Source organism: Amycolatopsis sp. CFH S0740, assembly GCF_004522315.1.
Lineage (GTDB): Bacteria > Actinomycetota > Actinomycetes > Mycobacteriales > Pseudonocardiaceae > Amycolatopsis > Amycolatopsis nivea.
Genome location: NZ_SDLS01000028.1, coordinates 55571 through 111966, shown reverse-complemented (window position 1 = coordinate 111966; position 56396 = coordinate 55571). Strand labels below are relative to the sequence as shown.

Below are 56396 nucleotides of genomic sequence, written 5' to 3'. Positions count from 1 at the left end.
TAGTCCCCCAGCGGCGCGTTCCGGGTTCTTACGACCCCGCGGTCACGCAGCTCCCGCAGTATCGCTGCATACCTGCCCAGCAAATCCGGGGTGGACACCAGGCTGAGGTTCTCGTGCGCTGCGTCCGTTCGAAGGTCGAGACTGTCTTTCTCATGCATTGGCCAATGCGTGCCACGGCCTACCGACAAGAGTGGCAGCGCGGAAGCCGCGCCTTCTGCTGGCATGGTTCAGACGCGAGAACTCGGCGACCGGACCAAAGTGCAGCGACGCCGTCCCTGTGCGTGCCTTCGAGGGCGGCAAGTCGCGGCCCGGGCCTCGCAATGCGCCTGGACGGGGAGACATAGACGGCTGCCTGCGTCAACCCGTCCGGCCCAACACCGGTCGCGAAGTTGTCGTAGATCTGCTGAACGGACATCGATTGTCCCGCCAGCTCACTACTTGCCTTGCATCGTCGACAGGACAGCCTTGGTCACGTTCGTGGCCGCTGTCGTGGCGTTGCTACCAGGCGGGCCCTGGATCAGCACCAGCATTTCGGTCTGATCCGACACTCCGACCAGCATGGTCACCTGTCCTTGACTGCGGCGGTCCGCGGTGTTGGCCAGCACGGCCGGAAAACCGCTCACGACCGTCGGCTCGAAGTAACCGTCTTTGTAATAACCGAAAGCGTTTTGCCGATAGGTGTTCGTCAAGCCGTTCTTGACCGTGGTCAAGAACGTGGCGCTGACGGCCGTGTACCCGTCGCTGAACCGCCAACCGCAGCCGACGCTGCTGGACGCCTTGTCAGCCTCGGGCTGGCTCAGCTGCAACGCGGACAGCTGCGACGGTGTCAACATGCTGCACGGATCCGCGAGGTACTTGTCCACATTGACCGGAGCCGCAACCCTCGGAGCCTCCACATTGTCGCTCCCCGACGACGAGGGCGAACCACTCTGACTGGCACCGGAAGGCACCGGGCTTGCCGTCCCCTGAGTCGGTTCGGAACACCCGCTGACCCCGACAGCCACCACGCCTGCGATACCGGCCAGGGCAAGACGAAATCGAGAAAGAGTCACCAATATCCTATTAATACATGCCGCCAAGAGCGGGCTTTCCGGGATTCACTTTGCCAAGCATCAAGCGGCGCATACGTTCCGTTGGCTTTTTTCAGCGCGTTGAGGTACGCGTATGCGGTCCGCTGCACAATCACGTTGTGGTCGACCATGCGCTGCAATGACGTTTGCACGAGCCGCACCTGCTCGACTTCAACAGGCTCGAACCGGTACCCGACACCCGCCGTCCTCGCGTACCGCCGGCCCGACAAGCCGTTCCAACCCGCGCCGCGCTGGCACCCGGCATCTCCCGGCCGGCACGTCCTCGCCTGCGTCAGGCGGAGAACCGTCACCCGATCTCCCCATGTGATGCTCCCCTCACACCCCGTCATCACTGCGCCCTCAAACTAGCAGTCGGGCGGCCTTCTCTGTCTGATTGTCGGCAACACCCACCCACGCCGCGCTCGCGCGGAGGGCAGGCAACGCCGGCCGGGCACCCGGATAGAGGTCGCTCCCCTCGATCGCCTCGCCGGCACCGGCATACCTCACGCCGCTGCCGCTCGGCTGCGAGGTCGAGACCGGGCCGCAGCATCGGGAAGGCCTCGGCGCTGTCGTCCAGCAAAGGCTCGCCAGCGCCGAACACTAGCGACCCGATCGCAATACTCCCGGCTATCTCGATGTCACGCCATCCGCGCCTTAGCGGACCACCTTCTCGCCGTCGCACGCGGCGGGCGAACCTCGTCAAGGAGCGTCGGGCTTGGCGTCCCAGGTTGCGAGTTCTCCGCCAGGCATGGAGACGACCAGGAATCCGTCAGGCCCGGATACTGTCCATGCTTCGTATTCGTCGTCTTTCTCCGCCTGGATCGCAGCGCCGTTGCCGAACGCTATTCTCAACGTGCCAGAATTGTCCGCATCGGACTTCGCTACGACTTGAGACACCAAGACATCCATCGGCTGGAATGATTCTTGCGGATCGCTCTCCGGGGAAAAACTGTACTGTCTCCCTGGCACGTTGAAGCTGAACGGTGATTCGATGCGCGCCGTGTAGTCGTCGGAGAAATGCAGGACGGCACTGTATTCGACCGTTATGGAGAGCAGCTTCTTTCCCTCAAGGCCGAGATTCACGGCTACCATCCTTTCGGGGTCGGGTACGATCCGTCTGCGTTGCGTGGGATATGGGTTTCCGCCCTGGATCCCGGCTTGCCGTCAAGCTTAACAGGCTGGTTGTGTTCGTTGGTGAACTTGACGTAGCCGTTCGGGTATCGCGGATCCGCTCCGGGTTCCATGACTCGGACGGAATTCGCGTCACCGGAGGAACCCGGTTTCTGCCACACGGTTCCCTTGCCATTGTTGGACGGCCGGGAGGCCCAGCCGTCCTGTGCGCCCGCCGGCGGAGACGAGTCCGCTGCAGAACTTCCCGCGCTCTCGCTGCTGCTGTTGACTTGGAGAGGTTCAACCCGGTCGTCGCCAGCGGCGTGACCTGCGAGATCCGTGACAGCAGCCCCCGTCATCGAGACCCCGGCCGCGATGCCCGCCGCAGACACGACGTTCAGCGGTACGCCGGCGACCGCGCCGACGCCGGTCGCGTCCAGGACCCCGCCCAAGCCTTCCCCGGCACCGCTGATCACAGTCAGACCGATGCCGCCAGCGGCCGCGAGGGTATCCAGGGGGTGGTTGAGCATGGCGTTCCCGGCCGACGCCATGGCGTTGACGACATCCGCGCCGGCCTGTGCGAGCGTATCCCCGACGTCGTCGAGCCAGCCGGACTTCTGCGGCGCCTGACCGGCACGGTCGCGCAGCGTCTGCGCGGTGATGTTGCCGCTGTCCGCGAGCTGGGCGCGAGCGCGGTTGAGCGCATCCCGAGCGGCTTGCCGCTGTGTCTCACCCGGATCGGTGAAGACAGGCGGAGGCTGGTTGTTCGCCTGTGCCTGCGCGGCAGCCTGGTCGTAGGACGCCTTGGCCTGCTGGGTTGCGGCTTGGCCTTGGGTCCACAGCGAGACGGCCTCGGCTGCCTGAGCTTGCGCCCATCGCAGCGTGCGGGCGTAGTCGTTCAGCGCCCCGCTGGCGGCTTGCAGGGAGTCGGCCGCGGCGTACCACTTTCCGGGTTCGTACGAGAATTTGTCGTGGAATGCTGTTGCGGCCGGGCCTTGCCACGCACCGGTGTCGATCGCTTTCAGGCCGTCGGCCGCACCGCCGGCTTCTCCGGCACGCGCTTGCAGGACGCGCGCGTTCTCTTCGATCGCCTCCGGGTTGCCGGGGATCAGGGCGGCTGGGTCCTGGGTTTGGCCGAGCTCAGCCATCATTGACCGCCTGCTGGCCGGGATCGGTCCGGAGGGTCCGAGCTGTCGCATCGTCGATTCCGCGGTAAGCGTTCGCGGCTCTGGTGAGGGTGGCGCCGATCTTGTCGGCGTCGTCGGTGAGGATGTCGAGGCCGTCGGACCACCGCGTGCAGAAATCCATCAACCCGTCGTGCACACCCTGGTGGCCATACAGCTCGACGTCACCGCAGAGGCCGCGGAGCTGGAACCCCTGTTGGTCTGTAACGCTTCGGCTGATCCCGCTCCCGGCTTCCGCCACCTTGTCGACGTCAACGTGGAACCCCGGTCCGTCCACCACGGAAACGACCCCCTCCAACACTCACCGTACTCGGCCGTCCTCTCTATCGGACCACACAATAAGCAACCATGGGGTCACTTTGTGCAGGTTCCGGTCCGCGCACAGCCCGCCGGCGACCGGCGGCGGTCGGGGAACTGAGCTGGCGCGTTGAGACCTCGACCTGTTCAAGCGCCCAACCGGCGCGGGTGACCGAGAACGGCTGCCTGCCGAGCCAGGTGATCGATCGGCTTGCGCAGAACCGGATCAGGCCCGGGAACTGATCGCCCCAGGTCGCCTCAACCGCAGTGAAGCCAAGCGCAAACGACTCGAAGTTCAACCGTTCGAGACCTTGCCTCATCTGCTGCAGACGCTGGCCTGCACAGATGGGCCGCCTGACGGCAGCCGCGCCAAGCAGATTTGTAGCGCGCATTCTCACGAATTTTCCTGGAGCAACCCTGGAGCAGACGTGCGTGAGCAACGTCCGCGAACGGCACCCAACGGTAGCGAACGACAGGGGTTGACCACGCCATTCTCGACCTGCCAGCGTCAAACCGCAGACTTAGAGTGACCCTATCCTCACTGACAGTCAGAAGGTCAGCAGTGCTGTTCCCGCAGGCCGGAGACGCTCAGCCAACGCGGTCCCCACCGGTATGGAGCGACGCCATAAGCTGCGCGACCCATTGGACAACTCACGGACGCATTGTCTCCAGCTAACTGCACGCCGACTGAATTCACCAATAAGGCCAGGACCGTCAAGAATCTTACTCAATACAGTCGGCACCGAATCCGAAACAACACATCCCCGTATTCTGAACGCACAGTTTCGACGCCTTCAGGCCGCTGCTGTCTAATCCGGAAGCCTGCAAAACCGCAGCGCCGAGCGAGACTTCACCCCCAGAAACGCTGGATCAGGTCGCGATACCACCACGGCACGACAAGCGCAGACAGCGCGGTCGTCGCGCCCAGATCTGCATGACCGCGGCGACCATGACCCGCAACCCCGCGCGACGGCTACTGGCCCTGCGCCGTGCTGCACCAAGATTGACCTCCCAACACGGGATCTCCGAACGACGAACCAGTCCACCGCTCGATCACGGCTCTGGCTCGTCCACACGGCTACGACCTTCGGACAGCCGGATCAACTCGTCCGCGACGAACCCCACCACCATCGGACCCGAACCGCGCAGCGAGGCACCGGGGACATTCACGCGGCCACGACCCGCCCGCCACGCCACGCGCGGTTCAAAGGCTCGATCAGCAACCTGAAGCTGCTCGAGGACGTCGCGTGCACGCATCGACAAACGAATCGACTATCGAGCGAGCCCAACCACTCCAGTATCGATAGCGGTAAGCGCGCCATCGGAGTCCCACGTCTCCGAAGCGCCACCGGCTACTGCAGGCGACCACCAACGGCTCGACAGCCGGCCATCTGGACGACCGTCAAAATCGACACTAAATCGCCCCTACTCATGGGCAGTAAAAAAGCCCAGGTCTCAGACCTGGGCTTTGAGCTCCCCCGCTTGGACTCGAACCAAGAACCCTCCGGTTAACAGCCGAATGCTCTGCCAGTTGAGCTACAGGGGATCGTGCTCCGCCGGTCCGGATCTCTCCGGGCTGACGGGAAGAACTTTAGCCCATGCCGTTCCCGCCTCGCACGGGGGGGTGGGTTTTCGGCGGCCCCGCACGGGAGCCGGTTGTGTTGGACAATGGACAGTCGGAAGTCCTGCTGAGGAAGAGGTGTGGCCGCTGATGAAGAAGTTCCTGCTGGGCGTGGGCCTGGGGTACGTGCTGGGCACCAAGGCCGGCCGGGGACGGTACGAGCAGATCGTGCGCACCTACCGCAAACTGGCCGACCATCCGATGGTCCAGGGCGCCGCCGGGGTGGCGCGGGCGAAGCTCGGCGAGAGGTTCGGGCGCGGGAACGGCTGAGCAAGCCCAGCTCAGGACGGTTTTTGCCAGGTGAGCGAGTACCGGCGCAGCACGTGTCGGCGGTAGCGCACGCCTGGCAGCAACCGCTGCGCTGTCGTGCGCACCTCGCGGTAGCTCATCCGCGGCTGCATGGCCGGCATGCCCTCCGGGCCGTGGGCGCGGCGGACTGTCTTCGCGATTCGCACGATCGGTGCTGCCGCGATCGTCGCTGCCCAGTCCGTCGCGCTCGCGTCTCGGGCCAGGCCGACGACTACCAGTGCGCCGCTTGGGTGCAGCAGGTCCCGCATCCGGGTGAGGGCGGCTTCGAAATCCAGGTGGTGGATGGTGGCCACTGAGCAGATGAAGTCGTAGGTGCCGAGGTCGGCGGAGAGGAAATCTCCCTCGACGAAGGTGTCGTCGGACAGCGAACGGGCCTGAGCCACCATCTCCGGCGACTTGTCGATGCCGGTGACCTTCGGCACCGCGTCAGCCAGTTTCCGCACCAGCAGGCCGTCTCCGCAGCCGACGTCCAGCGCGGTCGCGCATCCAGCGGGCACGGCACGAAGGATGCCCGGATGACGGGCGACGTTCGTGTTCCAGTACGACATCAGCCGGGAATCTTGGCCACGAAGAAGATCCGCCGGAACTCGAACCACGTGGTCCCGTCCGCGCGTGACGGGTAGGCCTCGTCCAGCAGCGGGGCCAGGTCGTCCTGGAAAGCCGCCCAGTCCTCGTCGCCCAGGGCGGCGCGGATGGGGCGGAGTGCGGTTCCGGTGATCCACTCCAGGACGGCACGCTGGCCGGAAAGTTGTTGCACGTACGTGGTTTCCCACGCGTCGACCAGGCATCCGGCGTCGGCGAGGAGGTTCGCGTAGTCGCGGGGTTCGCCGACGGCGTCTTCGGCGCGCAGAGTGACCGAGGACAGCCGTGAAGCCCACGCCGGAGAGGCCGCCAGCTGACGGCTGAGGGCGTGCGAGGGGGCCGAGAAGTTGCCGGGGACCTGCACTGCCAGCACCGCGCCGGCGGGGAGTTCCGCGGCCCACCGGCGCAGCAGGTCTTCGTGTCCGGGCACCCACTGCAGGACGGCGTTCGAGACGACCACGTCGGTGTCCGGTTTCGGGGTCCACGTCCGGACGTCGCCGACCTCGGCGGCCACCCCGCGTTCGCGGGCCGCGGCGACCATCTCCGGCGAGCTGTCCATCGCTTCCAGGACCGCGTCTGGCCAGCGGATCGCCAGGTCGAGGGTCAGCGTGCCGGGGCCGCACCCCAGGTCGACGACCCGGCGGGGCTCGGTCGCCGAGATTCGCCCGATCAGGTCATAGAACGGCCGGCCGCGCAGGTCGGAGTAGTCGAGGTACTTCGCCGGATCCCACATGAGCAGCCTCCCGCCAGTAAACAGTACAGACGTACTGAGTACGAGCGTACTGCTACTCGCCCCGGTTGGCCAGCTTCTCCGCAACCTCCGCCGCGACCGCCTCGACCAGCGCCGGGTCGGTGCCCGGATCGGGGCGGACCTGCAGTTCCACGCCGTCACGGCCGGGGACCTTGCGCTGGACGAACCACGCGCCGCCCTCGGGGAACTCGTGCCGGTGCCGTCCCCGCACCGAGCCGTCGACGCGCACGCGCACCTGCTGCGGCACCTTCCCCGGCTGCGGCAGCCGGAAGCGCACCGGCTCGCGGTCGGCCAGCACCGCGACCGCGCCCGCGCGCCCGGTCTCCTCCGATTCGGTCAGCGTGAACACGCCGTCGCCCCAGGTCGCCTTGCCCACCAGGTGCCAGCCGACCCGCCGCGTCGTGCCGTCGCCGGACGGGATCCACAGGCCCAGCGACGTCACCACGAGGTGCCCGCCGCCCTCGACCGCGGCCGCGGCGACCGGATCCTCGCCCTTGTCCAGCGTGCCGGGGAATCCCGGGGGCACGCCGCCGCCGAAGAACCGGTTCAGCAGTCCCACGTCACTCCCACCCGCTCGCCGCCTGCTCGCGCAGCGACTTCCGGTACTGCTCCAGCGCGACCAGGTCGCCGAACAGGGCCCGGTAGTCGTCCGGGGCCTCGACCGGCGACAGCCGCTGCAGCTTCGACTTGATCTCGCCGATCTGCCTGCCGACGAGGTTCTCCTGCACGCCCGCGAGCACGCCGGAGATGTAGCGCGAGTCCACTTCGCCCAAGGCGCGCAACGGTTCCACCGCCAGTTCGCTGAGCACGCGGCGGACCGTCCCTTCCGGACAGTGCGCCGACGCGGCATCCAGCAGCGCGGGCCCGGTGAGCCCGGACGCCGCCCCGCCCGCCTTCAGCACGGCCAGGTGCACCGCGACGTACACCGGGTGCGTGAACGCCTCTTCCGGCAGCGAGTCGTACTCCGGACCGGCGATCGCGGGCTGCTGCAGCGCGGCCTTGAGCGCCTCGCGCTGCCCGACGAACCGGGGGTCGTTCGGCGCGGGACGCGGCAGGTCCTGCTTGTCCGGCTCGGGCGCCGGGGCCTCCTGCCGGGCCGCGGACCGCCGCTGCTGCGGTTCGGCCGGACCGCGCCGCGCCGCCGCCCCGGCCGCGCCGCGCACCCGGTTGACCACCTGCGCGACGTCCTGCCAGCCGACCCACCAGGCGAGCTTCGACGCGTACCCGTCCCGGCTCGCCCGGTCCTTGATCGCGGCGACCATCGGCACGGTCTTCTGCAGCGCGGCGACCTGGCCGTCGACCGAATCCAGGTCGAACTGCTTCAGCATGCTCTTGATCACGAACTCGAACAGCGGCGTGCGCCGGGCCACCAGGTCGCGCACCGCGGCGTCGCCCTTCGCGATGCGCAGCTCGCACGGGTCCATCCCGTCCGGCGCGACCGCGATGTAGGTCTGCCCGGCGAACGTCTGGTCGCCCTCGAACGCCTTGAGCGCCGCTTTCTGGCCCGCCTCGTCGCCGTCGAAGGTGAAGATGACTTCGCCGCGGAAGGCGTCGTCGTCCATCATCAGCCGCCGCAGGACCTTCATGTGGTCCTCTCCGAACGCGGTGCCCGAGGACGCGACCGCGGTCGGCACGCCCGCCGCGTGCATCGCCATCACGTCGGTGTAGCCCTCGACCACGACGACCTGGTGCCGTTTCGCGATCTCCCGCTTGGCCTGGTCGAGGCCGAACATGACCTGCGACTTCTTGTAGATCTGCGTTTCGGAGGTGTTGAGGTACTTCGCCGAGATCCGGTCGTCGTCGAACAGGCGCCGCGCGCCGAAGCCGACCACGTCGTTGCCGACGTCGCGGATCGGCCACACCAGCCGCCGGTGGAACCGGTCCATCGGGCCGCGCTGGCCCTCCTTCGACAGGCCGGACGCGATCAGCTCCTTCACCTCGAACCCGCGGTTGAGCAGGTGCTTGGTGAGCTTGTCCCAGCCGCCGGGCGCGAACCCGCAGCCGAACTGCTTGGCCGCGGCGGCGTCGAAACCGCGCTCGGACAGGAAGTCCCGCGCCGCCCGCGCCTCGTCGGTCACGAGCTGCTCGACGTAGAACTCGGCCGCCGCGCGGTGCGCCTCGATCAGCCGGGACCGGGTGCCGCGGTCGCGCTGCACCGACGCGCCGCCGCCCTCGTAGGTCAGCCGGATCCCGACGCGGTCGGCGAGCCGCTCGACCGCCTCCACGAACGACACGAGGTCGATCTTCTGAATGAACTTGATGACGTCGCCGCCCTCGCCACAGCCGAAGCAGTGGAAGGTCCCGTGAGTGGGGCGCACGTTGAACGACGGGGTCTTCTCGTTGTGGAACGGGCACAGGCCCTTCAGGCTGCCCCCGCCGGCACGGCGCAGCGCGACGTACTCCCCCACGACCTCGTCGATCCGGTTGCGCTCACGCACCTCCGCGATATCGCTCTCCCGAATCAGTCCTGCCACGGCACCACAATAGTTCTCCCCGCCGCCGCGCCGTGCGGCACACTCGGGACATGGGCACCACGACCGCGCTGGAGGACTTCGCCGCCGAGTTCGACGTCCACCGGCCGCACCTGATCAGAGCGGCCTACCGGCTCACCGGCACCCGCGCGGACGCCGAGGACGCGGCGCAGGAGGCCTGGCTGCGGCTGTCCGGGCTCGACGACGCCGGCCGCGCCGGGATCCGCGACCTGCGCGGCTGGCTGACCGCCGTGGTCGGCCGGATCTGCCTCGACCGGCTTCGGTCGGCGGCCGTGCAGCGCGAGAAGTACGTGGGCGAATGGCTGCCCGAACCGATCGTCACGCCGTTCGGCGCGCCGGCGAGCGAGGATCCGCTCGAGGCCGCGGTGCGCGACGACGGCCTGCGGATGGCCGCGATGGTGGTGCTCGACCGGCTCACCCCCGAGCAGCGCGTGGCGTTCGTGCTGCACGACGCGTTCGCGGTGCCGTTCGCCGAGATCGCCGACGTCCTGGGCTGCAGCGCGGCGGCCGCGCGCCAGCACGCCTCCCGCGGCCGCCGCGCGGTCGAGGACTCCGACCCGCCCGCCCGGCTCGAACTGGCGCAGCAGCAGGCGGTGCTGGAGAAGTTCGTCGTCGCGCTGCTGGCGGGCGACATCCGCGCGGTCACCGAACTGCTGCACCCGGACGTGGTCATGATCGGCGATTCCGACGGCCGCTCGCGCACCAGCCGCCGGATGATCGTCGGACCGGACAAGGTCGCCCGCTTCGTGCTCGGGGTGCTGGCGAAGTACGCGCCGGGCACGATGGCGAACGGGCGGCCGGTGCTCGTCAACGGCGACCTCGGCCTGTGGCTGCCGCAGCTGCCCGCGGCCGACGGCTACCTCGCCCTCGACGAGCGCGTCCAGACGTTCAGCCTGCGCGACGGCCGCATCGTCGGCGTCTACGACCAGGTCAACCCGGACAAGCTCACCCGCATCGCCCGGCCGGAGCAGTGACGCTCCGGCCGGGCCGCGCGGTCAGGGCATCGGCACCCGGCAGGCGTCGCCCGAGGTGAAGCCCTGGTCGACGATGCCGAGCGCGCTGTTCATCCGCGCCCGCGAGTTCTCCAGGCCGATCTGGTAGGTCAGCTCGACCACGCCCTTCTCGCCGAATTCGGCCACCAGCTCGGCGATCTGCTCGTCGGTGACCGTGACGGCCGGGCCGGACATCGCGTCGGCGAGCGCGAGCGCCAGCCGCTCCTGGCGGGTGAACAGCGGCGACGTCGCGTACTCGTCGATGTGCTTGAGCCGGTCGATGTCCAGGCCCTCGTGCCGCTGCAGCATGGTGCCGAAGTCGACGCACCACGAGCAGCCGATCTGCGTGGCGACGCGGTAGACCGCGAGCTCCCGCACGTTGGCGGGCAGGTGCTTGGACGCCTTCTCCGCCATCAGCTCGTGCGCGATGCTGGTCCGCAGCAGCCCGCGGTGGTGCGCCACGACGGCCATCGGCTCCGGAACCGCGCCGTACCGCTTGCCGGCGATCCGGTAGAAGAGCTTGAGCACCGGGCCGCCGTCGGTGGCTCGTTTGACCGGGATACGAGGCATGTCGGGTCCTCCTTCTGAGTGGTTCGAAGGAGGAACGGGACAGCCGCGCGAGATGTGACAGCGTCAGCGGCGCCCGGTGATCGGGCGCACATCCCAGATCCACACGCCGTCCACGAACTGCGCGGGTTTGCGCAGCAGGAGGTCGACGGTGGCGCGGTAGGCGTCGCTGTGCTCGCGCGGGATCAGCACGAGCACGCTGGCGTTCCAGTAACGCAGGTCCTCGATCGCCTGGTCCCGGTCGGCGTCGGTGATCTCCTGCGCTTGCTTGGAGTCGCGGACCCGGTCGAACAGCGTCGAGGTCGGCCGCTGGTAGGAGCCGTAGCGGCCGCGTTTGTCGTCCGGTCCCTGCGGTCCGACGAAGTAGCCCTCGGGCATCGCGTACCGCAGGCCGGCGTCCATCTGCCAGTGCAGCGGCTCGGACTCCCCCGAACTCGGCAGCGGCACCGGCACGACCGTGCCGCCGGGCGCGACGTAGGTCTGCCAGGTGCCGTCGGCGAAGAACGCGGGCGTCGGCGGGCGTTTCTGCACCAGCAATTGGGTCGGCGCGATCGGCAGCAGCACGGCCGCGACCGCTCCCAGCCAGATCAGCCGTACCGGCAGCTTCAGGTCGCCCTTCGCGGCGGCGGAGAACACCCGGTCGGTCGCGATCGCCAGCAGTGCGCCGATGGCGGGCACGCACGCCATCGCCAGCCGCGATTCCAGCAGCGATTCGAACAACGGCAGGTCCGCGAGCAGTTTCCACGGGCCGGGCACGCCGGTGTTCTCGTGCAGCACGGTGATCTCGGAGCCGAGCGAAAGCCACGCCATCAGGAACATCGAGATCGCCAGCGAACGGGCCACGACCTCGCGCCACAGCCACACCGTGACCACGACCATCAGCACGATCAGCGGCCAGCCGAAGAACGCGTTCTCCTCGGTGCGGTTCAGCGACACCGCGGCCGCCGCCTCCGGCTGCCCGGACACCGACTGGGTCGCGAACCGGGTCATCGCGGCGGTGTCGTTGCCGACCTGGCCGTGCTCCAGCCCGGTGTAGCTGTCCGGGCCGAAGAACTGCCACCACAGCGGGAACGCGACGACCACCAGCGTCAGCACCACCGCGATGCCGCCGCCGAGCAGCACCGGCCGCACCATCGCCTTGACCTCGCGCCGCCGCGAAACGCAGTAGGAGACCGCGAAGATCAGGAAGCCGAGCGCGAAGATCAGCAGCGGCTCTTCGCCGAGGAAGATCTGGTACGCGGTGAGCACGCCGAGCCAGATCCCGTTGCGCACCGGGCGCTTGCCCTGCGCCAGCTGGATCACCTTGAGCGCGATGAACGGCAGCAGGAACCACGCGACGAAGTTCGGATGCGCGTTGGCGTGCGAGATCATCGGCGGCGCGAAACCGGCGAACGCGCCGCCGATCGCCGCGGACACCCGGTGCCGCACGAGGTGCCGCGAGAACACCCAGTACCAGGCGGCCGCGCTGCCGGCGAGGCTGCCGGTGAGCACGATCGCCCAGGTGACGGTCGGGCCGAAGGCGAGCGTGATCGGGGTGAGCGGGATGCCGACGCCCAGCATGGCCGTGTTGGCCATCATGTTCACGCCGAGCGGGTAGTTCTGCAGGCCGCTGGTGAGCGGGTTTTCCAGGTGCTGCACCGATTTCGCGGTGACGTCGAAGAACCATTCCCACAGGTTCTGGTCCGACGCGCTGTTCCACAGGTAGCCCTGGCCGAGGTCGGCCCACAGGCCGCCGAACAGGAGCACGGAGAACGCCAGGTACGCGCCGATGATCCCCGCGTCGGCCCAGGAACGGCGCATCCGCGGTTCGGCGGCGGCGACCGCGGTCGCGCCGGGTTCGCGAGGCGGTGCTTCGGGTTTCGCGTCGGGGGTTGCTTCGGGCCGGAACACGCTCACGCGGGGCGCACCACCCGGGCGAAGAAGTACACCGCGCCGGTTTCGGCGTGGCGCACCAGCAGCAGGAACGGCCGGTCGACCCGGACCTCGAGCGGCTCGCCGGAGATGAGCGACATCGTGCGCATCTGGACCGCGGTGGCGGCCGCGCCTTCGAGGCCCTGTTCGTCCAACCGGAGCACGGCCTGGTGCAGGATGCTGTCCACCCACAGCGGACGGTCCGGCGTGAGACCGGTCAGATCCGCGGCGTCGGTGAACAGCTCGCGCACGCCAAGGCCCTGCAACGCCCGTTCGAGGTCGGCACGCACGTCGAGGGAGATCTTGGGCAGCGACAGCTGGATCTTGCGCTGCTTCGGGCTTTCCACGAGCGCGCGCAACGACTGCCCGTCGAGCGCGGCTTCAGCGCTCTCGAGGTCGCCGTCCGGCAGCAGGACCACCGTCTCGACCCCGCCCTCGGCCGTCAGGCGGACGACCTGCCAGCCGTTTTCGTGCGCGTAGCCGACCGACTCGTCCAGGTGCATCGTCGGCACCGAGCGCACGCCGTCGGGCGTGTGGAAGTCCGCGTCCGCGGTGGCCCCGTCGGGGAACGGGTGCCGCCAGGCGGTCTTCAGGTAGAGCGCGTTGACCAGGCTGGCGCGCGTGTGCGGGTGGATCGCGCCCTCGGGCAGCAGCTCCGGGATCAGGCCGTGAGTGGTCTGGTCCACGTCGGCGTTGATCCGCTCGCGCGCACCCTCGGGGTCGGTCTCGAACGGTGCGGTCTCGGCTTTGCCGCCCGGCCAGCGCACGAGCTCGGCCCGGAAGCTGTCCTCGACGGTGATCCGGTCCGCCGCCCAGAGCGTGTTCGCGACCGCCAGCTGGACATCGTCGCCCAGCTCGGCCGCGGCGCGCAGCAGCTCGCCCTGGTCGTCGCCCAGCACCGCGCGGAGCTCGTCCGCGGTGCGGCCGCGCGCGGCCAGATGGGCGAGGCCGAGCGCACTCGCCGCGGAGTACGGCGAGAGACACGCGTCGCTTCCCGGGGGCGCGGTCGCACGGTGCAACGCCAGGGTGAAAGTGAGGTGGCTGTCCAGGGCCATGCGGCGACCGTACCGGAACGGGTGGTCCCACGGCTCACGGTTCGGCAGGCGGTGCCGTTCCACGGCTCACGGCTCGGCAGACAGCACCGTTCCACGGCTCACAGCCCGGCAAGCGGCACCTGCTCCGCGGCCCACGGCCCGGCAGACAGCACCGCCCCGCGGCTCACGAATCGGCAGACAGCACCGCTCCACGGCTCACAGCCCGGCAAGCGGCACCGATCCGCGACTCACAGCCCGGCAGACGAGCACCGCTCCCGCAGCTCACAGTTCGGCAGGCGGCGCCGTTCCGTGCCGTCCGGTGTGCCATCGGTGCCATTCGTACGCCTGCGCGTCGGTGAGCGACGCCACCTGGTCCACCACCACCCGCAACCGCGCCGCGTCGTCCGTCGCCGCGTTCCAGGCAGGCACCAGCAGCGGGTCCAGCGCCTCGGGCGCGCGCCGGCAGAGCGCCGCCACCAGCTCGGTGATCACCTCCCGTTGCCCGTCCTGCATCGCCAGCCTGCGGCGATCGCTCATCACGTACCGCAGCGCCAGCGCCTTGAGCAGCGCCACCTCCGCCCCGACCTGCTCCGGCACCGCCAGCCGGGCCGCATACCGGGTGAGCGGGCCCTCGCCGTAGCCCGCGCGAGTGCCGGTGACCGCGGCCGAGGCGAACCGGCCGACCAGTTCGCTGGTGAGCCGCTTCAGCGCGACCTGGGCGCGCAGCGAACCGTCCGGCTCCGCCCGCACCAGTTCGGCGACCACCGGCAGGTCGAGCAGCTCTTTCGCCGCACCCTCCAAAGTGGACACCGACAGGGTGGAGAAATGCCGGGCCGCGGCCTCGGCGACCGCCGCGCGTTCCTCCGGATCAGCCAGCAGCCGCAACCGGATCCGCCCGGCCAGCACCCCGTCCTCGACGTCGTGCACCGAGTACGCCACGTCGTCCGACCAGTCCATGATCTGCGCTTCCAGGCACCGCCGCAGGCCCGGCGCGCCCTCGCGGATCCAGCCGAACACGGGAGTGTCGTCCGGGTACACGCCGTATTTCGGCTCCCCGGACCGGCGCGGCCACGGATATTTCGTGGTGGCGTCGAGACACGCCCGGGTGAGGTTGAGCCCCGCCGTGCCGCCGTCCGGCCCGACCGCCTTGGGTTCGAGCCTCGTGAGGATGCGCAGCGTCTGCGCGTTGCCCTCGAAGCCGCCGCACGCCTGGGCCGCCTGGTCGAGCGCGCGTTCGCCGTTGTGGCCGAACGGCGGGTGCCCGATGTCGTGCGCCAGCCCCGCGGTGTCGACCAGGTCCGGGTCCGCGCCCAGCTCCTCGGCGATGCCGCGGCCGATCTGCGCGACCTCCAGCGAATGCGTGAGCCGGGTCCGCGGCGCGCCGCTGACCTCCGCGCCCTCCCCCGGCCCGACCACCTGCGTTTTGCCCGCCAGCCTGCGCAGCGCGGCGGAATGCAGCACCCGCGCGCGGTCGCGGGCGAACGCGCTGCGCCCGTCCGGCCGTGCACCGGCCAGCGCCGCGCCCTTGGGTTCCTCGGCCAGCACGCGGGCGCGGTCGTGCTCGCGGTAGCCGTCACTCACCCCGTCAGCTTAGGCGCGGGGACCGACAATTCAGCCCATCGTCGTGCCGAACAGGTCGTCCGCGGGCGACTTGGTCAGCTCGTAGAACAGCAGCGCGCCGGTTTCCCGGAAGATGTAGCGGACCTGCGTCGAGCGCTCCTGCACGATCGGCCCGCTGTGCGTCGGCGCGGTCCACGCCTCCAGCCCGAGGTCCTCGGACATCGTCCGCGACCGGTAGGAATGCCACGGATCGCTCACCAGCACCACCGAACGCCACCCGCGCGCCTTCACCTGATCGGCGACCGCGCGGAGGCTGCGCAGGGTGTCGTTGCCCTCGCCGACCGGAAGCGTCGCGGCTTCCGGCACGCCGTGTTTGGTGAGCCAGCGCGCTCCTGCGGTCGCCTCGGTGTAGTTGTCGCGGGTCTTCTTGCCCCCGGCGGTGATGACGGTCTTCGAGACGCCGTCGGCGTAAAGCTGCCGAGCCTTCTCCAGCCGCGCAGTGAAGATCTCCGAGGGCTTGCCGTTGTACTGAGCCGCGCCCAGCACGACGATCGCGTCGGCCGGTGTCCGGTCGTTCTCGCGCGCGACCTGCCACACACGGAACGCGGTGCCCCCGATGACCGCGACAAGGGCCAGCACCGCACCGAAAACGATGCGGCGCACCCAGTTTCCCGCAGTAGGACCTGTCCACGCCTCCATGGCGGCCATCCTCGCAGAGCCGCTGCCCGGCGCTGGAAAGGCACCCCGATGTCAGATCGAGGTTTAAAGCCAGCCGCGTTCCTCCGACAGCCGCACCGCCTCCGCACGCGTGCGCGCACCCGTCTTCCCGATCGCAGACGACAGGTGGTTACGCACAGTTCCGTCGGACAGGAAAAGAGACTTCGCGATATCCGCGACCGTACTGCCGTCCTTGGCCGCGCTGAGCACGTCGCGTTCCCGCGCGGTCAGCGGACTGGTTCCCGTGGCGAGCGATTCCGCGGCCAGCGCCGGATCGACCACTCGCAGTCCACTGTGGACCCGGCGCACCGCCTCGACGAGCTGTTCCGGCGGCGCGTCCTTCACCACGAACCCGGCCGCGCCCGCGGCCATCGCCCTGGCCAGGTAGCCGGGGCGGCCGAAGGTGGTGCAGATGATCACCCGACACGCCGGAAGCGCGGTTTTCAGCTCGGCCGCGGCGGTGAGGCCGTCCATGCCGGGCATCTGCACGTCGAGCAGCGCGACGTCCGGCGCCGTTTCCTTCGCCGCGGCCACCACCTCGTCGCCGGTGCCGACCTGGGCCACCACCTCGATGTCGGCTTCCAGGCCGAGCACGGTGGCCAGCGCTCCGCGCACCATCGCCTGGTCGTCGGCCAGCAGCACCCGGATCACGCCAGTCCTCCAGCGGGTTCGGCCCGCACCGCGACGGCGGATCCGTCCGGGCTCGGCTCCGGGACCTCGGCCCGGACGACCCATCCTCCCCCGGGCCGCGCCCGCGCCGTCACCGTGCCCCCGATCGCAGCCACCCGTTCGGACAATCCGCGCAGCCCGTTGCCCGGCACGACGTCGCCCGTCGCGCGGCCGTTGTCCTCGACCTCCAGCCAGTCGCGGCCCAGCCGCACTCTCACCTGTTTCGCGCCGGAATGCCGCAGCACGTTGGTGATCGCCTCGCGCAGCACGTAACCGAACGTGCTCTGCAATTCAGCCCGGACGTTGTCGACGGCGTGCGGCAGGTCAGCGTCGACTTCCGCCGCGCGCAACGCCGCCCGCGCCCCGGCGATCTCCGCGGGCAGCGACACCTCGCGATACTCCGACACCGTCGCCCGCACGTCCGACAGCGCCGAGCGCGTGAGCCCCTCGACCTCGCGGATCTCCTGCACCGCCCGGTCGATGTCGCCGGAGCTTTCCAGCACCCGCCGCGCCAGGCCGGACTTGACGGTGATCGTGGTGAGGCTGTGCCCGAGCAGATCGTGCAGATCGCGGGCGACCCGCTCGCGTTCGTTGGCGACCGCGAGCGTGCCGATCTCCTGGTTCGCCAGCTCCAGCCTGCGGATCACCCGGATCAGGTTGGACATGAAGAACATCGCCGACGTCACCGAGGCGACCGTGATGACGTCCGAGAGGTGCTCGGACAGATCCCCGCGCAGCCACAGGACGAGCACCAGCAGTCCCAGCGCCGTCCCGTTGAAGATCACCGACCAGGCGGCGGGGAACAGGAAGGCCAGCGTCGCGGTCGCGTAGAGCACGACGTACGGGCTGGCGTCGGTGACCAGCGCGCACACCAGGCCCAGCGCCAGCATGCCCGCGCCGAACCAGAGCTTCGCCCGCCGGGGCTGGCGGAACATCGCGGGAAACCAGGCGTAGCAAGCCGCGTAGGCGTAGAGCAGCACGCCGAGCAGGATCCGGATCCCCAGCGGCCCGGGGTCCACGATCAGGCCCCGGGTGGCCGGGATCAGGAACGGCAGCAGGAACGCCGCGGAGAACAGCGGCCAGCCGACCTTGTGCGGACCGCGCCCCGGGTCCGGCAGCGGGTCTTCCCACCAGGACGACCGGTCGTTGAGCCCGAACCGGTGCGCGGCGGGCTCGCCGGTCGTCACCTCCCGTCCCAGCGGCCACACGTCGTTCTCCCCTCCCGCCCGGTCAAACCCGGGCACTGTCCTTACGGTATCGCCTGACCACGACAATCCCGAGCACGAGCGTCCAGGCGCCCAGCACGCCGATCGCCGTCGGCAGGCTCACGAGCAGCTGGTTCGCGACGACCGGCCGGACCAGTCCGAGGACCCAGTAGGTCGGCATGAGCTGCGCGACGTCGTGCATCCAGGACGGCATGCCCTCCAATGGGATCCAGAGCCCGCCGAGGAAGCCGACGCCGAGGGTGACGATCATGCTGATCGGCTGCATCGACTCCGGCGTGCCGAACTGGCCCAGCAGCAGTCCGAGCAGCACCAGCGGAAGGGTGCCCAGGAAAATGCCGAGGAAGACCCGCAGCCAGCCCGCCGGATCGAGGTGCACGCCCTGGGTGAAGGCGGCGATGACCGGGACCAGGATCAGCGCGGGCAGCCCGGCGAGCATCCCGGACAGCGCTTTGCCGCCCAGGTAGCCCGCGCCGGACAGCGGGGTCAGCCGCAGCTGCCGCTGCCAGCCGCCGGCCCGCTCGATCGCGAGCCGGGCGCCGTTCGTGATGGCCGCGGCGAAGGCGCCGAACGTCATCATGTTGACCATGAGCACGCCCGCGACCGCGACGTGGTCCGCCGCGGATTTGTCGGTGAACACCGTGGCCTGCAAGAGAAACATGATGACCGGGAAGGCGACGACGAAGATCAGGAACCGCGGCGAGCGGAACAGCCTGCGGGTTTCGACGACCAGGTAGGCGGGATTCATCGGACTGCTTCTTCCGTTTCGTCGGAGGTCAGGGAAAGGAACGCGCCTTCGAGGCCGACCGCGCCGATCTCGATGTCGCGCACGGCCGGAACCGCGGCAAGGAGCGCGCGCAAGGTGGTGTCGGAGTCCGAACTGGACAGTGCGACGCGCTCGCCCCGCAGTTCGAAGGAGGTGACCGCGGGCAGCGTCGAGACGAGCTGGTCGCTGACCCCAGCCGGCAACACCGCGCGGATCGTGCGCCCGCCGGCGAGCGCACGGACCTCCGCGACGGACCCGTCGGCGACGATTTCCCCGGCCCGCATCAGCACGACCCGGTCGGCGAATTCCTCGGCCTCTTCCAGGTAATGGGTCGCGAACAGCACGGTGCGGCCGGTGTCGGTGAACGAGTACATCGACTTCCAGAACTCGCGCCTGCTGCCGACGTCCATCGCCGCGGTCGGCTCGTCCAGCACGAGCAGATCCGGATTCGACACCAGCGCGACCGCGAAGCGCACCCGCTGCTTCTGCCCGCCGGAAAGCTTGTTGGCCCGCCGATCGGCGATGTCCTCGACTCCGGTGGCGCGCAGCGCGTCCCGCACCGGCATCGGACGGCGGTGCAGTTTCGCGACGAGACCGACGGTTTCGCGCACGGTCAGGTCGTCCAGCAGCGTGCCGCCCTGCAGCATCGCGCCGATCATCCCCGCGCGCACCGCGTCGGCGGGCGTCCGGCCGAACACCGAAACCGTGCCCTGGTCGGGTTTCGTGAGCCCCAGAATCATGTCGACGGTGGTCGATTTGCCCGCCCCGTTGGGCCCGAGCAGCGCCACCACTTCCCCCGGCGCGATGGTCAGGTCGACGTGGCTGACCGCGCGCACGTCCCCGTAGCGCTTGGCGATCCCGCCCAGCCGGATCGCCGCCCCCGCCGCGATTTCCTGTGTGTTGTCCATGGGGTGAAGCTTGCCGCGCGCGGGCGGCCGGTACGCAGGCCGAGCGTCACGACCCGACCGTGACAGGTGTCAGGGGTGCCGGGGGGCAAACGCCGGACGGCCCCTCCCCGCGGGTGCGAGGAGGGGCCGTCCGGGACGGTTGCGCGGCGGTCAGCAGCCGAGCAGGCGACCGGCCAGGTACGACTCGACCTGGTCGATCGAAATGCGCTCCTGCTTCATGCTGTCGCGCTCGCGGATGGTCACCGCGTTGTCCTCGAGCGTGTCGAAGTCGACCGTGACGCAGTACGGCGTGCCGATCTCGTCCTGGCGGCGGTAGCGGCGGCCGATCGCCTGGGCGTCGTCGAAGTCGACGTTCCAGTGCTTGCGCAGCCGCGCGGCCAGGTCGCGCGCCTTCGGCGACAGGTCGGCGTTGCGCGACAGCGGCAGCACCGCGGCCTTGAACGGCGCGAGCCGCGGGTCGAGGTGCAGCACGGTGCGCTTGTCGGTGCCGCCCTTGGCGTTCGGCACCTCTTCCTCGTCGTACGCGTCGACGAGGAACGCCATCATCGACCGGCCCACGCCCGCGGCCGGCTCGATCACGAACGGCCGGTAGCGCTGGCCCGAGGCCTGGTCGAAGAACGACAGGTCCACGCCCGAGTGGTTCGAGTGCGTGGTCAGGTCGAAGTCGGTGCGGTTGGCGATGCCTTCCAGCTCGCCCCACTCCTGGCCGGCGTTGAACGCGAACCGGTATTCGATGTCGACGGTGCGCTTCGCGTAGTGCGAGAGCTTTTCCTTCGGGTGCTCGAAGTGGCGCAGGTTCTCGGCCTTGATGCCGAGGTCCTTGTACCAGTCGGTGCGCGCGTCGATCCAGTACTGGTGCCACTGCTCGTCGTCGCCCGGCTCGACGAAGAACTCCATCTCCATCTGCTCGAACTCGCGCGTGCGGAAGATGAAGTTGCCCGGCGTGATCTCGTTGCGGAAGGACTTGCCGATCTGGCCGATGCCGAACGGCGGCTTCTTGCGCGAGGCCTTCTGCACGTTGAGGAAGTTGACGAAGATGCCCTGCGCGGTCTCCGGGCGGAGGTAGGCGAGGCCTTCCTCCGTCTCGACCGGGCCGAGGTGCGTCTTCAGCATCATGTTGAAGTCGCGCGGCTCGGTGTACTTCCCGCGGGTGCCGCAGTTCGGGCACGGCACCTCGGACAGGTCGTCCTCGGTGGTGGTCTTGCCGGTGCGCGCCTCGAAGTCCTCGGCGAGCTGGTCGGCCCGGAACCGCTTGTGGCACGAGAGGCACTCGATCAGCGGGTCGGTGAACACGTTCACGTGGCCCGAGGCGACCCAGACCTGGCGCGGCAGGATCACCGACGAGTCGATGCCGACCACGTCCTCGCGGCTCTGCACGACGGTCTTCCACCACTGGCGCTTGATGTTGTCCTTCAGCTCAACGCCGAGCGGCCCGTAGTCCCACGCCGACCTGGTGCCGCCGTAGATGTCTCCCGACGGGAAGACGAAGCCACGGTGCTTGCACAGACTGACGACGGTTTCGATTTTGTTGGCGGGCACTCCACGCTCCGGACGCATGCGGGGACAGTTATCGGAAGGTCCAGCGTATCCGGCCGGTCCCGGGAGCCTCCGCGCAGGTCGGAGGTCACGAACGGGTGACCGGCGAGGCCGTCACGACCCGGTTGTCGTCGTAGCCCTCCTGGCCGCCCACGTAGTCGCCGCCGCACGTGACGAGCACCAGCCGGTGCGGGCCGTCGGGGTCGAAGAGCTTCGCGGATTCGGCGGCCAGGTCCGATTTGTGGATCGTGCGCACCTCGTCGATCTTGTACTCCCACTGCTTGCCCGCGGTGTCGGCGACGGTGACGACCTGGCCCGCCTTCATCTTCCAGAGCTCCTGGAACGGCCCGGACTTGCCCGCCCAGTTGACGTGCCCGGACAGCAGCGTGACGCCTTGCGCGGCCCCGAGGCCGGATCCCCACCAGGCCGCTTCGCCGAGGCTCTTCGGGATCGGCAGCGCGCCGTCCGCGCCGACCTCCTCGGCGATCAGCTTCGCCTGCCCGCCGCCGGGCAGCTTGACGGTGCCGGGGGTCTGCCCGGGGTCCGGCTGGGTGTTGCCGGCCTGGCTGTTTCCGGGCTGGCCGGCGCCGACCTGCGCGGTGCCGGTCTGCTGGGGCGGCTGCGCCGAATTGTCGTTGCCGGTGAAGAAGATCAGCACGGCGGCGATGACCGCCGCCACCGCGACGACCGCGCTCACGACGATCACCGCGCCGCGTTTGCGTGCTGGTTGTGCCTGTGTCCCCTGCATCGTGCTCCCCTGGTCTGGAGGTTTCTCCGGGGAGACATGCGGTGGGGCGGGGATGAGGTTGCACGGACTTTCGCTGGGACGGCGGATGTGTTCGCGATCTTGGTACTCGCGGGCGGTCGTGGATGAGGGGACCCGTCACGCGGGGCGGTCGCGGCGTGCGTGGCGGCGCAGTCGCGGCGCGGTCGCGGCGTGCGTGGCGGGGCGGTGGCGGCGCAGTCGGCGTGCTGGGAGGGGCGGACCGGGGTCGCTGAAGCTCGGCCAGCCGGTCCCGCGGTCTGGCGGCGCGGTGGCGGCGCAGTCGTGGCGTGCTGGACGGGGCGGGGTCGCTGAAGCTCAGCCAGCCGGTCCCGCAGGTCTGGCGGCGCGGTCCCGCAGGTCTGGCGGATCAGTCCGGCCGGGAAACCAGGTCCGCCGTGACGATCCGGTTCTCGTCGTAGCCCTCGGTGCCGCCGACGTAGTCGCCGCCGCAGGTGACCAGGACCAGCCGGTGCGGGCCGGTCTGGGCGAACCAGCCGGGGGCCTGCGCGGGCAGCTGTTCTTTCGGGATCGTGGTCGCGCCGGTGACGCGGTAGAGCCAGCGGCCGCCGGACGCGTCGACGATGCTGACGTTGTCGCCGGTGCGGACGCGCCACAGGTCGTCGAAGGGACCCTTCGTACCGGCCCAGTTGACGTGCCCGGACAGCACCGCCGCGCCCTGCTGCGCGCCGAGGCGGGCGCCCCACCACGCGGCGTCGCCGAGGCCGCGCGGGATCGGCAGGATGCCTTTCTGGGTGATCTCGGTGCGCTTCAGCCGGGCCTCGGAGCCGTCGGGCAGCCGGATGCTGCCGGGGCGTTGCAGGCCGATCGCCTGGCCGTCCGCGGGCAGTTCGGCGGGCGCGCCGTCCTCGCCCGGCAGCGATCCGGGCGGCGGGTCGGCGACGGCGACCGGGCTCGGCGCGGGCACCCAGGTCAGGACGATCACGCCGGCCGCGATCGCCAGGACGGCGATCACCGCCGACGCGACCGTGAGCACGGTGCGCGGCACGGCCCTATTCGCCGCGGGAGCGGACGACCCGCGCCGCGCGGCGCCGGCCGAGCACGATCGCGGCGGCTCCGAAGAGCAGCCCGCCGCCGAGGAGGCCGAAGCCGACCGGCAGGCGCAGGTCGTCGGACGGCGCGGCGGCCTGAGGGCCGAGGTAGCCGGCCGGGACCTCGGTGGGCACGGTCGGCTGCTGCACGGTGCCGCCGCTGCCCGAGCCGTTGCCGGCCGCGGGGACGAAGTTCTTCGGGATCGAGCAGCTGACGCCGCCGAGCACCATGGTGGTCTGCACGTCGCTGAGCTTGGTGTTCTTGGCGTCGCGCGCGTGCGTGGTGATCTCGACGCGCCAGCCCGCCTGCGCGGTGACGTCGCCGGAGCGCCAGCCGTCCTGCTTGATCAGCTGGTCGAACGCGGAAACGCGGGACACGACGAGGTCCGAGGTGGTCTTGCCGGGGTCGCTCTGCGCCACCGGGGTGGGCGAGCCCATTTTGAGGCCGGTGACGCTGAGCGTCCCGGTAGCGGGCATCGCGACCTGCTTCAGCACGTCGTCCTCGCCGCGCACCCAGACGCGGGCGGCGGTCGTGGTGCCGGTGACCTTGCCGGGGCCGGAGCAGTCGACCGAGCTGCGCGCGCCCTCGAGGACCAGCATCGTGTTGCCGACCGCCTTGAGCTGCTTGCGGCCGTTGTCGCGCAGCGCGTAGTTGGTCTCCGCGACGGCGGTGGGCACGTGCGTGGTCTGCAGCGCGGCGACGACCTGGTGGTCGCGGCTCGCGATGCCCTGCGGGTACGGGCTGACCGAGCTGTCCGCGTACTTGCCGAGGTCGATCTCGTAGTTCGGGCCGAAGGTATTGCGCTCGCCGTCGTTCTTCGGCACCGCCACGCGGTCCGTGCCGAGCTGCGACTGGCCCGGGGTGAGCGGGGACCGCTGGGTCTCGGTGATCAGCGCGCCGCCGTGCTGCGGGTCGCCGCCCAGGCGCACGGACGCCACGTTGGCGAACGACACCGGACCGGTCTTCTCGTCGACGGCCTGCCCGGCCTGGGTCTGCGCCGCGGCGGCCGGGGCCAGCGCCGGCAGTGCCACCAGGGCCGCCACCGCGGCCTTCGTCACGAAACGAGTCATGTCTCCCCACTGCCCTCCGGCAACCCCGAGCGATGCGCCACTGTACGAGACGCGACGAATCGCCCCCGAGACAACCTTGCACCGTTCGTCACGACTTGCGAAGCCGACAAGCCACATCTTCACGAACTCACCCGATCGGGTCAATCCGGAACGCCGGTCGCCCGGGCCCCGGCGATCACCGCGCCCGGGGAAGGGAACACTACGATGGCGGCGAAGGTTATCGGCAATGACATCCGGCTTCGGAAACGCCGTCCCCTGGTCGGCGCTGGCCCTGGGACGCGGCGAGACGGAGCGGACGCGGGACGCGAGTGGAGGCAGCGATGACGTCGGCACCTTCGAGCGCCCTGTCCGACGGTATGGGGGCCGGGTCTCCGGCTACGGCGGGTTCGGTTGCCGCAGGTTCGATTGCCGCAGGCTCGGCGGCGGCGAGCTCGGGTGCCGCAGGTCCGGCTGCGGCGACCTCGGCCGTGAACCACTCCGGTGCGGCAGAAGCGTCTGCCGCGGACTCAGCCGCCCCGGTATCGGCATCGACCGGCGGCGGCGAGGCCTCAGCAGCCCACTCAGCCGCGGACGAGACGACCGCCGCAGCTCCGCACTCCGCCACGACCGAGGCATTCGCAGAACACCACAGCCCGGCTGCGGCCGACTCGGACACCCCGGGACCGACAACGACCAGGAACGCCGAGGCCTCAGTGAAGAACGCTGCCGCAGACCACATCGAGGCAGGCGGTTCTGCCGTTCCGGCTCCGACCGCAACCGAGAACACCCCGACTTCCGCTGAGCGCACCTCCGCCGCCGCAGACCAGACCGGAGCAGACAGTCCTGCCGCTCCGGCCCCGACCGCAACCGAGCACACCGCGACTTCAGCGGCCGCGGATGAGGCGGCTGCCGGCGGTCAGGCAGAACTGCCCGCGGACCCGCCGCATCCCGTCGACGCAGGCGGCTCGGCGGGGCGGCCCGCCAGTTCCGGGCCTGCGGTCATGCCTCCCGGCGTGCTCGCCGACGCCGGCGAACTGCTCCGGGCGCTCGCCGCTCCGGTGCGGATCGCTATCGTGCTGCAGTTGCGGGAGGCGGACCGGTGCGTGCACGAGCTCGTGGACGAACTCGACGTCGCCCAGCCGTTGATCAGCCAGCACCTCCGCGTTCTCAAGACCGCGGGCGTGGTCCAGGGCGAGCGGCGCGGCCGCGAGGTCGTCTACCGGCTGGTGGACGACCACTTGGCGCACATCGTCGTCGACGCGGTCGCCCACGTGCAGGAAGGGAAGTGACGATGTCCTCGGCCCCCAAACCGGTCCCGGTGCCCGGCCGGCGCTCCACGAAGCAGCGTGCGGCGGTGGTCGACCTGCTGAGCACCGTCGACGACTTCCGCTCGGCCCAGGAGCTCCACGACGAACTCCGCAAGCGCGGCGACGGCATCGGCCTGACCACCGTCTACCGGACGCTGCAGTCGCTCTCCGAGGCGGGCGAGATCGACGTGCTGCGCACCGACTCCGGCGAGGCCATCTACCGTCGGTGCTCGTCGCACCACCACCATCACCTGGTGTGCCGGGTGTGCGGGCGCACGGTTGAGGTCGAGGGTCCCGCGGTGGAGCGCTGGGCGGAGAAGATCGCCGCGGACCACGGGTTCACCGACATCAGCCACACCGTGGAGATCACCGGCACCTGCGCCGAGCACGCGAGCTGACCTTCGTCCGCGTCACGGCCCTCGTCGGCACCGCGGGCGTCGTCCGTGTCGTGACCTTCGTCCGCGTCACGGCCCTTGTCGGCACCGCGGGCGTCGTCCGTGTCGTGACCTACGCTCGCGTCGCGGCCCTCGTCGGCATCACAGCCCTCGTCTGCAGCGTGGCCCACGCTCGCGTCTCGGCCCTTATCGGCGTCGGGGCTCGTCCGCACGTGACCCACGTTCGCGTCGTAGCCCTCGTCGGCCAGGCCCGTCGGGCAGGCGACCCGACCGGTGTCCGGCGGCGGAATCGCTCCGGGCTGGGCGGAGACGCGGGCGTCCAGGGGTCGGAGCAGGCTTCCGGCAAGCGGAGCCGCTGCGAGGCCGTCGGGCCGCGGGGTTTCGCAACTCTGAGGAACTCGGGCCGACCGTGGACGGGGTCCGTTCGAGAGCTGGTCAAGCGGCGGGCTTGAAACAGCGCACGAGCAGGACGCTCCGGGGATCAGCCGAAGAAACTCAGGTGCACCGGGCGGGCCGAGGCGGCGGTCCGCGTTCCGAGGCGGGTGCGGCGGGCGTGTCGGCGGCGTTGGTCCTCTCAGTATTCATACGGATCCTTCGGCGCGGTGATCCGTTCGACTGTCACCGGGACCAGGTCCGGCGTGTAGCCGTTGGCCTGGGTCGCGGTGCCCGGGACGATCTGGCCCGCGACGCGCAGCCAGGTGTCGCTCGGGAAGCGGTCGGCGCCGCCGCCTTTGAGGTGCACGGTGACGGGGGCCGCGTCGGCTGCGCAGCAGCTGATTACCAAGCGGGCCAACAGGGTTTGGCCTCCGGTGTGCACGACGAAGCCGGAGATCTCGACGGTGCGTCCGTTCATGGTGCCGTTGGCGTCCCAGCCTGCGCGCGTGACGACCTCGTTCATCGCCATCGGCACCACTGCTCCGGCGGGGAGCGGCGGGAACGCGGCTGCCGAGGTGGTCGCGGCGCTGGCGGGAAGGCGTGCTTCGGTGCGGGTGACCGAATCCGCGCCGAGTGCGGGCGGGGCGACGAGGAACACCGCCAGTACCGGGACGACGAGCAGCCAGGCTGAGCGCGCGGGGTGATGGTGGTGGCCGTGCGCGTCTGGATGTTCGGTGTCTGCTTCGGATTCGTTCGCTGCTTTCGCCGCGGCGCGTGCGGCTGCGATGTCGCGGATGATGGCTGTCGCGCCCAGCACGAGCATCACTGCTCCGCCGGCGATGATCCATGGTTGCTGGGCTGGTTTTACGTAGCGCAAGTAGTCGCCGTTGAGCGCGATTTTCACCAAGGCGCCGCCCAGGAGGATCAGCAGGACGTTCTGCGTTTCGCGCCTCATTGGACGCCTCCGAGGAAGATCACGCCCGCGACGGTCCCGCACGCGATCGCCACCACGAAGGTGACCGGGGCGAACCGCGCGGCGAAGGAACGGCCGAAAGTGCCGGTCTGCAAAGCGAAAAGCTTGACGTCGATGGCCGGGCCGACCACCAGGAACACCAGCTTCGGCAGCAACGGCACGGCGGTGAGCGAGGCGGCGACGAACGCGTCGGCCTCGCTGCACAATGCCAGGACCACGGCCAGAACTGCCATCACCACGACGCCGACGATGATCTGCCCGGACAGCACTTCAAACCACTTCGCGGGCACGAGAACGTTGAGCGAGGCGGAAATCAGCGCGCCGAGGACGAGAAATCCGCCTGCTTCCACGAGATCGGTGCGGGCGGTTTCGGCGAATACGCGCCATCGCTGTCCCGGTTCGACATCGGGCAAGCGGCGCAGCGCCCGTTCGGTGATCCAGGAGAGCTTGCCCCAGCGGGCCCAGATCCAGCCCATCACCATCGCGGTGGCGAGCGAGCCGGCGAACCGCGCGAACACCATTTCCGGACGGCCGGGGAACGCAACCGCGGTGGCCACCAGCACGACGGGGTTCACCGCGGGCGCGGCGAGCAGGAAGGTGAGCGCGGCGGCGGGTGCGACTCCTTGGCCGATCAACCGGCGCGCGACGGGAACCGACGCGCATTCGCAGCCGGGCAACGCGACTCCGGCCAGCCCGGCGACGCCGACCGCCGCCGACGCTTTCTTCGGCAGCACCCGTTCCAGCGCGCGGGCGGGCACGAAGGCGGCGATCGCGCCGCTGATCAGCACGCCGAGCACGAGGAACGGCAGCGCCTGCACGCACACCGCGACGAAGACGGTGGATCCGGTGCGCAGGGCGGGCACGTCGAAGAGGTCTTGGAGCTTGCTTTGCGCCAGGACCGCGACCAGCAGGACGGCGCACAGGATCTCGATGGAGCTGATCCGGAAGCGCCGCGTGCGAGGGCGTTCCTCGGCGTCGTTGTTGGAAAGGGTTTCCACGAAGGCGATGATGCCAGCCGGGTCCGACAGAACCCCAGCCGCCGGTGGTGCGAGGGGACCCCTCGAGCCGGTTTTGCGTGAATGTCACCCGATTGGGAGGGAGGAAGAGGCGGAAACGGGCGGGCGATGCGAGAGAGCGCGGGGTCGGGGCGGGGGGCTTGGACGGAAGGGCTTGGCGGCGAGCGGCGCATCGGGCGGTGCTGGGAGGAAGCGGGTTCGGGGAGGGTGGTGGGCGGCTTGGACGGAAGGGCTTGGCAGCAAAGCGGCGCATCGGGCGGGTGGCGGGGCTCCGCACGCAGCCCAAGCCGGGACGAGTAGCGGAGTGGCCTGGGCAGGAAAGCTTGGCAGCGAAGCCGAACACCGGACAGGCGACAGAGGTGCAGTCAAGCGCGCGACCCCATGGCGGAACTGCGTGAACCGAAGTGCTTGTCGGTGAACGGCCACACCGAGCAAGGGGCAAGGCTCCGCACCCAGCGCACAGACCACGCCAAAGACGAGTAGCGCAGCAGCCAGGACGGACGAGCGTGGCGGCGAAGCGGCACACTGCGCAAACGGCATTGCTCGCACGCAGCGCAATCCAAGCCTGGACGAGTGGCGCAGCAGCCTGCACAGAAGAGCAGCGAAGCCGCACACCGAACAGACGGCAGAACTCCAGCCCAGCGCGCGACCCTAGCCCAGACGGATAGCGGAGTGGCCGCGAACGCGGAAGCCAAGCAGGGCACCTGCCAGCGGCGAACTGGTCAAAGTGCGAAGTTCGGCCCGGCTAAGGAGATCCGTGATGCAGCAGAAGCACGTGCGGGCGAGGCACCAGCGAGTTCCGTCCGGGCGAGGCAGGGCGCGAAACACGGTCTGGCCAAGGAAATTTCGCCAAGAGCTCAGGCCTCAACGACACACACGGGAGCGCCAAGCCAATCAGACAGCGAACCCGCCACCAGACCTCGTAGACCGAGGCCACAGCAACGAAGCGAAAACCGCAAGCCCAGCCGAAACCTGGCTCAGGCCTCCACCCCAGGCAACTCCGTCCGCAGCTGCGAAGCAGTCGAAACCACCAGCATCAGCAACGTCCCCAGCGGCGAAGGATCCATCCCCTCCGCCGGGAACGCATACCGCAGCGTCACGTCCACCCCGCGCTCCGTGTGGCCGACGCCCAAGGTCCCGAACAGACCCTGTCCGGCCCGTTCGGCGACTGCGACCGCCAGCGCTGGGTCGTCGGGCAGGTCCCAGGCCACTACGCAGGTCAGGCTGAGCACCGTGAGGCCGTCGGCGAGGCGGGTGGCTTGGATGACGCACGGGACGTCCGCGTGGGAGAACGTGATCGCGCCGTCGTCGTCGACGTGGACCTCTAGGTACCGTTCCAGTGCTTCGCGCGCCCGGGTGAGCAGTGCGCCGGTCTCGGCGGCTTCCGCGGTGCTCATTTCGTGCTCCCTGCCTGGTCCACCGCGCCGCCGAACCGGCGGTCGCGTTTCGCGAAGTCGAGGCACGCCTGCCACAGGTGGGTCCGGTCGAAGTCCGGGAACAGCGTGTCCTGGTAGACCATCTCCGCGTACGCCGACTGCCACAGCAGGAAGTTCGACGTCCGCTGCTCCCCCGACGGCCGGAGGAACAGGTCCACGTCCGGCATTTCCGGCTGGTACAGGTACTTCCCGATGGTGCGCTCGTCGATCTTGTCCGGGTTGATCTTGCCCGCCGCGACGTCCTGGCCGATCCGGCGCATCGCGTCGCCCAGTTCGGCCCGGCCGCCGTAGTTGACGCACATGGTCATGTTGAGCTTGGTGTTGTTCTTGGTCTTCTCTTCGGCGACCTGCAGTTCCTTGATCACGCTCGCCCACAGCTTCGGCCGCCGCCCCGCCCACCGGATGCGCACGCCGATCGAGCCGAGGTAGTCGACCTGGCGGCGGATGGTGTCGCGGTTGAAGCCCATCAGGAACCGGACTTCCTCGGGGCTGCGCTTCCAGTTTTCCGTCGAGAAGGCGTACACCGAAAGCCACTTCACGCCGAGTTCGACCGCGCCGCTCGCGACGTCGATCATCACGGCCTCGCCGCGTTTGTGGCCCTCGATCCGCGGCAGGCCGCGCTGGTTGGCCCAGCGGCCGTTGCCGTCCATGACGAGCGCGACGTGCTTCGGCACCCGGTCCGCCGGGATCTCCGGCGGCTTCGCGCCCGAGGGATGCGGATCCGGAGCCCGCAGCTCGTACCCCGCCGAGCGGGTCTCCCGTCCCCTGCGCAGCACTCCCGGCCTCCTGAAGAATGGATTTCCTACCCGGCCGACCCTACTGGGCCCGGCCCGGCGGCCTCCCGGGCACGCCGCTCCACGAGCGGGAGCGACCGCAGCTGCCGTTCCAGATGCCACTGCAGATGCGCCGCGACCAGGCCGGACGCGTCCCGGCGGGTGATCCCCGGCGACGATTCCGCGACCGCCCACTCCCCCTGCAGCAGCGCGTCCAGCAGGGTCAGCACCTCGGGCGCGGGATGCACCGAACCGGCGATCCGGCAGTCCGGGCACATCGAGCCGCCCGCGGCGACGTTGAACGCGGCGTGCGGGCCGGGCAGGCCGCAGCGGGCGCATTCGGTGATGGCCGGGGCCCAGCCCGCGTAGGCCATGGCGCGGAGGAAGAACGCGTCGAGCACCAGCGACGCGTCCCGCTGCCCGCCGGCCAGCGCCCGCAACGCGCCCACGACCAGCAGGTACAGCTTCATGACCGGTTCGCCCTCTTCGGCCGAGAGCCGGTCCGCGGTTTCCGCGATCGCCGACGCCGCGGTGTAGCGCTGGTAGTCGGCCACCAGCGGCAGCGCGAACGCGTCGACGGTCTCGACCTGGGTGATGACGTCGAGCGACCGGCCGGGATAGAACTGCACGTCCACGTGCCCGAACGGCTCCAGCCGCGCCCCGAACCGCGACGACGTGCGCCGCACGCCCTTCGCGACGGCCCGGACCTTGCCGTGCCGCCTCGTGAGCAGGGTGACGATCCGGTCGGCCTCGCCCAGCTTGTGCGTGCGCAGCACCACCCCGGTGTCGCGGTAGAGGTTCACCACCCCGACATCGTCCCACTTCGGGGGCGACGCCGGGGCGGGACACCCTGGTTCAGCAGTAGCTGCCGGTGCAGTAGTAGCTGTGCACCTCGGACGCGGCCACGAGGCCGACGATGATCATGATGATCGCGACGACCCAGGCGAGCGCCCCGATGATGGTGGCGATGAGGCACAGGGTCTTCGTCGTCTGCGACGCCTGCTGGGCCATCGCGTAGTTGCCCTGCATCTTGTACGACTGGACTTCGTTCGACTTCATGATCGCGAAGATCGCGAGGATCCACATCAGGAAGATGCAGCCGATCGCCCAGCCCTTGTAGTCCTTGATGGCGCTCAGGTCGCCGCCGGGCGCGCCGCCGAAAGCGGGCTGGCCGTACTGCGCGGGCTGGCCGTAGGGCTGCTGCGGGTACGGCTGCGCCGGCGTCGCACCGGACTGCGGGTACGGCTGCTGGCCGTAGGGCTGCTGCGGCTGGCCGCCGTAGGGCTGCTGGGGCTGGCCGTAGGGATTGGTCATCTGGGTTCCCCCGAGTTCCTCGTACTTACCGTGATCCGGTGCGGATCAGGACTGGGCCGGACCGGGCTTCGGCGATTCCGGCTTGATCATCTGCGTCGCTTCCGGCTCGCCTGCCGGATGCACGACCTGGGTGCGTTCAGCAGCGCCGAACGCGTCGGACTGTGGTTGCTGGGGCGCGGGCGGGCGCACGACCTGGGTCGGCTCGGGCTGGTCGAACGGCGTGGGGCCTGGCTGTGGCGGCGCTCCCGCGGTGCCCGGCGCGGACGGCTGCCCGAATCCCGGCTGCGGCTGGCCCGGCTGCCCGAACGCGGGCTGCGGCTGGCCGAATCCTTGCTGCGGCGGGGTTCCCGGGACCGGCGGCTGGCCGAATCCCGGCTGCGGAGCCCCGAATCCGGGCGGTGCGGCGGGAAAACCGGCGTTCGGCGCCGGCTGCGCGGGGAAGCCGCCCGAGGCGGGCTGCCCGAAACCAGGCTGCGGCGCGGTACCCGGGAAACCTCCCGGCTGACCGGGAAAACCGCCGGGCTGGCCGAACCCGCCGGGCTGACCCGGCTGACCGGGAAAACCGCCGGGCTGGCCGGAAAACCCGCCCGGCTGCCCGAAACCGCCCTGCCCGAAACCAGCCGCGCCCGAAGGCTCGGAACCGGCGGGCAGCACCACGGTGCTGAGGATCTTGTCCGAGAACGTCTGCGCCTTGTCGTCCCACAGCGGCCACAGGTAGCCGAGCGCGAACGCCATGCTGTCCAGCGCGTGCGCGAGGTCGCGGACGAACGCCATCCCGGCCCCGATCGGTTCGCCGGTGGCCTCGCTGACGAGTGTGATCCCGACGATCCGCTTCCCCAGCGACTGGCCGGTGTTGCCACCGTTGATCCAGCGGTTGAAGACCGTCCAGGCGAGACTGCCGAGAATCGCGAGGAGGTAGACGATCGTGCCCCCGACGCCGGAGAACAGCGACACGAGCAGGGCGATCAGCACCCCGCCGAGAAGCGGGGCGAAGTCGATGAGATAGGCGCCGGCGCGCTGGCCCCAGTCCGCGTAGACCCGGCCGTACGGCTGGCCGAACCCCGCGGGCTGGGGGTAGCCCGGCGCCTGCTGTCCCGGCGGCGCGCCGAACGGCGGTCCGCCTTGAGGCGGGCCGCCGGGCTGGCCGTAGGGATAGGTCATCGAGTGTCCCCCTCGTTGCTGCAAGCTGGGCCTGGCCGCGTCCGCTGTGGACACGTCAGTGCGCGGGAGCGTACCTCGTCTGGCGAGGCCGGGCCGAGCAGGTGTCCGCATCGGGTGACGCGTGAGACGGCACTGCCGCCGGAGCCGTTCCAGGCACAGTGAAAACGGGGCTAACTCAGACGTACAGGCCGGTGAACGGCGAGAACGGAACGTTGCGCGCCACGAACCACAGGACGAACACGACCGCGACGACGTGCGGCGTCCAGCGCCAGTGCAGCCAGGACCGCATCGTCCGGCCGCGCAGCCGTCCCATCGTCCAGGCGAGACCGCTCCACGCGAAGAGCGCGGCGAACACCAGCGCTACCGCGTTGTAGTGCAGTGCCGCGGAAAAATCGCCGTGCAGCACGCTGTAGGCCATCCGGAGCCCGCCGCAGCCGGGGCAGTCGATCCCGAAAAGCAGCTTGGTCGGGCACACCGGAAGCGGGCCGCCGGGCGTGGTCGGATCGCCGAACCACACCGCGACGCAGGCGAGGCCGATGCCGCCCGCCGCGGCCGCCGGGCCCGCGAGAGCCCTTGCCACCGCACGGGTTCCGCGCGCCGGCTGTCCGGTGTAGACGGTGCTCAATGCCACCAGAGCACGTTCCCGGCGACCGCCAGCACGATGATCGCGACGAGCACGTACAGCCCGATCAGGATGGCGATGCTGAGCGCCGACCACATCGCCCACTTGCGCGCCTCGTCCGCCGCGCGGTGCGCTTCGGCCGCGTATCCCTGGTACCACAAGGTGTTCACCTGGCTGGCCTTGACGATCGCGACGATCCCCAGCGGGAGACAGCAGAACACCGTCGCCAGGATCGCCCACACCAGGTTGCTGTCCGGCGGCGGCGGATACTGCGGCGGGTAACCGTACGACGGCGGGTACGGGCCCTGCGGCGGATACGGGCCGGTCATGCGGTCCCCCTGGACAAATCGGATGCGGTTCGGCTCGACGTTACCCGCCCGCGCCGCCGGGCACGGCCACAACCGGTCAGAAACCCAGCCTGCGGAGCTGCTTCGGGTCCCGCTGCCAATCCTTGGCGACCTTGATGTGCAGGTCGAGGTACACCTTCGTGCCCAGCAGCCGCTCGATGTGCTTGCGCGCGGTCGCGCCGACCTCGCGCAGCCGTTCGCCCTTGTGCCCGAGGATGATCCCCTTCTGGCTGGGGCGTTCCACGTACAGCAGCGCGTGGATGTCGATGAGGTCGTCGCGGTCCTCGCGCGGCAGCATTTCCTCGACGGTCACCGCGATGGAGTGCGGCAGTTCGTCGCGGACGCCTTCGAGCGCGGCTTCGCGGATCAGCTCGGCGACGAGCGTCTGCTCGGGCTCGTCGGTGAGCTCGCCGCCCGGGTACAGCTGCGGGCCTTCGGGCAGCCGCTGCACCAGCAGGTCGGCGACCGTCTGCACCTGGAAACCGTCCACGGCGGACACCGGCACGAGGTCGGCGAACTCCATCACCTCTTGCAGCGCGACCAGCTGCTCGGCGACCTGCTCCGGCTTCACGAGGTCGGTCTTGGTGACGATGCCGATCACCGGGGTGCGCCGGGCGATCTTCTTCAGCTCGGCGGCGATGAACCGGTCGCCGGGGCCGACTTTTTCGTTGGCGGGCACGCAGAACCCGACGACGTCCACTTCGGACCAGGTCTCGTGCACGATGTCGTTGAGCCGCTGGCCGAGCAGAGTGCGCGGACGGTGCAGGCCCGGGGTGTCGATGATCACCAGCTGCGCGTCGTCGCGGTGGACGATGCCGCGGATGGCGTGCCGGGTGGTCTGCGGTTTGCTGGAGGTGATCGCGACCTTCGTGCCGACGAGCGCGTTCGTGAGCGTCGATTTGCCCGCGTTGGGGCGGCCGACGAAGCAGGCGAAACCGGAGCGGTGCGGTTCGGTCACGACTGCAGCACCTCGACCACGGCGCCGGACGGGTCGGCGAAGATGATCGGCGCGGTCTTGGTCACGTCGCGGACCGCGTGCACGGACGCCTCGGCGACCAGCGCGTCCGCGGTGACCACGGCGGCGGCTTCGAGGCCTTCGGCTCCGCTGGACAGCGCGGCGGCGACGGCGGCCTGCACGGCGGTGAGCTTGAACGACGGCTGGTCGACCGTGGTCGCGGCGTAGGTGCGGCCGTCGGTGTCGCGGACCGCGGCGCCTTCGTCCGCGCCGTTGCGGGCGCGGGCCGAACGGGCCAGCGTGACCAGCTTCTGGTCCTCGGCGTCGAGGTCAGGCATGTTCGACTCTCCTGTCGTGCTCTTCGGGCTGGGGCGGGCGGGTGCGCGGGCGCGCCGACGACGGCCGGACGACCACGGAGGTGATGCGCATCCGGCCGCGGCGGTCCTTGCCCCCTTCGGCGAACAGCCGAAGACCGGCGACCTCGGCTTCGGCACCCGGCAGCGGGACCCTACCCAGTCGCTCGGCAAGCAGCCCGCCCACGGTCTCCACGTCGTGGTCTTCGAGGTCGATGCCGAACAGTTCGCCGAGGTCGTCGACGCCGAGCCGGGACGACACGCGGACCGAACCGTCCTCGAGCTCCTCGACCTCGGGGCGTTCGTCGGCGTCGGATTCGTCGGTGATCTCGCCGACGATCTCCTCGAGGATGTCCTCGATGGTGAGCAGGCCGGCGGTGCCGCCGTACTCGTCCACCGCGATCGCCATGTGGTTGTGCGTGCGCTGCATTTCCTTGAGCAGCTCGTCGAGCCGTTTGGAGTCGGGCACGAAGCTCGCCGGGTTCATCACCGCGCCGACGACCGTGCTCGGCCCGTCCGGGCCCATGTACTCGGGCATGAGGTCTTTGATGTTGACCACGCCGACGATGTCGTCCACCGAATCGTCGATCACCGGGACCCGGGTGAAGCCGGTGCGCAGCGCGAGCGCGAGGGCCTGGCGCACGGTTTTGGTGCGTTCGATCCACACGATCTCGGTGCGCGGCACCATGACCTCGCGGGCGACGGTGTCGCCGAGTTCGAACACCGAGTGGATCATCTCGCGTTCGGAGTCCTCGACGACGCCGCGTTCCTGGGCGAGGTCGACGAGTTCGCGCAGTTCGACCTCGGAGGTGAACGGGCCTTCGCGGAAGCCGCGGCCGGGGGTGATCGCGTTGCCGAGCACGATCAGCAGCCGCGACAGCGGGCCGAGAACCGTGCCGAGGGCGCGGACCGGCCCGGCGACGATCGTGCCGACGCGGTACGGGTGCTGGCGGCCGATGGTGCGCGGGCCGACGCCGATGAGGACGTAGCTGACCACGACCATGACGACCGCGGACACCAGGATGGCGAGCCACAGCCGGTCGAACCAGGCGACGAAGGACACGGTGACCAGCACCGTGGCGGTGAGTTCGCAGGCCAGCCGGAGCAGGAGCAGCAGGTTGATGTGCCTGCGGCGTTCGGCGACGACCGCGGCGAGCTGGCGGGCTCCGACGCGGCCGTTGCGGACGAGGCCGTCGACCCGGGCTTGCGACACCGTGCCGACCGCGGCGTCCGCGGCGGCGAACACGCCCGCGAGCAGCACCAGCGTCACCGCGATGACCACCTGTGCCGGGGGGTTTCCCATCGTCGGAGCCTAGGGCGTTTCCCCGGGCCGCGGCGCGTCGAGCCCGGCGATGCCGAGCACGCGGTCGTCGACGTCGCGTTGCGCGTCGCGGGCCTGGTGCGCGGCGACCGCGGCCTGGAATTCGCCGAGGATCCGCTTCTGCAGCCCGAACATCTCGCGTTCCTCGGCGGGTTCGGCGTGGTCGTAGCCGAGGAGGTGCAGGCAGCCGTGGACGGTGAGCAGGTGCAGTTCGTCGATCAGCCGGTGGCCCGCGGTTTTCGCCTGGTCTTTCGCGAACGCCGGGCAGAGCACGATGTCGCCGAGCAGCGCCGGGGACGAGTCGGGCGCGTCGGGGCGGCGCGAGGAGTCGAGTTCGTCCATCGGGAAGGCCATGACGTCGGTGGGCCCGGGCAGGTCCATCCAGCGTTCGTGGAGGTCTTCCATCACCTCGAGGGTGACGCACAGGATGGACAGCTCGGCGAGCGGGCTGACCTCCATTTTCTCCAGCGTGTAGCGGGCGGCGGAGACGATGGACGCCTCGTCGACGTCGACGCCGGATTCGTTGGCGATCTCGATGCTCATCGGCGGGTGCCTTTCCAGCCGCCGGCCTGCTGCTCTTGCGCGTCCTGCACGGCCTGCCACTTCTCGTACGCGTCGACGATGTCGCCGACCAGTTTGTGCCGGACGACGTCCTGGCTGGTGAGCTCGGCGAAGTGCAGGTCCTCGACGCCGCTGAGGATGTCGCGCACGACGCGGAGCCCGCTGCGCTGCCCGCCGGGGAGGTCGATCTGGGTGATGTCGCCGGTGACGACGATCTTCGCGCCGAACCCGAGGCGGGTGAGGAACATCTTCATCTGCTCGGGCGTGGTGTTCTGCGCCTCGTCGAGGATGATGAACGCGTCATTCAGCGTTCTACCCCTCATATATGCGAGCGGTGCGATTTCGATCGTCCCAGCCTGCATCAGCCGCGGAATCGACTCCGGTTCGACCATGTCGTGCAGCGCATCGTAAAGCGGCCGCAGATACGGGTCGATCTTCTCGTTCAAGGTGCCCGGCAGGTACCCGAGCCGCTCGCCGGCCTCGACCGCCGGACGCGTCAGCACGATCCGCGTGACCTGCTTGGCCTGCAACGCCTGCACTGCCTTCGCCATCGCGAGATACGTCTTGCCGGTACCGGCGGGCCCGATCCCGAAAACGATCGTGTGCTTGTCGATCGCGTCGACGTACCGCTTCTGGTTCAGCGTCTTGGGCCGGATGGTCTTCCCGCGCCGCGACACGATGTTGAGGCTCAGCACCTCCGCGGGCGACGCGTCGCCGCTGGACAGCATCCCCACAGTCCGCCGCACCGTGTCCGGCCCGACCTGCTGCCCGCCGCCGGCGAGCTGCACCAGCTCGGTGAAGACCCGCTCCGCGAACGCCACATCAGCAGCGGCACCGGTCAGCGTGACCTCGTTGCCGCGCACGTGCACGTCAGCAGCCAGCAGTTCTTCGGCCACCCGCAAGTTCTCGTCCCGGGACCCCAGCAGGCTCAGCTGAGCCGCCTCCGGGATCGGGAATCGAACCTGTGCCTCGGCCGATACCCGATTGTCAGGTCGGGCGGCTCCACCCGTCTCAGTTCCGGCCACGTGGCCTCGGTCCTGCTTTCTGCGCACTTCGCAAGTCGACGTACAGGGACCCCATAGATGCTACTTGTCCCCGACACCCGCTCGCAGCCCGGTTTCAGTGCACCCCGGCCTGCGGCTTCCCGAACAACCCGAGCTGCTCCCCGCCGAGCACATGGGCATGCACATGAAACACCGTCTGCCCGGCATCGGCATCAGTGTTGAAAACCACCCGATACCCGCTGCCAGAGATCCCCTCGATCTCCGCAACCTTCCGCGCCGTCAACAACACCTGGGACAGCAACTCCGGATCCGCCTCCGCCAACTCCCCGACGTTCCGATACCGCTTCCGAGGCACCACGAGCACATGCACCCGCGCCTGCGGATTGATGTCCCGAAACGCAAACGTGGCGTCGTCCTGATACACGACGTCCGCCGGAATCTCCCCAGCAATAATCCGCTCGAACAACGTCTCCGCCGCATCGCTCATACGCGACACCCTACAAACCCCCACTCGCCAAGGCGACGAACGCACGACACGCAACCACTGCACCGTGGGGGTCCGGGGGGCTCGGCCCCCCGGGAGTAATGGCGGAACCAGCGGCGGCGAAGAATCGCGCCAGCGATTCGAAGACGCCGCGGCGCGGTGGAGCCTGGGGGTCGCTCCACCGCCGCCGCGGCTCCGCCGGACCGAGGGGGGAGGTGCCCGGCGGGGTATGGGTTCGCGTACTCAAGGGTAATGCCCGCCTCGGGGCGGGCTGAAACCCTCGTGTTCCCACGCTTGCGAAGCAGAGTAGCTGGCGGGGCTGCGGCGCGCCATCACCTGGTGCGGATGTTTAGGGGTTCTGCCGGGTTTCGCGGGTGCCGGGCGGTCAGTGCCAGCGGCCGGTGAGGACGCCGAGTGCGCCCAGTGCGACGGCGGCCGCGGTGGAGGTGCGGAGGACGGTCGGGCCGAGGCGGACCGTGGTGGCTCCGGCTTGTTCGAGGGCGGCGAGTTCGTCGTCGGTGATGCCGCCTTCGGGGCCGACGACGAGGAGGAGGTCGCCGCCGTCGGGGAGGTCGAGGTCGGTGAGTTTGCTGGTGACGCCGGATTCGAGGACGAGCGTCGCGGACATCGTCGCGGCCAGCTGCGCGAGCTCGCGGGTGCCGACTGGCTCCGCGACGGCGGGAACGTGGGCGCGGCGGGCTTGTTTCGCGGCTGAGCGGGCCGTGGCGCGCCAGCGGGCGAGGGCTTTCTCGCCGCGGGGTCCGTCGTCCCAGCGGGCGACGCTGCGGGCGGCGCGCCAGGGCACGATCGCGTCCGCGCCGGCTTCGGTGGCCAGTTCGACGGCCAATTCCCCGCGGTCGCCCTTGGCGAGGGCCTGGGCGACGTGGACGCGCAGCGCGGGCGGTTCTTCTTGCCAGCGCTCGAGAACGGTGAGCGTGACCGAGGCCGCCCGGCCCGCTTCGACGGCGTCCACCGCGCAGCGGGCCATCGCGCCGGCGCCGTCGGAGAGCACGAGCTGCTCCCCCACGCGCAGCCGACGCACGGTGGCCGCGTGCCGGGCTTCCTCGCCGTCGAGCAGCGCCCGTCCTTCGGCGGGCACCGCCGGGGCGAGGAAGACCGGCAGTGTGGTGTCCGGCACAGTCAGCGGTTCTTCGCGCGGAGCTTGGAGAACAGGCCGCCGTGCTTGCTGCCGTTGGCGGCGAGCGTCGGGACCTCTTCGCCGCGCTGCTGGGCCAGGTCGACGAGGAGGTCGCGCTGGGCCTCGTCGAGTTTGGTGGGCACCACGACGTCGATGTGCACGTGCAGGTCGCCGCGGCCGTCGACGCGGCCGGACGAGCGCAGCCGCGGCATGCCCTTGCCGGTGAGCACCAGTTCGGTGTTGGGCTGGGTGCCGGGCTCGATGTCGAGTTCGTAGTCGCCGTCGACCAGGGTGGCGATCGGGACCGTCGCGCCGAGCGCCGCGGTGGTCATCGGGATGCGGAAGTTGCAGTGCAGGTCGTTGCCCTCGCGGACGAACACCTCGTGCGGGGCCTCGTCGATCTCGACGTAGAGGTCGCCCGCCGGGCCGCCGCCGGGGCCGACCTCGCCCTGGCCGGACAGCCGGATCCGCATGCCGTCGCCGACGCCGGGCGGGATCTTCGCGGTGACGCCGCGCCGCGACCGGATCCGGCCGTCGCCGCCGCACTGGCGGCACGGGTCGGGGATGACCTCGCCGAAGCCACGGCACACCGGGCACGGGCGCGCGGTGACGACCTGGCCGAGGAACGACCGCTGCACGGACTGGACCTCGCCGGCCCCGCCGCAGGTGTCGCAGGTCTTGGTGCTGGTGCCCTCGGCGGTGCCCGCGCCGCGGCACAGGTCGCAGACGATCGCGGTGTCGACGGTGATCTCGCGGTCGACGCCGGTCGCGCACTCCTCGAGGGTGAGGCCGAGCCGGATCAGCGCGTCGGAGCCGGGCTGCACGCGGCTGCGCGGCCCGCGGCCCCGTCCGCCGCCTCCGCCCGCGGCGCCGAAGAAGGCGTCCATGATGTCGCCGAGCCCGCCGAAGCCCGCGAACGGGTCGCCGCCGCCTCCGCCGCGGCCGCCCCCGTCCATCGGGTCGCCGCCGAGGTCGACGATCTTGCGCTTCTGCGGATCGGAGAGCACCTCGTACGCGGTGGTCACCTCGCCGAAGCGGTGCTGGGCGTCCTCCGACGGGTTCACGTCGGGGTGCAGCTCACGGGCCAGCTTGCGGTACGCGCGCTTGATCTCCTGATCGCTCGCGTTCTTGGCCACCCCGAGGATCCCGTAGTAGTCCCTCGCCACGTTGCTCTGCCTTCTCCTTCGTGTTCCGCCACGTCCCCGGCCTGCCGCCGGTCAGCGGCCGGACAGGATCTGCCCCACGTAGTTGGCGACCGCTCGGACCGCCGCGATCGTGCCGGGGTAGTCCATCCTGGTCGGCCCGACGACGCCCATCCCCCCGAGCAGCATGTCGTCCCGGCCGTAGCCGATGGACACGACCGAGGTGCTGCGCATCTGCTCGTCCTCATTTTCCTCACCGATGAGCACGGTGACCGCACCGGGGTTGCGGGCGGCGGCGAGCAGCTTCAGCACCACCACCTGTTCCTCGAGCGCCTCGAGCACCTGGCGCAGCGACCCGGGGAAGTCCGCGACGTTGCGGGTGAGGTTGCCGGTGCCGCCGAGCACGATCCGCTCTTCCGGGTGCTCGACCAGCGATTCGACCAGCGTGGTGCAGATCCGGGTGAGGTGGTCGCGCAGGTCCGGCGGAGCGCCCTCGGGCAGCTCCGCCACGTTCGCCGCCGCGTCGGCCAGCCGCCGCCCGGCGAGCGCGCCGTTGAGCACGGTGCGCAGCCGCAGCACGGTCTCCTCGGTGACCACGTCGCCGAGGTCGACGGTGCGCTGGTCGACCCGGCCGGAGTCGGTGATCAGCACGAGCATGAGCCGCGCGGGCGTGAGCGGGACCACCTCGAGGTGGCGCGCCACGGTGTTGGTGAGCATCGGGTACTGCACCACCGCGACCTGGCGGGTGAGCTGCGCGAGCAGCCGGACCGACCGGCGCAGCACGTCGTCGAGGTCGGTGCCGGAGTCGAGGAAGCTGGTGATCGCGCGCCGCTCGGCGGCCGACAGCGGCTTGATCTCCGAAAGCCGGTCGACGAACAGCCGGTACCCCTTGTCGGTCGGGATCCGGCCCGCGCTGGTGTGCGGCTGGGCGATGTACCCCTCTTCTTCCAGGGCGGCCATGTCGTTGCGCACGGTGGCACTGGAAACGCCCAGGTTGTGCCGCTCGACGATCGTCTTCGACCCGACCGGCTCCTGGTTCGAGACATAGTCGGCGACGATCGCGCGCAGCACCTCGAAGCGACGCTCGTCCGTGTTCGCCACCGGCACCTCCTTCGCGGTCCTCCTGCTACTCACAACGAGTTTACGGACCCGGCGGTGCCCGGCGCGCCCTCCGGTCCGGGCGAGCGGGAGTAAAAGGCTGGCAAACAATTTTTAATAGCGACGAACCGGGCAACTCGGAACTTCGCTTGCACGGGGAACCGGAACCCGGTTTTCTGCCTCGGAAAGACTATGAACCACTCGATCCGAAAGCAGTGGCCGACATGAACGCACTTTCTCCCGAAATCGCCGAAATCCGGCAGCGGGCCGCGGAGGCCCAGGAACGGCTGAAGCACGTGTCGGCGACCGCGACGAGCCAGGACGGCGCGGTCACCGCGACCGTCAACACCGCCGGTGCGCTGCAGGAACTCCAGTTCGGCTCCCGCGCGGACGAGATGCCCCGCGCCGCCCTCGCGGCCGCCGTCCTGGCCACCGCCCGACGCGCCCAGGCCCAGGCGGCGCAGCAGCTGACCGCGATCATGGCTCCGGTGATCGGCGAGAACAGCGACGCGATGAAATTCCTCGAAGAACAGATCCCGGAACCGGAAGTTCCGGAGGAAACGGCCCCGCCCGCACCGCCGCAGCCGCAATTTTTCGACGCACAGGACGATTCCGCGCCTCCCACCGCTCCGCCGTCCCGTCCCGCGCGCCCCGCCCGCCCGGCGCCGGACCCGACGGACGACGACGACTACTACGGCGGCGGCTCGTTCCTGGGGAGGAACTGATGGCAGACGGATCGAAGGTCGACCTCCCGGCGCTGCGCGCGCACAAGGGCGAGGTCGAGGACATCGCGGCGGGCGTGCACACCGCGGCGCAGGCCACCGAGTCCGGGCAGACGTTCGGCGACGACGCGTTCGGCATCGTCGGCCAGGTGTTCGCGATGCCGCTGCAGATCTGGATGTCGATCGCTTCCTCCTTCGTCGAGGACGTGGCGGGCAAGGCCGACGACATCGCGGACCGGCTGCAGCAGGCGCACGATCATTACGACAACCACGAGAAGCAGACCGTCGGCCACATCAACGGCCTCGGCAAGGAGCTGCCGGAATGACCGAGACGCAGGAAAACCCGCTGGTCGCGAAGTCGGAGTCGCCGAGCGGCCTGACCACGAACATGGGGTCGTCCTCGAACGAGCTGGACAACCTCAACGCCCAGACCTCCGGCTCCGGCATGCTCAACGACGTCGCGGCGACGCTCACCGACGCCCGGCACGGCGACTGGGGCAACTTCGGCGTGGACGTCGTCACTGACGGCCTCGACCTGCTCGGCGCCGCGATGGACCCGCTGGGCACGCTGGCCAGCGCCGGGGTGGGCTGGCTGATCGAACACATCAGCTTCCTCAAGGAAGGCCTCGACCAGCTCGCGGGCAACCCGGAGGCCGTCACCGCCAAGGCAGTGACCTGGTCGAACATCTCGAAGCAGCTGACCGAGAGCGCGGACCAGTACGACCAGGCCGCGAGCAAGGTCGCCCCGAACTTCCAAGGCCAGGGCGGCGAGGCATACCAGAAGACCGCGAAGGACTACGCAAACGCGCTTCGGGGCGTGGCCGGGCACGCGAGCGCCGCGTCCACCGGGATGAACGTGGCCGCCGCGCTGGTCGGCACCGAGCGTGGGCTGATCCGCGACATGATCTCGTCGTTCGTCGGCGAGTTGATCATCAAGGGCATCGCCGCGCTGGCGTCGTCGTGGTGCACCTTCGGCGGCACGGTCGCCGCGTTCATCGCCGACACCGTCGTCGAGGGCGGGATCCTGGCGGAGAAGATCGGCACCCGGATCGCGAAGGTCGTGGAGAAGCTGGACAAGCTCGCGGAGAGCGCGGGCAAGTCGAAGGCCGCCATCGAGCAGGCGGCAAACGCGTTGCGGAAGGCCGGCAAGGCGGCGGGCAAGGTCACGGACAAGAGCGTGGACATCGCTGCCGGTCTGGAGAAGAAGGCCGGCGACCTCAAGCAGGCGGGCAAGGCCGAGAGCGCCGCGGACAAGGCCGAGCGCTGGACCAACTCGGCCAAGGAGAAGGTGCCGGGCCGCGAGCACTTCGAACACGCCGGTGAGACGTATTCGGAGGACGGGCGGAAGTTCTTCAAGCTCCAGGAATGGCAGAAAGAGGGAGGTCGGCCGCCGTTCACCATGGCCGACTACACAGGAGCGGGCACCGAAGTCCGGAGGCAGGAGAACGAGCAGTACGACCGGTACGCCGAGGGCTCCGAGGCCTACAAGAAGGAGCACGAGAAGGCCGAAGGCGGCTCCGGCGAAGGCGAAGGCGGCACTGGAGAGTGAGCAGCGAAACCGTGCAGGCGGCCGCCGACCAGGCCAACCGGGAAGGCCGGCTGCATCCGTCTCAGCGGACAATGATCCTGAACGCGGGCTTCTCGATGGCTGTCGTGTGGATCGTCCTGTTCGTCGCCGCCGCGGTCCTGGCACCGATCGGAATCGGCGTGAGCGGCGACGCACTGCGGAGCCTGAACGCGGTGAACACCGACCTCGGCACCCCGCCGGTCTCGTACTGGTCGATGAACTGGCCGGTGTACCTGCTGACGGTGCTCTTCCTCGCGCTCGCCGTGCTCCCCGGGCGACTTATCTGGCGACGACTGGCAGAGGTGCGCAGCGGCAAACTCGACGTAGTGCCCGGCTGGACGCACGACTACGGGCACGTCACCAAGATCCCCCCGCGCGGACAGCACGCGATGTACCTGTACGAGATGACCGACCGGATCAAGTTCACTTATCTCGTCGTGCACGGCAAGACGTACCGGCTCGACTACGACATGCGGCAGCGTGTGCTCGGCAACCGCACGAACGCCGCGATCCTCACCCCGCGCAGCAAAATCCTGGTCAACGTGGTCGCCGCGTGACCGCGAAAGCCGATCCCGGCGAGGTCGCCGCCGCCAATCTCGCCGGGAGGCTGCACCGGAGCCAGCGCGGCGAGGTCCTCGGCTGGTTCTTCTGGGCGATCTGGGTGTTCGTCGCGATCGAGGTGGCGATCGCGGTCGTCGCGGTCGCCAAATCCGGCTTCACCGCGTCCGCGCTGGTGGCGGTGGCGGTCGCCCTGGTCATCCTCGTGCTGGCGATCCGGTTCGGGCGGCGGCAGTTCGCCGACTGCCGCGCGCCGCTGACGGTCGTGCCCGGGCCGGTGCATGATTTCGGCACCGGCCCGATCACCGACGACTATCCGGTCGGGTTGAAGCACACTCCGCGCGGCCCGGGGACGATCGAGAAATGGCAGCTCCGCGTGGGCGGCCGCACCCACACGGTCAATCCGGCCCGGGGCAAACGGCTGGCAGCTGAGCGAGTCATCGCGGTGTGCCTGCTCGGGAACAGCGGCACGGTGGCGAGCATCGTCGGCGAAAACGGCGTGTGGTGAGCCCGGGTCACGAGTTCTTCGGGAACCCCAGATTCACCCCCGCGTGCGAGGTGTCGGGCCACCGCGATGTGACCACCTTCGTCCGCGTGAAGAAGTGGAATCCCTCTGGTCCGTAGGCGTGCGTGTCGCCGAACAGCGAGTCCTTCCAGCCGCCGAACGAGTAGTACCCGACGGGCACCGGGATGGGGACGTTGACGCCTACCATGCCTACCTCGACCTCGTTCTGGAAGCGGCGTGCCGCGCGTCCGTCGCCGGTGAAGATGGCGGTTCCGTTGCCGTACGGGTTGGCGTTGATGAGCGCCAGCGCGTCGTCGAAGCTCGTCGTTCGGGCGACGGACAGGACGGGGCCGAAGATCTCGTCGGTGTACACCGCCATACTGGGCGTGACGCGGTCGAAAAGCGTGGGGCCCAGCCAGAATCCGTCGTTCTCGCCGTCCGCCTCCACGCCCCGGCCGTCCATCACGAGTTCCGCGCCTTCGGCCACGCCGGTGTCCACATAGGACGAAACTCGCTCGTGGTGTGCCCTGGTCACCAGCGGGCCCATCTCCGACGACGGTTTGCGGCCGTCCCCGACGCGCAGTTTCCGCATCCGGTCCACGATTTTGGCCACCAGTTCGTCCGCGATCGGCTCGACGGCGACCACGACCGAAACCGCCATGCACCGTTCGCCCGCCGAGCCGAAACCGGCGGACACGGCGGCGTCCGCGGCCAGGTCGAGGTCGGCGTCCGGCAGTACGACCATGTGGTTCTTCGCCCCGCCCAGCGCCTGGACGCGCTTTCCGTGGCTGGTGCCGGTTTCGTAGACGTAGCGGGCGATCGGGGTCGAACCGACGAAGGAGATCGCCTTGACGTCCGGGTGCGCGAGAAGTCCGTCGACCGCGACTTTGTCGCCCTGCAGCACGTTGAACGCACCGGACGGCAGGCCCGCTTCGGCAAGAAGCTCCGCGATGAACAGCGCCGCGGACGGGTCCTTCTCGCTCGGCTTGAGCACGACGGTGTTGCCGCACGCCAGCGCGTTCGGCACGAACCAGAGCGGCACCATCGCCGGGAAGTTGAACGGCGAGATCACGCCGACCACGCCGAGCGGCTGCGCGATCGAGTACACGTCGACGCCGGTGGAGGCGTTCTCGCTGAACCCGCCCTTGAGCATTTGCGCCGCGCCGCACGCGTATTCGACGTTCTCGATCGCGCGCGCGACCTCGCCCGCGGCGTCCGATTCGACCTTGCCGTGCTCGCTCGTCACGATCTTCGCCAGCTCGTGTTTGCGCGCCTGGAGCAGCTCCCGGAAGGCGAACAGCACCCGCGTGCGCCCGGCGAGCGACGTGCCCCGCCAGCCCGGCAAGGCAGCGGCCGCGGCGGCTACCGCCTGGTCCACCTCGGCCGGCCCCGCGAAGTCCACCTGCGCGCTGACCTGGCCGGTCGCCGGGTCGTACACGTCGCCGGTGCGTCCGGTGCCGACGACCGGCTTGCCGTCGATCCAATGGCTGATGCGGTCGGTCACGACGTCCGCTCCTTCCGGTCGGGTGCCCCCGAGTCTCCGGGCGAGACGGGCGGGTCCGCCATCGACAACGTGTACGGACTACCCCTCTCCGCCGTACAGTCTGTGCCCTGCCGGCCAGCAAGGGGGACCGATGTACCCGACCGTCGCCGAGGCGCTCGCGTTGCCGGTGCTGCGCCAAGGGTGTCCGCGCGTGGTCGCGGGCAGCACCGGGCTCGAACGGCGGGTGCGCTGGGCGCACGCGGCCGAGGTCGCCGACATCGCGCATCTGCTGCGCGGCGGAGAACTCGTGCTCACCACGGGGGTCGCGCTCCCGGACGACGACGCGACGCTGACCCGGTACGTCGCCGATCTCGCCGAGGTGGGCGTCGCGGGCCTGGTGGTCGAGCTGGTGCGGCACTGGAACGACCGGCTGCCGCGCGCCCTGGTCACGGCGGCTGAGCAGCGCGGATTGCCGCTCGTGACGCTGTCCCGCGAGACGCGCTACGTCGCGGTGACCGAGGCAGTGAACGGGATGATCGTGGACGCGCAGCTCGCTGAGCTGCGGGCGGCGGAGCGGGTGCACGAGACGTTCACGTCATTGACCGTCGCGGGAGCTGAGCCCGCCGCGGTGCTGGCCGAGGTGGCGCGATTGACCGAGCAGCCGGTCGTGCTGGAGACGCTGGAACACGAAGTCCTCGCCTACGACACGGCGGGCACGGATCCGGGCGAATTGCTGATCGGCTGGCCTGCGCGGTCGCGAGTGGTGCAGGTCGGCGAGCGCACCGGGTACCACTCGGCGGCGGGCTGGCTGGTCACCGTGGTCGGCGCGCGCGGCCACGACTGGGGCCGGCTGGTGCTCGTGTGCGCCGAGCCGCCACCGCATCGGTACCAGGTGGTCGCCGAACGAGCCGCGTCCGCGCTCGCGGTGCACCGTCTGGTCGCGCGCGACTCCGACACCCTCGAACGGCAAGCGCACCGTGCGGTGTTGACCGAGCTGCTGAATTCGCCCGCGCCGACCGCGGAGATCCTCGCGCGCTCTTCTGCGCTCGCCGTGCCGCTGACTGGACGACAGCTGGTCGGACTGGCGGTAAGGCCACGCATCACTGCGACTACGCGCCCGACGCTGTCTACGCCGCCACTGTTGCGCGAGCTGGCCGAAGCGACCGCGCTCGCCACACGCCGGGCGAAGGTGTCCGCGTTGGTTTCGACGGACGAGACTGCCGTACGCGCGCTTCTCGCACTCTCGCCGGAAGCCAACGCTGACGCCGTACTTCAGCGCCTAGCCACCGACATCCACGACGCGCGCGCTTCCGCGCCGGCCGCGCTCGGCGTAGGCACGACTGTCACCGGACCCGCTGAAGCACAACGCACTTTGGTCGAAGCCGCACACGTCGCTGCCGCCGCCCTCGACGAAGATGACGGACAACCGTTGCACCGTCTCAAGGACGTTCGGCTACGCGGCCTCCTGCACCTTCTCGCCGACGACGAGCGCGTACACGCCTTCGCCGCGCGAGAACTGGGCCCGCTCCTCGAACGCGACGCTGCGTCGGGCAGTCGCCTCGTCCCAGCGCTGCGGCACTACTGCGCGCACGGCGGCAACAAGTCCGCCGCGGCCGTCGCCGCCCACACCTCGCGGACGGCGTACTACCAGCAACTCGCCCGCATCGAACAGGTGCTGGGAGTGCGACTGGAAGATCCGGAGTCGATGTTGTCGCTGTACGTGGCATTGCTCGCGCACGACCTCGGCGCCGCCACCCGTCCGAGCGAGGAAAACCCACCCGGACGAGGAGCACAGTGATCGGGTTCGCGGTGCCGATATCCCTCGTATGGTGTTCTCTTCCTTCGCTCCGGTCGCAGCGGCCGTGATCGGGTTCGGCGGCCTGGCCGCACCGCACGTCCCGGAGTCCGTGCTGCAGCTGACCGTGCACGAGACCTCCGGGCGCGTCACAAGCGCGTCCCTCACCTGCGACCCCACCGGCGGCACGCACCGCCACCGCGACACCGCCTGCGCGACCCTCGCCGCGGTCGACGGCGATTTCGCCCGCATCACCCCGCACCGGCAGAAGTGCACGATGATCTACTCCCCCGTGGACGTCACCGCGCTGGGCAGCTGGCACGGCACCCGGGTCACGTACCGGGCGACGTACCCGAACAAGTGCGCGGCGGACAGCCAGTCGAACGGGGTCTTCGCGCTGTAGGCCCTGGCCGCGGCGATCGGTTCCGGCGGCCCGGAATCGGTTGCCGCAGCGGGAAATTCGGTGGGACGCCGACGCTGTCCTCCGTAGGCTGCGTCGTCGTGATGACCCCGACGACCCTGCGCGAGCTGTACTTCGCGGTGCACGAATACACCGGCTCGGCAGTGTTCTCCGACGTGCTGTCCCCGTGGCTCGGCGAGCATGCCGCCGATGCGCGCGAGATGCTGGCCCCGCTGGCGGTCTGCGGAGAATGGCAGCGGACGGAATACGTCTGGGGCGATCTGCTCGAGCAAGCGTATGCGCTCCACCGGATCAGCGATCTCCTGCTGCTGGGCTTCCAGCCCGGCCTCCCGGACGGAGCCGCAACGCCGTGGGCGCACCGATTGCACTTGCCCGACCACGAAGTGCGCGTCACCGCGGACGAGTACGTCGGCTTTTTCTCCGCGCTGGGCATGCGACGGATGGAAGTCGCCCGGTTCGATCCGTTTTTCCACGAGATCGCGGCCGTCGACCAGAGCGATGATCCGGACGAGCCGATCGAGCTCGCCGGCGAACAGTGGCCGTGCCTCATGCTCGGCGAACTGCTGTTCGGCCGGGCCGGGGTCGTCGTGCGGGCCGGGGAAAGGCACGCGACAGCGGGGATCGCGGACCGGTCGGCACTGGAGGATTCGTTCCTCCGCCGCCATCGGCCGACCAGCGACGGATCGCTCGGCTGGGGGCACAATTCGCAGTGGAAGACCGATTTCCGCCGCGACTACCTGACCGCGGACGCCTACCGGTTCAACGTCGACGCGAACGCGGACATCGACGGGGAAAGCCCGTTCGGAGACGCGGACCTGACCCCGGCGGAGCGCCGCGACCTGGTGCGCCATCGCTGCGCGGTGCGCCGCTCCGAGCACCTCCCGGATGCCGAGAACCCCGACGAGAACCCCCTGGTCGACTGGCGGCTGACGGTGCCCCGGAGCTGACCCGTCATTCGCACGGGCCCTGGGCCCGGAGGATCTCCCGGGCCCGGGAACGGCTCAGGTTCCAGGCAGGCCAAGCATCGTCGGGCAGCGCACGGGCGATCGGGCGCAGCAGGCAAGCCGCGTCGGGACGGCGTTCCGCCACGACCGGGGCCACGTCGGCGGAGAACTGGCGCAGGTAGCGGAGATCGAGCGGCTTGCCCTGCGCCGCCCGGTCCAGGTTGGCGGTCGTGATCGCCGCTTCCGGGTTCGCCGCGGCCAATCCCAGCAGCGCCACGGCAGCAGTCGCGATCGCCGCGCGGGGAAGCCAGCCCGCGCGGAGCGTGCCCAGCGTCGCCCCGATCAGGACGAACACCACGCCCAGCCAGATCTCGCACACCTCCACCAGCAGCCGCAGCACGGTGAATCCGTAAGCCTGCTGGTAGGTCCACATGCGACTCAACGCGGACAGCACCACGACCAAGCTCAGCACAGTCAGCGCGCCGAGCAGCGCCCGCAACACCGTCCGGTCGGCGCGGGTGGCTTTCGGGGCCCAGCGCAGGGCCGCGGCGACGATGCCGAGGGTCAGCACGGTGCAGGCGCAGAGTTGCCAGAAACCGCCGCGGGCGTAGTCCGCCGAGGTGAGGCCGTCGGTGCGGAGGACGTAGTCCGTGCCGCCGAAAAGGGCCGCCGCTTGCACGCCGACGTACGCGGTGAACAGCACCGACAAGGTGCCCAGCAGGGATGTCCAGGACAACCGGTCGCCGACCGTCGTCGTCCGGTTTTCCCTTGCGGGCAAGGGATCCGCGGCGATCAGGAAGACGGCTGCCATCGCCGCGAAGCCCACTCCGAACACCAGCGCGGCTTGGACGGCCGGGCCGGGACGCACCTCCGGGACGAGGCCGCCGACGAACTGCGCGAAGCGAGGGTCCGAGGTGATCAGCAACGGCAGGAACACCACCAGGACCAGCCCGGACAGCAGAACCGCGCCGAGGGCCCGCCCCTGTCGCCGACCAGACCGGGGGCTCCGGCGGAGCAGCCACGGCACCGCGCGGAACGCTTCGAGCGGGACGGCGAGCACGTCGTACGTCGTGCCGTGCACAGTCCGCTTCCCGACGACGGCAAGCGACGCCGCGACTGCCGCCGCGAGTCCGCACAAGACGAACAACCATTCGGCCGCGCGCAGGGCTCCCACCGCGAGCAGCGCGATCGCCAGCAGCGCCCAACCGGCCTGCCCCCAACGCCTCGCTTTTCCTTGCCGTGTCCCAGACAGCCGCGCGCACGCCAAGAGCACCACGGCCGCGATCAGCAACGCCAGGACCCAGCCGATGCCGGGCCGGTCCACCGGTACGACGACCGCCGCCACGACCGCGACCGCCAGCGCGGCCACCTTCGCCCCGACGGGCACCGCGGCTTCGGCCCGCTCGAACAACGGCCTCGGCCCCGGCTGCCGCACGATGCGCACCACCCACGGCGGAACGGCATGCGCGGGGTGATTCTGGACCTGCTCGGACATGGAACCTCTCTTCGCGATAGCAAATCACAGTGTGTGCGGCGAGCGCGGATTCTCACCTGTCGATACGCGCGCCTCGGCGGTACGTGAGGGGAACCCTGCGGGAATCTGATTCCCTCAGGGTGGCCCTCACGTGCCTCAGCGGGAGTGCGGCCCGCAGCTCACGCGGGCAGGGTCACCCGGATCCGGCACCCAGGCCCGCCGCCAGCAGCAAGACCTCCGCCAGGCACCGGATCGACCACCGCGACGGTCCCCCCGTGCAGTTCGACCACCCACCGTGCGATCGCCAAGCCCAGCCCGGTCCCGCCGCCGCCAGCGCGTTCTCCGCGGGTGAACCGCTCGAACACCCGGTCCCGGTCGGCTTCCGGAATCCCCGGCCCCTGGTCGTGCACCTCGATCCGCGCCTCCCCGGGCTCGACCCGCGCCAGCACCGCCACCTCTCCCCCGGCCGGGCCGTGCCGGGCGGCGTTCTCCAGCAGGTTCAGCACCACCTGGTAGATCCGTTCCCGGTCGGCGGGCACCGTCGCGCCGGACGGGGTCACCGAGATCGCGAACCGGACGCCCCGGCCTGCCGCCGCGGCCATCGCTTCCGCTTCCGCGGCGACCTCGGCGAGCAGGTCTTCGAGGTCGACCTGCGAGCGGTCCAGCGGCAAGGTTCCGGCGTCGATCTGCGACAGGTCCAGCAGTTCGGTGACCAGCCGTCCCAGGCGTTCGGTCTGGTGCAACGCCGTGCGGAGCGTCGCGGGATCCGGCGAAGCGACGCCGTCCACCAGGTTCTCCAGCACGGCGTTCAGCGCGGTGATCGGCGTCCGGAGCTCGTGCGACACGTTCGCGACCAGTTCGCGGCGCTGCCGGTCCGCGGTGGACAGGTCGGCGGCCATCTGGTTGAACGCCGCGGCCAGCGAGCCGACCTCGTCGCGGGCGGTGGCGCGGATCCGGCGGGTGTAGTCGCCTTTCGCCATCGCCCGCGCGGCCGCCGTCATCTCGCGCAGCGGCCTGGTCATGCCGTGCGCCAGGATCTGCGACGTCAGGAGCGCGATCACCACCGCGGTCACCGTCGTCCGCGGCGGCAGCCAGCCGATCTGGTAGCGGAAGAACGCGAACGCGATCCCGCCGGACGCGACCATCAGGATCGCCAGTTTCAGCTTGATCGACCGGATCCGGTCCAGCGGTCTCGGCAGGAAATCGACAGCCTTCGCGACAAACGGCTTCACGCGGGAACCTCCAGCGCGTACCCGACCCCGTGCACCGTCCGGATCAGGTCGGCCCCGAGCTTCCGCCGCAGCGCCTTGATGTGGCTGTCCACCGCCCGGGTGCCGGCTCCGGTCGCGTGCACGTCCCAGTCCCACACCTCGCTCAGCAGCCGTTCCCTCGGCTGCACCGCGCGCGGACGGCGCGCGAAATGCACCAGGAGATCGAATTCGATCGGCGTCAGCTGGGCGGGTTCGCCCCCTCGGCGAACCCGCCGTTCCGCGATGTCGATCTCCAGATCCCCCAGCACGATCCGTTCCTCCGCCGCCGCCGAGGACCGCTCCACCCGCCGCAGCAGCGCCTGGATCCGCGCGGACAGCACGCGCATCGAGAACGGCTTCGTGAGGTAGTCGTCCGCGCCGACGCCGAGCCCCACCAGCAGGTCGGTCTCGTCGGCGCGGGCGGTGAGCATGAGCACCGGCACCGGACGGCGCGCCTGGATCCGGCGGCACACCTCGAGACCGTCGAAACCGGGCAGCATCACGTCGAGAACCACCAGGTCGGGACTGGTCGCCGCCTCCGCGTCGACCGCCGCGGGGCCGTCGTGCGCGACCGTCACGGAGAACCCTTCCGCGCTCAGCCGGGCATCGATCGACGCGGCGATGGTGAGGTCGTCCTCGACGACCAGCACCCGTCTTCCCCCGTTGTCCATGCCGCCGACTTTAAGCAATCCCCGTGGAGGCCATCCGGGTGAGATGTGGAGATCCGGTGGAGATGTTTCCGCCGTTTTGCCCGGACGTCACGAGCGGGTTGTGACGTACGTCATGCATCCCGGCGCGGTTCGGCGCAATCGACAGACTGCGCCAAGGGCGGCCGAACAGTGAACAGTCTGTCTCTGCCCCCGGCCCCCGCCCGGCGCGCAGGATTCCGCAATGGAGCCGACGACACGTGAGCACAGCCGGGTGGACCTCGGCGACGTGCGGGCGCTGCGAGGCAGCCGGTTCTTCAACGACGAACTGGCCCCGGTCCCGGTCGAGAAGCGGACCTGGACGACCTACAACTATTTCGCGCTCTGGATGGGGATGGCGCACAACATCCCCTCGTACGCACTGGCCGCGTCGCTCATCGCGCTCGGCATGAACTGGCTGCAGGCGCTGATCACGATCACCATCGGCAACCTGATCGTGCTCGCGCCGATGCTGCTCAACAGCCACGCCGGCACCAAATACGGCATCCCGTTCCCGGTGTTCGCCCGCGCGTTCTACGGCCTGCGCGGCGCGAACCTCGCCGCGTTGCTGCGCGCGTTCATCGCCTGCGGCTGGTTCGGCATCCAGACCTGGGTGGGCGGCGAGGCGATCTACGTGATCGTCGGGCGGCTCGCCGGGTCCGGCTGGCGCGATTCGGCGGTGATCGCCGGGCAGCACTGGACGATGTGGCTGTCGTTCGCGGTGTTCTGGCTGCTGCAGATGCTGATCATCTGGCGCGGCATGGAGGCGGTCCGCAAGTTCGAGAACTGGACCGCGCCGCTGGTGTCGGTCGGGTTCCTGATCCTGCTCGGCTACGTGCTGGTGAAGGCGGGCGGGCTCGGCCCGATCCTGCACGACAGCGGGAAGCTCGGCTGGGGGCCGGGATTCTGGAAGGTGTTCGCGCCGTCGCTGATGGCGATGATCGCGTTCTGGTCGACGCTGTCGCTGAACATGCCGGACTTCACCCGCTTCGGCGGCAGCCAGCGCAAGCAGATGCGCGGCCAGATCCTCGGGCTGCCGACGACGATGACGTTCATCGCGATCGTCGCCATCCTCACCACGTCCGGCGGGCACGTGCTCTACGGGCAGGACATCTGGGACCCGGCGCAGCTGGCGGACAAGTTCTCCAGCCCGGTCGTGGTGGTCGTCGCGCTGATCGCGCTGGTGCTGGCGACGATTTCGGCCAACCTGGCGGCGAACGTCGTCAGCCCGTCCTACGACTTCTCCAACGCCTTCCCGAAGCGGATCACCTTCGCGCTCGGCGGCCTGATCACCGGCGTGATCGGCGTCCTGATCCAGCCGTGGCGGCTCTACTCCGACCCGGACATCTACATTTTCGCCTGGCTCGGCTTCTACGGCGGACTGCTCGGCGCGGTCGCCGGGGTGCTCGTCGCCGGATACTGGGTGGTCAAGCGGACCCGGCTGAAGCTGGCCGACCTGTACCTGCCGAGCGGGCAGTACTGGTTCACCGCGGGCTGGCACTGGCGCGCACTCGTCGCGACCCTGATCGGCGCGGTGCTCGCGGTCGGCGGCGCCTACGGCGGTCCGTTCCCGGCGGACGGGCTCATTCCGTTCCTGAAACCTTTGTACGACTACAACTGGGCAATGGGATTTGTCGGCGCCTTCGTCGCCTACATCCTGTTCAGCCTTCCTTTGAACGCGCACCGGAACGAGGAGGAAACCAGTGTCTGACACGGTCCGAGCCGGCTTGATCCAGCAGCGGTGGACGGGTGACAAGGAGTCGATGATCGCGAACGCGGTCGACGCCATCGGCAAGGCGGCTTCGCAGGGCGCACAGGTGGTGTGCCTTCAGGAACTGTTCTACGGCCCCTATTTCTGCCAGGTTCAGGACGCCGATTTCTATTCCTACACCGAGGCGATCCCGGACGGCCCCACCACGAAGCTCATGCAGGAGGTCGCCGAGCGGCACGGCGTGGTGCTCGTGGTGCCGATGTACGAACAGGAACAGCCGGGCGTCTACTACAACACCGCGGCGGTGATCGACGCCGACGGCAAATACCTCGGGATGCACCGCAAGAACCACATTCCGCAGGTGAAGGGCTTCTGGGAGAAGTTCTACTTCAAGCCGGGCAACCTCGGCTACCCGGTCTTCGACACCGCGGTCGGCCGGATCGGCGTGTACATCTGCTACGAACGGCACTTCCCCGAAGGCTGGCGCGCGCTCGGGCTGGCCGGGGCGCAGATCGTGTTCAACCCGTCGGCGACGAGCCGCGGCCTGTCGGAGTACCTGTGGCGGCTGGAGCAGCCGGCGGCCGCGGTGGCGAACGAGTACTACGTGGGCACGATCAACCGGGTCGGCGTGGAACCGCTGGGCGACAACGACTTCTACGGCCAATCGTACTTTGCGGACCCGCGCGGCCAGCTCGTCGGTGACGCGGCGTCGGACACCGAGGAGGAGATCGTGGTCCGCGATCTCGACATGGGCAAGCTCGCCGAGGTCCGGGACCTGTGGCAGTTCTACCGCGACCGCCGCCCGGACAGCTACGGCCCGCTCGCGGAGGCCTGATGACTACTCTTATTCAAGGCGGACAAGTCGTTTCGCCGTCCGGCGCGGTCGCCGCCGACGTGCTGGTGGACGGCGAAACCATCGCGGCGGTCGGCGCGCCCGGCACGCTGACCGGCGACGAAACGATCGACGCGACCGGGAAGTACGTGCTGCCCGGCGGGATCGACGCGCACACGCACATGGAAATGCCGTTCGGCGGCACGCATTCGGTCGATTCCTTCGAGACCGGCACCATCGCCGCCGCGTGGGGCGGGACCACGACGATCATCGACTTCGCCGTGCAGGCCAAAGGCACGTCCCTGCTGTCCACACTGGACAAATGGCATGCCAAAGCGGACGGCAACTGCGCGATCGACTACGGATTCCACATGATCGTGTCGGACGTCAACGACTCCTCGCTCAAGGAAATGCGGGCGTGCGTCGACGGCGGGGTCGGCAGTTTCAAGATGTTCATGGCCTACCCCGGCGTTTTCTATTCCACCGACGGGGAAATCCTGCGCGCTATG

Annotated in this window: 59 protein-coding genes and 1 tRNA gene (2 of these 60 running past the window's edge); 15 read left to right on the top strand and 45 right to left on the bottom strand. The window is 69.9% G+C overall.

Annotation, left to right across the window (positions count from 1 at the left end; genetic code table 11):
* From EIZ45_RS35415 to EIZ45_RS35390, 6 genes are all read right to left on the bottom strand, one after another.
* Nucleotides 1–158: the start of a hypothetical protein gene (locus EIZ45_RS35415; protein WP_134662992.1), read on the bottom strand. Its footprint begins 361 nt before the window's first position; 158 of the gene's 519 nt are visible here — the first part of the coding sequence; the start codon lies at nt 156–158; its stop codon lies beyond the left edge, outside the window.
* Between the two features lie 276 nt (nt 159–434).
* Nucleotides 435–950, bottom strand: a complete 516-nt coding sequence (locus tag EIZ45_RS35410) for a DUF3558 family protein (protein ID WP_240690626.1) — start codon at nt 948–950, stop codon at nt 435–437.
* An 819-nt stretch (nt 951–1769) separates the two neighbouring features.
* The gene (locus EIZ45_RS35405; RefSeq protein WP_134662994.1) at nt 1770–2153 is read right to left on the bottom strand and encodes a DUF6188 family protein; all 384 of its coding nucleotides are present in this window, start codon (nt 2151–2153) and stop codon (nt 1770–1772) included.
* A gap of 2 nt (nt 2154–2155) precedes the next feature.
* On the bottom strand, nt 2156–3331 hold the full coding sequence (locus EIZ45_RS46575; RefSeq protein ID WP_205669911.1) for a putative T7SS-secreted protein: 1176 nt from the start codon (nt 3329–3331) through the stop codon (nt 2156–2158).
* Complete coding sequence (locus EIZ45_RS35395) at nt 3321–3644, bottom strand: hypothetical protein (protein WP_240690627.1); 324 nt, start codon at nt 3642–3644, stop codon at nt 3321–3323. The genes EIZ45_RS46575 and EIZ45_RS35395 overlap by 11 nt, the downstream gene beginning before the upstream one ends.
* Before the next feature lie 1490 nt (nt 3645–5134).
* Nucleotides 5135–5207, bottom strand: a tRNA-Asn gene (locus EIZ45_RS35390).
* Nucleotides 5208–5372: 165 nt separating this feature from the next.
* On the opposite strand from EIZ45_RS35390, the gene EIZ45_RS35385 reads away from it, so the two are divergent.
* The gene (locus EIZ45_RS35385; RefSeq protein WP_037362580.1) at nt 5373–5552 is read left to right on the top strand and encodes a hypothetical protein; all 180 of its coding nucleotides are present in this window, start codon (nt 5373–5375) and stop codon (nt 5550–5552) included.
* An 11-nt stretch (nt 5553–5563) separates the two neighbouring features.
* Here the strand turns inward: EIZ45_RS35385 and EIZ45_RS35380 are convergent, their stop codons facing one another.
* From EIZ45_RS35380 to dnaG, 4 genes are read right to left on the bottom strand one after another with little or no spacing between them, the layout of a single operon-like run.
* The gene (locus tag EIZ45_RS35380) at nt 5564–6139 is read right to left on the bottom strand and encodes a trans-aconitate 2-methyltransferase (RefSeq protein ID WP_134662995.1); all 576 of its coding nucleotides are present in this window, start codon (nt 6137–6139) and stop codon (nt 5564–5566) included.
* On the bottom strand, nt 6139–6906 hold the full coding sequence (locus tag EIZ45_RS35375; protein ID WP_134662996.1) for a trans-aconitate 2-methyltransferase: 768 nt from the start codon (nt 6904–6906) through the stop codon (nt 6139–6141). Before EIZ45_RS35375 ends, EIZ45_RS35380 begins: the two co-directional genes overlap by 1 nt.
* A 52-nt stretch (nt 6907–6958) precedes the next feature.
* Entirely contained in the window at nt 6959–7483 is a 525-nt protein-coding gene (locus tag EIZ45_RS35370) for a hypothetical protein (protein WP_051728993.1), read from the bottom strand.
* 1 nt (nt 7484) lies between these two features.
* Nucleotides 7485–9398, bottom strand: coding sequence for a DNA primase (dnaG, locus tag EIZ45_RS35365; protein WP_037813536.1), 1914 nt, complete (start codon nt 9396–9398; stop codon nt 7485–7487).
* 50 nt (nt 9399–9448) lie between these two features.
* Here dnaG and sigJ point away from each other — a divergent pair, with 50 nt between their 5' ends.
* A complete protein-coding gene (gene sigJ / locus EIZ45_RS35360; RefSeq protein WP_134662997.1) occupies nt 9449–10390 on the top strand; it encodes an RNA polymerase sigma factor SigJ in 942 nt (313 codons plus the stop codon).
* A gap of 21 nt (nt 10391–10411) precedes the next feature.
* Here sigJ and EIZ45_RS35355 read toward each other — a convergent pair whose 3' ends face one another.
* From EIZ45_RS35355 to EIZ45_RS35295, 13 genes are all read right to left on the bottom strand, one after another.
* Nucleotides 10412–10978: a carboxymuconolactone decarboxylase family protein gene (locus EIZ45_RS35355; RefSeq protein WP_037813540.1), complete on the bottom strand. Its 567-nt coding sequence runs from the start codon at nt 10976–10978 to the stop codon at nt 10412–10414.
* Nucleotides 10979–11041: 63 nt separating this feature from the next.
* Nucleotides 11042–12775: a YfhO family protein gene (locus EIZ45_RS35350; protein ID WP_238608289.1), complete on the bottom strand. Its 1734-nt coding sequence runs from the start codon at nt 12773–12775 to the stop codon at nt 11042–11044.
* A gap of 92 nt (nt 12776–12867) precedes the next feature.
* Nucleotides 12868–13941 carry a serpin family protein gene (locus EIZ45_RS35345; protein WP_134662999.1) on the bottom strand — a complete coding sequence of 358 codons (1074 nt, stop codon included), beginning with the start codon at nt 13939–13941 and terminating at the stop codon, nt 12868–12870.
* A gap of 261 nt (nt 13942–14202) precedes the next feature.
* Nucleotides 14203–15501 carry a deoxyguanosinetriphosphate triphosphohydrolase gene (locus EIZ45_RS35340; protein WP_134663000.1) on the bottom strand — a complete coding sequence of 433 codons (1299 nt, stop codon included), beginning with the start codon at nt 15499–15501 and terminating at the stop codon, nt 14203–14205.
* A 30-nt stretch (nt 15502–15531) separates the two neighbouring features.
* Nucleotides 15532–16179 (bottom strand): YdcF family protein, encoded by a 648-nt coding sequence (locus EIZ45_RS35335; RefSeq protein WP_106961477.1) that lies wholly within the window; start codon nt 16177–16179, stop codon nt 15532–15534.
* A gap of 63 nt (nt 16180–16242) precedes the next feature.
* Nucleotides 16243–16848: a response regulator transcription factor gene (locus tag EIZ45_RS35330; protein ID WP_037813553.1), complete on the bottom strand. Its 606-nt coding sequence runs from the start codon at nt 16846–16848 to the stop codon at nt 16243–16245.
* On the bottom strand, nt 16845–18074 hold the full coding sequence (locus EIZ45_RS35325; RefSeq protein WP_134663177.1) for a sensor histidine kinase: 1230 nt from the start codon (nt 18072–18074) through the stop codon (nt 16845–16847). Before EIZ45_RS35325 ends, EIZ45_RS35330 begins: the two co-directional genes overlap by 4 nt.
* Before the next feature lie 22 nt (nt 18075–18096).
* Nucleotides 18097–18837, bottom strand: a complete 741-nt coding sequence (locus tag EIZ45_RS35320) for an ABC transporter permease (RefSeq protein WP_037813555.1) — start codon at nt 18835–18837, stop codon at nt 18097–18099.
* A complete protein-coding gene (locus EIZ45_RS35315; protein ID WP_167756653.1) occupies nt 18834–19763 on the bottom strand; it encodes an ABC transporter ATP-binding protein in 930 nt (309 codons plus the stop codon). The genes EIZ45_RS35320 and EIZ45_RS35315 overlap by 4 nt, the downstream gene beginning before the upstream one ends.
* 150 nt (nt 19764–19913) lie before the next feature.
* Nucleotides 19914–21302: a glycine--tRNA ligase gene (locus EIZ45_RS35310; protein ID WP_037813558.1), complete on the bottom strand. Its 1389-nt coding sequence runs from the start codon at nt 21300–21302 to the stop codon at nt 19914–19916.
* A gap of 85 nt (nt 21303–21387) precedes the next feature.
* On the bottom strand, nt 21388–22047 hold the full coding sequence (locus EIZ45_RS35305) for a class F sortase (RefSeq protein WP_037813562.1): 660 nt from the start codon (nt 22045–22047) through the stop codon (nt 21388–21390).
* 385 nt (nt 22048–22432) lie between these two features.
* The gene (locus EIZ45_RS35300; protein WP_043837428.1) at nt 22433–23071 is read right to left on the bottom strand and encodes a class F sortase; all 639 of its coding nucleotides are present in this window, start codon (nt 23069–23071) and stop codon (nt 22433–22435) included.
* A gap of 4 nt (nt 23072–23075) precedes the next feature.
* Complete coding sequence (locus tag EIZ45_RS35295; protein WP_134663001.1) at nt 23076–24185, bottom strand: hypothetical protein; 1110 nt, start codon at nt 24183–24185, stop codon at nt 23076–23078.
* A gap of 905 nt (nt 24186–25090) precedes the next feature.
* Between EIZ45_RS35295 and EIZ45_RS35290 the strand changes: the two genes are divergently transcribed.
* Nucleotides 25091–25453: a helix-turn-helix transcriptional regulator gene (locus tag EIZ45_RS35290; RefSeq protein WP_037814175.1), complete on the top strand. Its 363-nt coding sequence runs from the start codon at nt 25091–25093 to the stop codon at nt 25451–25453.
* Between the two features lie 2 nt (nt 25454–25455).
* A complete protein-coding gene (locus EIZ45_RS35285) occupies nt 25456–25869 on the top strand; it encodes a Fur family transcriptional regulator (RefSeq protein WP_162473063.1) in 414 nt (137 codons plus the stop codon).
* A 571-nt stretch (nt 25870–26440) separates the two neighbouring features.
* On the opposite strand, the gene EIZ45_RS35280 is transcribed toward EIZ45_RS35285, so the two are convergent.
* From EIZ45_RS35280 to hrcA, 18 genes are all read right to left on the bottom strand, one after another.
* Complete coding sequence (locus EIZ45_RS35280; protein ID WP_037813572.1) at nt 26441–27196, bottom strand: TIGR03943 family protein; 756 nt, start codon at nt 27194–27196, stop codon at nt 26441–26443.
* Nucleotides 27193–28212, bottom strand: a complete 1020-nt coding sequence (locus EIZ45_RS35275; protein WP_167756652.1) for a permease — start codon at nt 28210–28212, stop codon at nt 27193–27195. The genes EIZ45_RS35280 and EIZ45_RS35275 overlap by 4 nt, the downstream gene beginning before the upstream one ends.
* A gap of 995 nt (nt 28213–29207) precedes the next feature.
* Nucleotides 29208–29627, bottom strand: a complete 420-nt coding sequence (locus EIZ45_RS35270) for a YbjN domain-containing protein (protein ID WP_037813576.1) — start codon at nt 29625–29627, stop codon at nt 29208–29210.
* The gene (locus tag EIZ45_RS35265) at nt 29624–30442 is read right to left on the bottom strand and encodes an isoprenyl transferase (RefSeq protein ID WP_134736098.1); all 819 of its coding nucleotides are present in this window, start codon (nt 30440–30442) and stop codon (nt 29624–29626) included. Before EIZ45_RS35265 ends, EIZ45_RS35270 begins: the two co-directional genes overlap by 4 nt.
* A gap of 26 nt (nt 30443–30468) precedes the next feature.
* Nucleotides 30469–31245 (bottom strand): DNA repair protein RecO, encoded by a 777-nt coding sequence (gene recO, locus EIZ45_RS35260; RefSeq protein WP_037813585.1) that lies wholly within the window; start codon nt 31243–31245, stop codon nt 30469–30471.
* Nucleotides 31246–31294: 49 nt separating this feature from the next.
* Nucleotides 31295–31753, bottom strand: coding sequence for a CD225/dispanin family protein (locus EIZ45_RS35255; RefSeq protein WP_134663003.1), 459 nt, complete (start codon nt 31751–31753; stop codon nt 31295–31297).
* Nucleotides 31754–31798: 45 nt separating this feature from the next.
* Nucleotides 31799–32914, bottom strand: coding sequence for an RDD family protein (locus EIZ45_RS35250; protein WP_167756651.1), 1116 nt, complete (start codon nt 32912–32914; stop codon nt 31799–31801).
* A 175-nt stretch (nt 32915–33089) separates the two neighbouring features.
* Entirely contained in the window at nt 33090–33545 is a 456-nt protein-coding gene (locus tag EIZ45_RS35245; RefSeq protein WP_162473062.1) for a DUF2752 domain-containing protein, read from the bottom strand.
* Nucleotides 33536–33865 (bottom strand): CD225/dispanin family protein, encoded by a 330-nt coding sequence (locus EIZ45_RS35240; RefSeq protein ID WP_043837415.1) that lies wholly within the window; start codon nt 33863–33865, stop codon nt 33536–33538. The genes EIZ45_RS35245 and EIZ45_RS35240 overlap by 10 nt, the downstream gene beginning before the upstream one ends.
* Nucleotides 33866–33941: 76 nt before the next feature.
* Nucleotides 33942–34841 carry a GTPase Era gene (gene era, locus EIZ45_RS35235; protein ID WP_037813591.1) on the bottom strand — a complete coding sequence of 300 codons (900 nt, stop codon included), beginning with the start codon at nt 34839–34841 and terminating at the stop codon, nt 33942–33944.
* Complete coding sequence (locus EIZ45_RS35230; RefSeq protein ID WP_043837413.1) at nt 34838–35176, bottom strand: hypothetical protein; 339 nt, start codon at nt 35174–35176, stop codon at nt 34838–34840. The genes era and EIZ45_RS35230 overlap by 4 nt, the downstream gene beginning before the upstream one ends.
* Nucleotides 35169–36494 (bottom strand): hemolysin family protein, encoded by a 1326-nt coding sequence (locus EIZ45_RS35225; RefSeq protein WP_037813598.1) that lies wholly within the window; start codon nt 36492–36494, stop codon nt 35169–35171. The genes EIZ45_RS35230 and EIZ45_RS35225 overlap by 8 nt, the downstream gene beginning before the upstream one ends.
* A gap of 9 nt (nt 36495–36503) precedes the next feature.
* Nucleotides 36504–37055, bottom strand: coding sequence for an rRNA maturation RNase YbeY (ybeY, locus tag EIZ45_RS35220; protein ID WP_043837412.1), 552 nt, complete (start codon nt 37053–37055; stop codon nt 36504–36506).
* Complete coding sequence (locus EIZ45_RS35215; protein ID WP_134663005.1) at nt 37052–38098, bottom strand: PhoH family protein; 1047 nt, start codon at nt 38096–38098, stop codon at nt 37052–37054. Before EIZ45_RS35215 ends, ybeY begins: the two co-directional genes overlap by 4 nt.
* A 94-nt stretch (nt 38099–38192) precedes the next feature.
* The gene (locus EIZ45_RS35210; protein ID WP_134663006.1) at nt 38193–38564 is read right to left on the bottom strand and encodes a histidine triad nucleotide-binding protein; all 372 of its coding nucleotides are present in this window, start codon (nt 38562–38564) and stop codon (nt 38193–38195) included.
* A 382-nt stretch (nt 38565–38946) separates the two neighbouring features.
* Complete coding sequence (locus EIZ45_RS35205; protein ID WP_037813609.1) at nt 38947–39699, bottom strand: 16S rRNA (uracil(1498)-N(3))-methyltransferase; 753 nt, start codon at nt 39697–39699, stop codon at nt 38947–38949.
* Between the two features lie 2 nt (nt 39700–39701).
* Complete coding sequence (gene dnaJ / locus EIZ45_RS35200) at nt 39702–40865, bottom strand: molecular chaperone DnaJ (RefSeq protein WP_037813614.1); 1164 nt, start codon at nt 40863–40865, stop codon at nt 39702–39704.
* Between the two features lie 51 nt (nt 40866–40916).
* Nucleotides 40917–41942: a heat-inducible transcriptional repressor HrcA gene (gene hrcA, locus EIZ45_RS35195; protein WP_134663007.1), complete on the bottom strand. Its 1026-nt coding sequence runs from the start codon at nt 41940–41942 to the stop codon at nt 40917–40919.
* 221 nt (nt 41943–42163) lie between these two features.
* Between hrcA and EIZ45_RS35190 the strand changes: the two genes are divergently transcribed.
* Genes EIZ45_RS35190 through EIZ45_RS35170 form a run of 5 tightly spaced genes read left to right on the top strand, consistent with a single transcriptional unit; the run spans nt 42164 to nt 45294 of the window.
* On the top strand, nt 42164–42664 hold the full coding sequence (locus EIZ45_RS35190; RefSeq protein WP_134663008.1) for a YbaB/EbfC family nucleoid-associated protein: 501 nt from the start codon (nt 42164–42166) through the stop codon (nt 42662–42664).
* Nucleotides 42664–42987 carry a type VII secretion target gene (locus tag EIZ45_RS35185; RefSeq protein WP_134663009.1) on the top strand — a complete coding sequence of 108 codons (324 nt, stop codon included), beginning with the start codon at nt 42664–42666 and terminating at the stop codon, nt 42985–42987. The genes EIZ45_RS35190 and EIZ45_RS35185 overlap by 1 nt, the downstream gene beginning before the upstream one ends.
* The gene (locus tag EIZ45_RS35180; RefSeq protein ID WP_134663010.1) at nt 42984–44210 is read left to right on the top strand and encodes a hypothetical protein; all 1227 of its coding nucleotides are present in this window, start codon (nt 42984–42986) and stop codon (nt 44208–44210) included. The genes EIZ45_RS35185 and EIZ45_RS35180 overlap by 4 nt, the downstream gene beginning before the upstream one ends.
* Nucleotides 44207–44785 carry a hypothetical protein gene (locus EIZ45_RS35175; protein WP_134663011.1) on the top strand — a complete coding sequence of 193 codons (579 nt, stop codon included), beginning with the start codon at nt 44207–44209 and terminating at the stop codon, nt 44783–44785. Before EIZ45_RS35180 ends, EIZ45_RS35175 begins: the two co-directional genes overlap by 4 nt.
* Nucleotides 44782–45294 carry a hypothetical protein gene (locus EIZ45_RS35170; protein ID WP_134663012.1) on the top strand — a complete coding sequence of 171 codons (513 nt, stop codon included), beginning with the start codon at nt 44782–44784 and terminating at the stop codon, nt 45292–45294. The genes EIZ45_RS35175 and EIZ45_RS35170 overlap by 4 nt, the downstream gene beginning before the upstream one ends.
* 7 nt (nt 45295–45301) lie before the next feature.
* Here the strand turns inward: EIZ45_RS35170 and EIZ45_RS35165 are convergent, their stop codons facing one another.
* Nucleotides 45302–46795: a CoA-acylating methylmalonate-semialdehyde dehydrogenase gene (locus EIZ45_RS35165; RefSeq protein ID WP_134663013.1), complete on the bottom strand. Its 1494-nt coding sequence runs from the start codon at nt 46793–46795 to the stop codon at nt 45302–45304.
* 130 nt (nt 46796–46925) lie between these two features.
* Between EIZ45_RS35165 and EIZ45_RS35160 the strand changes: the two genes are divergently transcribed.
* The 3 genes from EIZ45_RS35160 (at nt 46926) to EIZ45_RS35150 (ending at nt 49937) form a co-directional block, all read left to right on the top strand.
* Complete coding sequence (locus tag EIZ45_RS35160; protein ID WP_043837394.1) at nt 46926–48572, top strand: PucR family transcriptional regulator; 1647 nt, start codon at nt 46926–46928, stop codon at nt 48570–48572.
* A gap of 28 nt (nt 48573–48600) precedes the next feature.
* Entirely contained in the window at nt 48601–48972 is a 372-nt protein-coding gene (locus tag EIZ45_RS35155) for an SSI family serine proteinase inhibitor (protein WP_037813628.1), read from the top strand.
* 101 nt (nt 48973–49073) lie between these two features.
* Nucleotides 49074–49937, top strand: a complete 864-nt coding sequence (locus EIZ45_RS35150) for a hypothetical protein (RefSeq protein WP_235147037.1) — start codon at nt 49074–49076, stop codon at nt 49935–49937.
* Between the two features lie 4 nt (nt 49938–49941).
* Here EIZ45_RS35150 and EIZ45_RS35145 read toward each other — a convergent pair whose 3' ends face one another.
* The 3 genes from EIZ45_RS35145 to EIZ45_RS35135 all read right to left on the bottom strand — a co-directional run bounded on the left by EIZ45_RS35145 (nt 49942) and on the right by EIZ45_RS35135 (nt 53308).
* Entirely contained in the window at nt 49942–51429 is a 1488-nt protein-coding gene (locus tag EIZ45_RS35145) for a DUF4153 domain-containing protein (protein ID WP_134663014.1), read from the bottom strand.
* Between the two features lie 158 nt (nt 51430–51587).
* Entirely contained in the window at nt 51588–52640 is a 1053-nt protein-coding gene (locus EIZ45_RS35140; RefSeq protein WP_043837389.1) for a HAMP domain-containing sensor histidine kinase, read from the bottom strand.
* A complete protein-coding gene (locus EIZ45_RS35135) occupies nt 52637–53308 on the bottom strand; it encodes a response regulator (RefSeq protein ID WP_043837387.1) in 672 nt (223 codons plus the stop codon). The genes EIZ45_RS35140 and EIZ45_RS35135 overlap by 4 nt, the downstream gene beginning before the upstream one ends.
* Before the next feature lie 241 nt (nt 53309–53549).
* Here EIZ45_RS35135 and EIZ45_RS35130 point away from each other — a divergent pair, with 241 nt between their 5' ends.
* The 3 genes in view from EIZ45_RS35130 to hydA are tightly spaced (each overlapping or abutting the next) and all read left to right on the top strand, a layout consistent with a single transcriptional unit that may run on beyond the window.
* Nucleotides 53550–55055: an NCS1 family nucleobase:cation symporter-1 gene (locus EIZ45_RS35130; RefSeq protein ID WP_043837385.1), complete on the top strand. Its 1506-nt coding sequence runs from the start codon at nt 53550–53552 to the stop codon at nt 55053–55055.
* Nucleotides 55048–55890: a nitrilase-related carbon-nitrogen hydrolase gene (locus EIZ45_RS35125; protein WP_043837383.1), complete on the top strand. Its 843-nt coding sequence runs from the start codon at nt 55048–55050 to the stop codon at nt 55888–55890. Before EIZ45_RS35130 ends, EIZ45_RS35125 begins: the two co-directional genes overlap by 8 nt.
* Nucleotides 55890–56396, top strand: partial view of a dihydropyrimidinase gene (gene hydA / locus EIZ45_RS35120; protein WP_134663015.1) — the beginning only. The gene runs 876 nt beyond the window's last position; 507 of the gene's 1383 nt are visible here — the first part of the coding sequence; it begins with the start codon at nt 55890–55892; the stop codon falls past the right edge of the window. Before EIZ45_RS35125 ends, hydA begins: the two co-directional genes overlap by 1 nt.

Coding starts and splice junctions, on each gene's coding strand:
- EIZ45_RS35240 (WP_043837415.1), bottom strand. CDS start 33,865: ATGACCGGCCCGTATCCGCCGCAGGGCCCGTACCCGCCGTCGTACGGT.
- ybeY (WP_043837412.1), bottom strand. CDS start 37,055: ATGAGCATCGAGATCGCCAACGAATCCGGCGTCGACGTCGACGAGGCG.
- EIZ45_RS35380 (WP_134662995.1), bottom strand. CDS start 6,139: ATGTCGTACTGGAACACGAACGTCGCCCGTCATCCGGGCATCCTTCGT.
- EIZ45_RS35315 (WP_167756653.1), bottom strand. CDS start 19,763: ATGGACAACACACAGGAAATCGCGGCGGGGGCGGCGATCCGGCTGGGC.
- EIZ45_RS35385 (WP_037362580.1), top strand. CDS start 5,373: ATGAAGAAGTTCCTGCTGGGCGTGGGCCTGGGGTACGTGCTGGGCACC.
- EIZ45_RS35305 (WP_037813562.1), bottom strand. CDS start 22,047: ATGCAGGGGACACAGGCACAACCAGCACGCAAACGCGGCGCGGTGATC.
- EIZ45_RS35270 (WP_037813576.1), bottom strand. CDS start 29,627: ATGAGCACCGCGGAAGCCGCCGAGACCGGCGCACTGCTCACCCGGGCG.
- EIZ45_RS35355 (WP_037813540.1), bottom strand. CDS start 10,978: ATGCCTCGTATCCCGGTCAAACGAGCCACCGACGGCGGCCCGGTGCTC.
- EIZ45_RS35335 (WP_106961477.1), bottom strand. CDS start 16,179: ATGGAGGCGTGGACAGGTCCTACTGCGGGAAACTGGGTGCGCCGCATC.
- EIZ45_RS35350 (WP_238608289.1), bottom strand. CDS start 12,775: ATGCGCCGTTCCTGGGCCGACGCGGGGATCATCGGCGCGTACCTGGCG.
- EIZ45_RS35160 (WP_043837394.1), top strand. CDS start 46,926: ATGTACCCGACCGTCGCCGAGGCGCTCGCGTTGCCGGTGCTGCGCCAA.
- EIZ45_RS35230 (WP_043837413.1), bottom strand. CDS start 35,176: ATGCCTGACCTCGACGCCGAGGACCAGAAGCTGGTCACGCTGGCCCGT.
- EIZ45_RS35285 (WP_162473063.1), top strand. CDS start 25,456: ATGTCCTCGGCCCCCAAACCGGTCCCGGTGCCCGGCCGGCGCTCCACG.
- EIZ45_RS35185 (WP_134663009.1), top strand. CDS start 42,664: ATGGCAGACGGATCGAAGGTCGACCTCCCGGCGCTGCGCGCGCACAAG.
- EIZ45_RS35280 (WP_037813572.1), bottom strand. CDS start 27,196: ATGAGGCGCGAAACGCAGAACGTCCTGCTGATCCTCCTGGGCGGCGCC.
- EIZ45_RS35320 (WP_037813555.1), bottom strand. CDS start 18,837: ATGAATCCCGCCTACCTGGTCGTCGAAACCCGCAGGCTGTTCCGCTCG.
- EIZ45_RS35250 (WP_167756651.1), bottom strand. CDS start 32,914: ATGACCTATCCCTACGGCCAGCCCGGCGGCCCGCCTCAAGGCGGACCG.
- EIZ45_RS35130 (WP_043837385.1), top strand. CDS start 53,550: ATGGAGCCGACGACACGTGAGCACAGCCGGGTGGACCTCGGCGACGTG.
- EIZ45_RS35225 (WP_037813598.1), bottom strand. CDS start 36,494: ATGGGAAACCCCCCGGCACAGGTGGTCATCGCGGTGACGCTGGTGCTG.
- EIZ45_RS46575 (WP_205669911.1), bottom strand. CDS start 3,331: ATGATGGCTGAGCTCGGCCAAACCCAGGACCCAGCCGCCCTGATCCCC.
- EIZ45_RS35155 (WP_037813628.1), top strand. CDS start 48,601: ATGGTGTTCTCTTCCTTCGCTCCGGTCGCAGCGGCCGTGATCGGGTTC.
- EIZ45_RS35295 (WP_134663001.1), bottom strand. CDS start 24,185: ATGACTCGTTTCGTGACGAAGGCCGCGGTGGCGGCCCTGGTGGCACTG.
- EIZ45_RS35190 (WP_134663008.1), top strand. CDS start 42,164: ATGAACGCACTTTCTCCCGAAATCGCCGAAATCCGGCAGCGGGCCGCG.
- EIZ45_RS35180 (WP_134663010.1), top strand. CDS start 42,984: ATGACCGAGACGCAGGAAAACCCGCTGGTCGCGAAGTCGGAGTCGCCG.
- EIZ45_RS35375 (WP_134662996.1), bottom strand. CDS start 6,906: ATGTGGGATCCGGCGAAGTACCTCGACTACTCCGACCTGCGCGGCCGG.
- sigJ (WP_134662997.1), top strand. CDS start 9,449: ATGGGCACCACGACCGCGCTGGAGGACTTCGCCGCCGAGTTCGACGTC.
- EIZ45_RS35210 (WP_134663006.1), bottom strand. CDS start 38,564: ATGAGCGATGCGGCGGAGACGTTGTTCGAGCGGATTATTGCTGGGGAG.
- EIZ45_RS35345 (WP_134662999.1), bottom strand. CDS start 13,941: ATGGCCCTGGACAGCCACCTCACTTTCACCCTGGCGTTGCACCGTGCG.
- EIZ45_RS35255 (WP_134663003.1), bottom strand. CDS start 31,753: ATGACCAATCCCTACGGCCAGCCCCAGCAGCCCTACGGCGGCCAGCCG.
- EIZ45_RS35150 (WP_235147037.1), top strand. CDS start 49,074: ATGACCCCGACGACCCTGCGCGAGCTGTACTTCGCGGTGCACGAATAC.
- EIZ45_RS35145 (WP_134663014.1), bottom strand. CDS start 51,429: ATGTCCGAGCAGGTCCAGAATCACCCCGCGCATGCCGTTCCGCCGTGG.